Raw genomic sequence first — 57671 nt, forward strand, 5'->3', positions numbered from 1 at the left:
ATTTTAGACTAATATCCGTTTATAAACAAGCCAATTATAGTTAATGCCTATTTAGTTGTCTTTGTTCTCATTCATCCTTGCCATAGCCTGGTTAAGCGCTTTCTGCACAGCAACTTCCTGTGAATCAGATGCAGCACCTCCTGTAGGCTTAGCTGCTCCGGCCTTGGCTTTCATCTTGTCAGCCTGCTGACCAGCAACCTCAAGCATCATCATTCTATCCTTAGGAAGAACAACGCTCTGTCCCTCTGGATTGATGGTAATTCCATCTTTATCACCCATGAACTTGAGAATATCCTGATATTTAAATACAGCTGCGTTCCACTCAGAACCTCTGAGCTTCTTGCCAAACTCTATAGCATCTGTGAAAACAGGAAGGAAATGTTTGTCATCCTTGGTGTTGAGTACCAGGAATTTGAACTTGGTATCCTTGTTGAACTGCATTCTGCCATCATCAAGAACCTCAACCGGTCCCTCGTGCTGCATTGGAACGATAAAGTTACTGGATCTGATAAGGGCCAGCATTCTCATTTCCTTAGCCTTAACAACATCATCTCTCTTCTCGTACTGAACAGGCCATCTGAGCTCTTCCATAAAATCAAGCATCGCAAAGTTAAGCGCTGGATTGATAGGGTTCTTGCCAAGGTCCTCGTTATTCCACTCACCAGGAGCAGCTACGATCTCATTTCTCTTAAATCTGGCTCTGTAAGCTCCGTTATCTACAAGAACATTCTCGATTCCGATGTAGTACAGATAATCAAAGAAACCTCTCTTAACAGCAGAAGTATCATCAGGATTCTCTACCTTGATCTCTTTGACCATAAGTCTTCTGAACTGCTTAGCAAAAATCTCTGCTGCCTTTTCAGCAAGCTCTTTTTCAAAATACACATTACCAAAACCGTGATCAATGAAAGGATAACCTGTTGTAGCATCGTACAGAACGTAGAGAATATCTGCGTCTCTCACTCTGCCAAGAAGCTCGTTGTATACCTTTCTGTGATTTTTCTCAAAGCCTGGAAGTGGTGCCTTCTTATTGAACACTTCAAGAGCAGTTAAAAGAAAAAGAAGCTCCTGGTTAGATAAAAATCTAAGCGAGTCTGGTGACATATCTGCATCATAGATCATCTCACCAATCTCATTTTTTCTCTCTTCTGAAACTGTCTCTGGCATCTGAGCTGCCTCAAGCTCAGGTGTGTTGACAGGATTAAGCTTAGGAAATCCTGGCCACTCCATGTCTGCATGCGCATCCATAGCAGCCTGCATCTCTTTTTCCTTCTGTGCTGCGACGCTCAGCTGCTCCTCAACCTGCGCCTTCTCAGCGGCTTTCTTACCCCCGAACAAATCAAAAATACCCATAAAATCCTCCTAAAAAAATCTATATATCCGAAATCAGCTCTCGTAAAAGACCTGAGATACAGCCGCCAGATACTCTGGATCCTTACTTCCAGCTGTTTCGTATGGTGAATGCATAGCAAGCTGTGCAAGACCAATATCTACAGTATTAACAGCAACCTGAGCTGTGGATATATTGCCAAGTGTTGATCCGCCTGGCATATCTGAGCGGTTAGTAAAGCTCTGGTAAGGAACACCGGCCTTCTCGCACATAAGCTTAAAGGTAGCTGCAGAAACCGCATCAGTAGTATATCTCTGGTTAGCATTATACTTAATTACAATACCCTTATTCATAACTGGTCTGTTGACTGGGTCAGCCTTGTCCAGATTATTAGGGTGAATAGCATGAGCGTTGTCAGCAGAGATCATAAAGCTCTGAGCAACAGCTGTGTAGTACTGCTCATTAGTTCTGCCAAGACACTCATTGATTCTTGTAAGTGTATCCTTGAGGAATGTAGAAGCCGCGCCCTGCTTGGTACCACTTCCGACCTCTTCATTATCAAATACGCAGTGAACTGCCACATTATCAGAATCCGCTGCATTCATGAAGCCTTCGAAGGTTGTGTATACACACTCCTGATCATCCAGTCTGGAGCTTGCGATAAACTCATCTGAAGCGCCCCATACTGTAGGCTTAACTCTGTTATATAAAAAGAGATCGTGTCCTAAAATATCTTCCTTCTTAACTCCTGCTGCCTTTGCAACAACTTCAAAGAACTTGTCCTTAGCACTGTCATCGCCGAAGATAGGAAGCATATCCTTCTGGGCATTGTACTTGTATCCGTCATTGGCCTCGCGGTTCATGTGAATAGCAAGAGCTGGAAGCATGAGAAGATCCTTGTCTACGTTAACAAGCTTGGTCTGTGCCTGACCTTTTTTGTCTCTCACAATAAGTCTTCCGGCAACTGAAAGAGGTCTGTCAAACCACTCAGCGCAGAGCATTCCGCCATACTTCTCAACATTTAACTTGATATATGCACCAGGAATTTCCATTTCAGGGTTCTCCTTGATCTTGAAGGAAGGAGAATCACTGTGGCTTGCGATCATATAAAAGCCCTTGAAATCCTTTTTTGGAATCTTAAAAGATATAATGGAAGAATCATTTCTGGTAACAAAATATTTGCCGCCTTTTCCGCCCTTAACTGGAGCAATCTTCCACTCATCAGCCTCTTTAAGCTCTGTATATCCAGCCTCCACAAGACGCTTTTTCAGATTATCAACCACCTGAAAACAGGAAGGACTCTCGTCAATAAACTCAAGCATTCTTGAAGTTATATCAGAATATAAATTGTTTTTCTTCTTATTAGCCATATAAACCTCGCTATTTTGCCCATGCAAAACATTTCAAATTTTATACCAACTTATATTAATATCTACGCCCCTTTAAGTCAACAAAATCCATGTAAATGCTGCAGTTACAGGCTTTTCACACCATGTCAAAAAACATATTGGATAAAGACTACAGGTATGGTAAAATGTAAGCACTTACATTTCAAACAATCTATTACGTTTTTCATGTAAGCAAATATGTATAAATCACAGAATTTGAATGGAGATGTTATGACAAGAGAAGAAACCTTCAAGATGCTCAGTGAGTATGTTGATTTCCTTTTAGAGAAGTCTGATGCTGAGCACCCTTATTGGAACATTGAAAATGTCCTTAGTGGCAAGCCCAACAAGTGGAACTATATTGACGGATGTATGATCACAGCAGTTCTTTCACTGTATGAAATGACTGGTGACCAGAAGTACCTTGATTTTGCTGACAAGTTCGTCGGCTGGTTTGTTCAGGAAGATGGTTCTATTAAGACCTACAGCACAGCTGAATATAATCTTGATAACATCAATCCATCCAAGAATCTGTTCAAATTATATGACCTTACAGGTAAAGAGAAATACAGAAAGGCAATGGATACAGTAAGAGCTCAGCTCGATACTATGCCTCGTACAAATGCTGGCAACTTCTGGCACAAGAACATCTATCCTTATCAGGTATGGCTTGATGGAATGTACATGGCTCAGCCTTTCTACATGGAATATGAGAGACGCTACAACAAGATGCAGGGCTGCCTTGATTCCTTCAAACAGTTCAAGAACGTAGAAGCTCTTATGAAGGACGAGAAGACTGGCCTCTACTACCATGGCTATGATGAGAGCCGCGATATGTACTGGGCTGATAAGGATACTGGCTGCAGTCCTAACTTCTGGCTCCGCGCACTTGGCTGGTTCACTGTAGCTCTTGTTGATACAGCAGAGGCCATGGATGAATCCATGTACTATGAGTACAGATACCTTCAGACAATGCTTGAGAACCTCGCTAATGCACTTATTCCTTTCCAGGATGAGAGCGGAATGTTCTATCAGGTTGTAGATAAAAAAGATGATTCCCGCAACTACCTTGAGACATCAGGTACTGCACTTATCGCATATGGTCTTCTTAAGGGTGTTCGCCTTGGTTATCTTCCTAAGCGTTTCGAGGATGTAGCTATGAAGGCATTTGATGGAATCACAGAAAAATATCTTTCACGCAACGAAGACGGTTCACCTAAGCTCGGCGGTATCTGTCTCGTAGCAGGTCTTGGCGGAGCACAGCACCGTGACGGCTCACTTGAATACTACTTCTCAGAGCCAGTTGTTGAGAACGAAGCTAAGGGTGTTGCTCCACTTATCCTTGCTTATACTGAGATTCTTCGTAGAAACAAATAAATTTTAAAAAAAATAGGGCCATGCACTTAGTGCATAGCCCTTTTCTAATGTCTATTTTAATTCGTATGAAATCTTAAATTTATTATCTGCAAACTTCACCTTGGCCACTGCTCCGCATAGCATTGGAATCATTGGCGGGTGATGTCCTATATCGAGATCCATAAGGATAGGAACTCCGAACTGCCCAAGTATGTCTGTAACAGCCTTGTACTGATCAAGACCAAACATATCCTGTCCAAAGGCTGCACCAGGCCTACCAATCAAAAAGCCCTTAACATGAGAAAACCAGCCAGCTTCTCTAAGGTTCCAGATAGAACGACGTATGCTGTAAACATTAAGGTCACAGGCTTCAAGAAACCAGATAATACCATCCCCAGCATATCTCTCTGAAAAGCCTTTTGCATCCTCGTATGGAGTGCCCACAAGATTGGCAAGACAGTCAAGACAACCACCAATGAGTCGACCAGAAAACTCTATTTCTTCATGTACATCAGCGCCATCAACGAGGCCCTTCTCACCAATATAAGCCTTCATCCTGTTGGGCTCTGTCACATAGTAGCTACAGAGGTTATCAGGATTCTCAGGAAGCTCCATCTCCCATTTATCATAGCTCTCAAATTCAAACTTCTTGCCGGTAATAAGATCAAAAGCATCTGCAACAGCAGGATGCCACTTGACCATTCCAAAATCTCCCGCGCAAGGCGCATAGATTCCGGCTGTATCCGCTAGTGTTACAGATGGGAAAAGAAAGTTTGTATTATCAGAATACCCCATGTACCACTTAGGCTTTGCTGCTGTCACAGCTTTGAAATCGATAAATGGTACGACCTCATCCATCAGCTCGCCGCCACCTACAGACATAAGCACGTCATTCTTATCACTAACGTAGTACTCATTTAATTCCTGGCCACATTTATCAGGAGTATTGCTGATACCTATTCCCTCAGCTTTATCGCAGTTAGGACCGACATCCAGCTTATATCCCATTTCAGAAAAAGTCTTTCTGGCATTATCAAAACGGCTGATATAAGGCTCAAAGGTACATCCAAAAGATGGTGCTACAAATCCAATTGTTCCACCAGATTTCAAAAACTGCGGATATCTCATGCTGTCCCTCCTATTACAAATTCAATGCTACTATTGTTTATAGTTCATGGGAAAAATCTGATATTCAGCGTAGGCATATCTTCGCACGCCTCACCAGCAAGCCTTCTAAGCGCCTCGAAATACTTGCCAAGTCTCAATTCAGCAAACTTGGAATTATAAAAAACAATGTTCCATCCCTCTCCGTATTCTCTCAGCACATCATTAAGAGCGTCAAGATTACGGCCGTAATAATCAGGAAGAGGTAGCTCTTTAACCAGCAGCTCCTGCAGATCTTCCTTGCTATATACTTCCATCAGGTCTATATAAAAAACTTGTTCCATCATGGTTCTCCATACAATAGTTCAAAGGATTCATAGTGATTTCCGGTATAATAAATCAGGCCATCATTGGAATAAATGATTCTCTTGGCTCCGCGCTTACTCTTACCAAGGGTATCTATATCACATTCGTAGTACTTCCTGCCCTTTTTCGTCGGTAAAAGACCTTCATAGTTTCCAAAGTAATCTCCACCGATGCACTTTCCTGGCGCATACTTCTCGAGGCTTCCGCCAGGCCAGCCAAGCTTCTTGGCTTCCTTTTTGGTAATAAAGTTGGACGGAAGCTTACCATAGACTGAAATGTAATTAGCCACATCATCTTTGCTGGTGTAGACTCCATCTTCGTCTATTGTGCTAGTAACTTCTTCACTAGCAACCGTCGTCGCTACTACGCTGGCAACTTCTTCACTTACCGCCGTTGTCGCAGCAGTACTTCCAGTCTCGAGATATATCGTAGTTGCTTCTGTGGCTGCCTCTACCGACTTCTCGACTCCTGGTGCAACGGGCTGCGGAACAACACCCCTGCTGCCGTCAGTACACCCTGTGATCCACAGCGTAAATACCAGCAACATCCAAAGTGCAGCGCCTCTAAACTTTTTAGTCCATTTCCATAATCTCATGGATAAATCTCCTCATAAACACCCGATGTTCACACAACACTCATGCTGCCAGGTTGTAGAACATATAGAAAAGAAGGGATCCTGCCAAAGCCAAAATAACGCTAAACACTGACACAAGCGCCACAACTCTCATAAACAGATTCTTCTTATTGTCGCAAACAGCCACAAGTCCCAGTGCCGTAAACACTAGAGAAGCTGTCATATATCTAAAGTCGCTACTGCAGGTGTATGGATACTTAAATACATACAGACAGAAGCTGATCAACATAAACACATAAGTAAACAAAAGGAATGTAGTCCTAAGACCATCCTCTTTTTCTTTTAGCTCATTAATAAGTTTAGCAGCGTAGCTAGCTATAAATGCTATTGTCAAAAGAACTCCTGCCACAATTGAAGCCACATAGGCAATCTGGCATACAGCAAGAAGCCCACGTCCAATCTCAACAGGATAGCTCTCAGAAAACAGTCCGGTCTGGAACAGGATAACCCAGGTATTATGTATAGAAGCTGCGCTAAGCACGTGGAAAGGGAACTCCACATGAAGATCAGCAATACTTGGGATACCAATAATCGACCACACTGAATATGGTCCTGTGTACATTACAGACTCATTAGGAATAAGTGCAGGAGAAGGAATTCCAGGCTTCTCACCAAACAGCACAATATTCCTTACGATGTAGGACAAACCAATAGGAATACAGATTACACCAAATACCACGTACTGCAAAAATGTATTCCTGATATCAACCTTGTTGCCCTCTTTTATCACCTGTATCAGGTAGATCAAATAAACAAGCGCAATTGAGAAGGCGCAGATAGCTGTATTTAATTTACTGATCATTCCAAATCCAAGAGCCAGCGCTATCAGAATGATATTAAGAAAAGTCTTATCCTCAATCCAGACAAGCACTCTCCAGATTGTCACCAGCAAAAGAAGAAGGGCAAGGATATCATTATTGACTGATCCTCCCAGAACAAGGAGCTTGGGATGAAACGCAAAAAGACACATTCCAAGACTGAGAAGCTCTTCCCTGACACCACTCTCCTCCAGGATGTGCAGCATCACTACAATGCAAAGTCCGGAATAAATAAGAGTTGGAACCTGAAGATTTTGAAATGCCAGCTCCTCAGGAACACCAAGCATCCTCTGAATAGTCATCCATACCGCCTCAATAGTATGATGAAGCGGTGGATGATAATATCCAAAATGATCATATGGATCCATGTCAGGAAGATGAAAGAATTTGTAAATGTACTCAATATAGCCAATGTGGCCATTATTAATGTTATCAGTATTAAAGCCCGTATATGTGCCTGCGTCATTTTGAAGCGTATATATGTCGTAAAAGAGGACATAGCCTGCTCTTATCAGCATTCCAAGCCATACAGTCCACAATATCGCTTTTTGTGTATCAAGTTCTCCTCTAAATTTCTGGTTAGCTATAAGAAAAAGACTCACAAATCCAGTCAGAAACAACAGGGCCAACTGAAGCTGCACGAAACCACCATGGGCTATGGATGTAGCATAATTCCCCTGAAGTACTGCCACGCATAATGCGACCAATAATACTATAAGATTGGCCTTAACATATACGGATTTTTTCACGGTAGACATTATTATTCCCCCAAATAATCATAAATTACTTATAAGAAACACCTGTAAGAGTGTTCTTTTCTACATTAATGAGCTCAGGTTCCTCATCAGCACTTCCGCTGATTGTCATATTTGTCAGCACAAGCTCTTTGACATTCTTGGCATAAATGCTTCTGCCACTCATCTCGTCAAAGTTATCCATCATGACAGGTCTTTCTGGGACACGCTCGTTCTCAGGAAGGAAGCTTGCATTTATATTCTCGAATACGAGCTTACCAATTGGTCTCTCTGGAAGTCCTACCGCGCAAAGGATACATGCGCTTGCGCCCTTACACTCAATGTTTCTTCCTGTGATTGAACCGATAACAGGTGTCATCTCGTCAACTGGTGCAGGATTCTGATTCTGAACATAGTCTGTATGTCCGTCTGGATCGCAGAAGTAGAACATATTTACAGTAAATGGCATATGTACGCCATCCATATCGATATTCTCAAAAAGAATGTCATCAAGAACAGATCTCTCGCCTCTTCCGCGTCTTGTTTTGATTCTAAGGCCTCTGTCAGTTCCGTCAAATATGCACTGTGACACTCTTACATTCTTAACTCCGCCTGCAACCTCAGAACCAACAGTAACACTACCATGGCCTCTCTCAAATTTACAGTTACGGATAATAATATTCTCAGTTACCTTGTGATGCTCCATGCTCATGTAGTACTTACCACTCTTTATGGCCATACAGTCATCACCAACAGAAATAGTTGTTCCAAGAACCAGTACATTCTTGCAGCTCTCTGGATCAAGTCCATCAGTATTAGGTGAATCTGAAGGATTGTGGATATACATGTTGAGGAAAGCAAGATCATCACTGTAGTACGGATGAATTGTCCAGCAAGGTGAATTCTGTACACGCACATTCTGAACTCTGACCTTCTGACATCTTACAAGATACATTGCAAAAGGTCTCCATGCGCCTCTTTTAACCTTGGCATTAACCCACCAGTCGCTATTACCAGCATTTCCGTCAATAGTTCCTGGTCCGATAATATCAAGATTATGTGCATCAATTGCAGTAATAAGCGAAGCATAGCAGTTAAGTGGATTACCTTCCCAGGTTCCAAGGTTATACTCACTCTTTTCATCTGAAGATCTGGTCATTCCAGGAAGAATCGGATAATGATTTCTGTCTGTATCTCCCAGGATAACTGCTCCCTCGTCAAGCCAGAAGGTCATGTCACTCTTAAGGAAAAGAGGTGTAACAAGATACTCACCCTTAGGAACATAAACTGTACCATCCTTGGGACATGCACAGATTGCAGCCTGAATTGCTGCTGTATCAAGAGTAACGCCGTCGCCCTTAGCTCCAAAGGCTGTTACATCCAAAAGGTAGGACTCATGACCTGTAGTAAACTTCTGACTCTCCTCTGCTCCGCCAACCTTAACTGTAATAGTATATTCCTTGTCTGGCAAAAGAGCTGGCACAGACACTACGTTCTGAGTTCCTCTATATACTTCTCTGCCGTCAATTTCTACTGTGTATTCCTCTGCCTGCTGAAATATAGCATCAGATTCCAATTCTATAGTTACGCTTCTGTTAAAAACTTCTACAATATTGAACTTCATATAATTCTCCTCGGTAAATCTAAACATAAATATGCTATCATGTAATACTCTTACATGATAGCATATTTAACATTAACTAAAAGCGATATTTATGAACAGAACCCTTACTATGTTTGCTCTGATCATTCAGTAATAAACTTCTCAATTACATTGGCAGTTTCAGTGATCTGCTGAGTATTTGAGATTGTAGCCTCTCCGTCACCACTCTGCTCGCCATAATTACCAAAGCCAGCGTGATTACCACCTTGTATCACATATTCTTGTGCATCTGCAGGCCAAAAGGATTTGCTACCCTCATAGTCCTCCATATTGAGAACCTTATCTTCTGATCCATAGATAGACAAGAGCTTCATATCTCTGTCGCTAAAATCTGTGGTGGTGTATGAAGCACACAGGATGATTCCCGCATAGGTGCCATCCTCCTGATCTGCCATATACTGGCTTGCTGCCACTCCTCCAAGGGAATGTCCAGCCATGTACCACTTCAGATTCTCAGCTTCTTTTGTTCTGTCTGCATATTTCTCTTTTATCAGATCTGCTGCATTCAGCCTAAGGAACGCCAGATTCTCCGGCATTCTGGGAAGAAGACATACAAAACCTCTTTCAGCCAATTCATACATGAGTCCGCTATAAGCTGTGTACTGAACCTTTCCTCCTGGATAAAAAACTATAATAGCCTTGGCTTCTTCCTTGGTAGGAACAAATACCACCAGGTCTTTATCCGAATAGGTCTGAACACTATCGCCTACGCTCTTCATGATTTCAGTTATTAAACCATTATCAGCCATGTACGAGCGTGTAGTATACACCTTAAATCCTATGGCGAAAGCAAGCGCCAAAACCAGCACTGCTCCAAGGATTATCCCAATTACTTTGAAAATCTTTTTTAAAACACTTTTGTTACTCAAGAACTACTGCTCCCTTCATACTATCATCCATGATCCTGAGTAGTTCCATCACGCTTGAAAAAGATTTCTTTTCATTAGAAGAAGCTACAACTACATGCCCTTGCCAGGTAGCATTCTGCCTGAAAGCAACCTGCACTACAAACGTAGCCAGTCTACCTTTTTTACCCTGAATGTTTCTGGTACCATGCTGTTTCTGAATCTTATCGATCACCAGCTCATCATCCTTGACCTCTTTTCTCCTATGAGGCTGATGCTCTTTGGGAATGAAGACTCTCTGCTCAAGACCTTTCTGCGGAAAGTCCCATTCGTCCATAAGATTATCCATGATGGTCACCATGGCAGTGGCACTCTCAAATGGTATCGGATCGTCCGAATACTGATGCCACAGACATCCCTGATAGTCAGCATTTTCATTGTCATCAATGCAGATACTTATTAAATTTCTGGCAAATAACATTTGCTTGGCTTCACTCATTAGACTTACTCTTCCTTCTGTTCTTCATCCTTTTTCCTGGATGTCATCAAAAGACCTGCTGCCATAGCCCCAGCTGCAACTATTGCCAATATACGAAGTGCTAAGTTGTTTGTATCTTCAGTTCTGGATCTTCTAGCTCCAAGAACTGCTGCTCCGTTACCTGTATCTCTTCTTGCTCCAAGAACCTGTCCAGCCGCTACTGGAGTAGGTGTAGTTGGTGGAGTAGGAGGTGTTGAAGGTGGGTTATCTGGAGGGTTATCTGGAGGTGGATCATATGGTGGTGGTGGCGGTGTAACCGGTGTCGTTACCCAGATCGCGTACAGATCATTAGGAAGTGGCTCCTTATTATCTGCAGCTATCTTTTCGCCAGGCATTACAAACAATGGATTGTTATCACCTGGAACCTTACTCCATCCAGCAAATATATAACCCGTTCTAGTAAACTTAGTATCGTTATCATTAGACAGTGCAAGTACTGTCTCGTTAACCTTAAGTAGTCCACTTGCTCCAGTATCTACAACAACTGTGTCATCAAATCCGTTATTGGAATGATATGTAATCTTTGTATACTCAGGATCGATACTACTGCCCTTTCTGGAATCATATTGTGCCTCAAGGACAATGTAATCGTAACTACTATCATACCCCGGAATATTTTTCTGTAAATACTCTTTTTTAATATCGATGCTACTATTAGGGTAACGAAGGATATTTGAGCTGTCCTTCTGAACCTTCCAGCCAATAAATGACCATCCCTTTTCAACCTTATCAGGAACTGCGCCAACAACTGCAGAAGATCCAATCGCATATCTGTAATTGTCTGTAGGAAGTCCTGTTCCGCTCGGATCCCAGTGTGGATCATCTACATTATCTATATAAATGACCTTGACATTACCTGGGCTTCTCCAATGAGCAACTAATGTAATGTCATTAGTAATCTCGCCATAGCCATATGGCTGATTATCAAGATACCATCCTACAAATTCATAGTCAGGACGTGTAACACTGGTCATCAGATCGCTTTTAATGAGCTCATCTCCATAAGCAACGACGACCTTACCATTTTTGCCTTCCATGCTGACAGGATAAGTATCCTTCTTACTCTGTACAGAAGTCTTAATAATAGTTCCATCATTAGGATCCAGAATTACATTGCATGTAATAGGCTCGTATAAAGCGTACAGAACCTTATTATCCAGTCCCATATCTTCATTCCAGTCATATACTCCACTCTGGCCTGTTGGATCTTTACTCCAACCACGGAACTTATATCCAGGCTTGTCATACTTAGAATCTTTACTAAGGTCTGGAGCAAGCTTTTGGAAATTTAAAGTATTATATGTTCCGTCGAGATAAAGTGGCATTTCAAACTTAATCTCATCAAATACATCATCAACTTCATCATCCGGAATCTTAGTAGTAACGCCATTAAAGTTGTCCATAAACTCTATCTTTGCAGTCAGTCTATGGAAAAAGAGATAAATGTCATCAGAATCATCATCAGTATAATTACCTAGAATCTTTGTTCCAACGGACATTGGCTCTTCTGCCCCATCCTTACCACGAGTAAAGTGATCTGGCTTAAATGCGCGATAATAATCATCACAGTAGAATTCAAACTCTGCGCCAAGTGCACCAAAGTGCTTAGCTGTATGATCTACTACTTCATATTTGCCATCAAGTCCCTCGCAAAGGTAATGATAGACAGTATATGTTCCAGTTAATTCATGCAGATACGCTGTGAACTTAGTTGAATACGTCTTCTGATAATTAGTAAAAATAAAGCGCTCAACAAAATCCAGATTCAAGAATTTATAATTGGATGATAGTCCCTTCTTATCTTCGAACACCCAGTTGCCTTCTGGCCATACATAACCATATTTAGAAAGTGGCTGTTCATACAAACCTGTATAAGGCTCTTTGTTTAAGTCAACAATTTTACCTTTTCCATTAGGAAGGTCGACTATCTGCTTGAAATTAATTGTCATCAGATCACGATCATAATAAACATTTATGATCGTATCTTCTTCGCACCTTATCTTGTTCTCTAATACCTCAACACCATTTTCAATTCTGGTACCTTTCATCCAACCATAATGGAATCCATCCTGAGCTAAAAGAGTTTTCTTGTTAAATAAAGATTCATTTACAGTAGACCCAACCGTCGCTTTTTTGCCCAGATGAGCTTCTCCGGTTGTGGATGCATAATACTCGTAATTCTTTGCATCATTATCTGTAATATTCTTATCATCATCTATACTCTGCTTCCAGATAATGATTGTGTAATCTGCTTTATCATTTGGAACCCACTTCGCATAAAGAACTACATCAGGGTCGGAATCTCCATAAATTCTATCCCAATCAAACGCAGAAGATTCGTCAACCTCTCCTACTTTAGCACCTTTTCTGGTATACCAGCCTTTAAATACATAACCCTTTCTTGTAGGCTCAGCTGGATATTTGTCCCTTGCACTCTTATCAGTGCATACGTAAACAGGATCTGTATAGGTTACACCTGCGCCATTTCCATCAAAATTAATCCAGTGAATACCTGTAGCTACTGCATATACTGTCTTAACAGTAGTAACATCAACAGGCTTGTCTATAAGCACCCTGCTGCCTTTATTAAGAGTCCAGCCTATAATTGTATCCGTGTCCTTTTTAGGTTCAGGTCTTTTAATATCATCAACTTCAACCTCAGTGGATTCACCAGTTACCAGAACTATCTTTTTAACATAATATACTTCTTCATCAACACCAATATAGGTGAGATAGTAAGTAGTCTGAATCTTGGCAATGACATCAACCACGCTGTTAGCAGTAACATGTCCAACTGTTCCATAAGGAATCGTGCTTCCATCAACTGCATACCAACCAAGGAATTCTTCATCTGAAAGAAGACCATCTGGTACTCCTGGATTAGCAAGCTTATCGCCTTCTTTTACCATCTGAACACTAAATGGAGTAGTCTTATTGTCATAGTCACTCTGACGCAGATAGAAATTATAGGTACAGATTGCTCTTTTATCAGTTGTATCATCACCTGAACCACCAGATCCAGCTACAATATATACAGAGAAAGCGTTTGCATTAAAAGAAGCACCATCAGCATTAGCTTCGGCAACCTTTTCGGTCTTACCAGCATCATCCTGGTGGATTACAGAAAATTCTTCTCCGCTTAATTTACTACCAAGTGAAATTGATACGCGAACAGACTTAGAATCTAATGGCTCGATTTCCTTGCCCTCAGCGTTATAGAATGAAATATCAACACCCTTTGCCTGTTGAACCTCTTCTCCAAGAGCCTCCTTGGCGGTGTCCACAGCTTCGATGTCTGATATTGCACGGACTTTCATAATTGTGCCTGCTGGGAATGCTCCTTCTTCAGACTGTGCCTCAACCAAGATTCCAACAGACTCTCCCTCAAATTTCTGAGCCGGGTATGATTTTTTCTCAGCACTCGACGCAGTACTTGCAGCATCCGATGAAGCTTCTGATGAAGCATCTGATGCAGCTTCTACATCTGAGCTTGCCAAAGAAGCTGCGTCATCTGATGAACTCTCAGATGCAGCATCCTCTGATGTGCTCGCAGAATTAGCTGCTGCCGAAGATTCCTTGGCAACATCTTCTTCTGGGATGATAGTTGAGCCGGAAACCGGAGTTTCATCGGTAGCAACTGTCTCCTCTGCAGGCTTTGTTTCTTCAGGCGCAGGCTCCTGCACCTCTGACTCAGCTGACGCAGAGTCCTCCAAAACTTCGCCTCCATCGTTTGAAGCTCCAGGATCAGTGGTTTCTTCAGAAGCCCCCTCATTATTTGGCTCCTGATACTCTTCCTCTTCCTTTTCAGCTTCTGGAACGGCTTCCCATTCCGCGGTAACTATAGTATCTTCTGATACTACATCATTTGCTATTTCTTCATCTGCAGCAAATACCTTTGCGTTGGAAAAAGAAAAATCACTACCAAAGGTAGTGATTGCAAATGCGACCGCCAGTAAAACTGCCAGTAATTTCTTAGATCTCTTAAGCATCACATTGCCCCCTCTGATTACTTAATATCCTAATTAAATTTTCCAGACATTATCATTATCTAATAAATATGTGATAATATCCAACAAATTGGCGATTGTTTATCGTTTTTTAAGAAATTATGCAGTCCCCTCGCCAGTTTCAGTGCTCATTTCATTGTTATTAACAGCACTATCCATTAGTTTGAACAACTCCAGTGCGCTTCTAAAACGCTCTGTTCTGTTCTCGTCTGCCCAAACGATGCTCCCCTGCCATGTACCGTTTTGACAATGATCTACCTTAATAATAAAGGTCCCCTTATTCTTGCCCATAAACACGTCCTTTCATACATTTCTTATTTTATCTGACAGCAATCATACAACTAATCATAATTCGTATATTTTTTGTTCAAAAATAGTGTTTTGATTAAATATACATATTGTCCATCAGTTCCTGCCTTGGAAGAAATGGGGCCAAATCCTCTAAAGGCGGGCTTGATAATGTTCCATCAGGATTTCTTCTGGCTGAGCTTTTAGGCTCCCACACCTGTGTTGTATCAGTAAACACTTCACACAACACTGCTCCCTTGGCCTCTAAAGCTCCCCCAAGCTTATCAGCCAACTCATCGCCAGTTTTTATGGAAAAATATTCAAAACCAAATGCATTTGCTATTTTCTCAAAGCTAGGGAACGCAAGATCCCCGCTTTCAGGGCCAATTCCAACCTTGGAATACTCAGAAAAGATGTTATTCTGCGTAATCCTGATTGAATGATAACCATTATTATTTATAAGAAAGATCTTGATCGGTAGTTTGTTAGTGATAACTGTCTGCAACTCCTGAAGATTCATCATGATGCTTCCATCACCTTCGAGGCAGATAGTTTCTCGTCTTCCAGCACTTATACACATACCGATTGCTGCCGGAAGGCCGTATCCCATGCTGGCAACTCCGTTGTTATTAAAAAATCTGGTGCCTTTTTTAATAAACCAGCTCTGATGACCAGCAACGCAGCACGCGCCATTACTAACAGCCGTAAGACTCTCCTCTGGCAATTTCTCCGAAAGAGTTCTCATAAAGCCGTATACATTAACCGGGGAACTTCCAGTATTCTTTTGCTTGTCAGAGACAACGGGGTATTTATTCTTCCATGCTATGCACTGTTCTCTCCAGGCATCACATGGGCTTACCACTTCGGTACCTGCTGCAGAAGCCATCACCTCACAAAAATCCCTGGCATCTGCCCAGATTCTGTAATCCACATGTATGGTGTGCTTGTCCATCTCAGCTCTGTCTATATCAACCATTATGACATGGGCTTCCCTGGCCCAGCTTGTCCAGGTGTAGCCCACCTGTCTGATTGAAAGCCTGCTGCCTATTACCAGCAAAAGATCTGAATTCTGCACTGCAAAATTACCAGCACGGTCACCCATGTTTCCGCCTCTTCCGCAGTACAAAGGATTATCATCTTCTATAAGATCTATTGAATCCCAGTAAGTACATACCGGTACTCCAAGCTTATCCACCATGGTTCTAAAAGCTTCAAAACCGCCAGATATGCGAACGCCGCCTCCTGCATAGATTACAGGTCTCTTGGCATTTCTGATAAGCTCTATGATATCTTTAGCTTTTTTAGCATCAAATCTGGGTGGAAGCTTTTCTTCATATCCCTCTTTTACCGGATCAAAGCCCTTTAGGCTATCCACATCCACATCTGTATTCTGGTAATTTACCGGCACATCGATCCATACAGGTCCCGGTCTTCCATTTCGCATCAGATACCAGGCTTTCTCCAGGTGGTATCTGATGTCTTCAGGCTTTTCCAACATAACTGCATACTTGCATATATGCTGTGTCATTCTGGTAATGTCATACTCCTGATCTCCCAAAGACCTTATATCATCATAGTCTCTGGTTTCAGAAGCACTCTCCATAAGCTGCTTCCAGTATCTTACTGTAGTATCAAATCGAACCTGACCACTAACGACAAACATAGGAAGAGAATCAAGCCAACCTCCCAACACACCAGTTATAGCATTAGTTCCGCCAGGGCCAGATGTAACACAAAGAGCAGCCACCTTATTCTCAAGTCTTGAATAACTCTCTGCTGCCATAGCTGCTCCCTGCTCATGATGAAACTGGGTGCACTTAATCCCATCGGCATGCCCAAAGGAATTATCCAAATACATAGCGCCACCGCCTACTACCATAAAGCAGTCGGTGACGCCTTTTCTTTTCAAAAAATCTACTATATAATCTGAAACCTTCATATTATTCACCACTTTATCCAAGGAGCTCTTCCTGTCTCAATAAGACTGGATAGTTCATCTCTTTCTCTGGCAGTATCCATACACTTCCAAAAGCCATTGTACTCATAAGCTGCCATCTGTCCGTCTCTGACAAGATCATGCATAGGCTCTTTTTCAAAGAAAGTATTATCACCTTCTATGTAGTCAAAAACGCCAGGTTCAAGCACCATGTATCCGCCGTTTATACGCGCGCCATCAATACTGGCTTTTTCTCTGAAGTCTCTGACGATAGATTTATCATCCCTGTCTATATCAAAAACACCAAATCTCTGACCAGCAAGAATTGCTGTAACAGTGGCTATTTTGCCGTGCTCCTTGTGGAACTTAAGAAGATCGTTCATGTCGATATCGCAAACGCCATCACCATAGGTCATAAAGAAGGTCTCATTACCTACATGCTCTTTGATTCTCTTGATACGGCCACCAGTCATAGTACTGTAACCAGTATCAACAACTGTAACCTTCCAAGGCTCAGCCTTCTGTGAATGGAACTCCACCTTGCCATTATTGGCAAAATCAAAAGTCACATCGCAGTTATGGAGATAATAGTTGGCAAAGTACTCCTTGATTACCTCCTGCTTGTAACCTGCACAGATTATAAATTCATTGAATCCATGGTAGGAATATTCCTTCATGATATGCCAGAGAATAGGCTTACCACCTATCTCTATCATTGGCTTTGGTCTCAAATGGCTCTCTTCACTGATTCTTGTTCCAAAACCACCTGCTAAAATAACTACTTTCATTTCTTACAGTCAAATCCTTTCCAGAATGAACATATATGTCCACATAAACAAACATGATTTTAGCACATAAAATCTGACTTAGGCCATTTTGACCATAATTTTCACATAATCCTCAGATTTTCGTTTCATTATATCAAGGCCTTTGTCTAAATCCTCTAATGCAAAGCAGTGTGTTACAAGCTGCTCAGGAGAAAACTCCATTCCATTTCTCCTCTTGCGCTCCACAAGCCAGTCCAGGACAAATTGCCAATCATCCTGGTAGTTCTTTTTGCGTCCTGACCTTCCTTCATAGGATGAATTCCAGGTACCCAGAACTGTCATTTGATTGCGCAGTATTTTCCAATAGGTCTCTCTTGTAAGCTCCATATCAGAAGCAGGATTTCCCACCAGCATAACCGTTCCATGAGGCCCTGTACTCCTGATTGCCTGCTCATAGCTCTCAGAACGTCCTATACATTCAAAGTAATAATCAACCCCCTTCCCATCAAGAATGCTCTTCACAAAAGCAGAGGTGTCATTATATCTGACATCACAGTAATCCTGCTCAAAAAATCCCATGTCCATGAGCATCTCTTTCTGAATATCTTTATTCCCTATGCAGTAGGTCATTGGAAAGCCAATGTCTCTTATAAACATGGCAGTCAAAAGACCTATGGTTCCCAGACCACACACCAATACCGTCACGTCGTCATAGTCTGGATTTATCTTGTACTTATCAGTTAAAAGACCTGCTCTCTTTATAGCATGTACAGCAACACCCATAGGTTCCAGCATGGCTGCTTCCATATCAGACACTTCATCAGGAAGAGATATCAGATTCCATATAGGTACAGATACATATTCCGCAAAACCGCCATCACACCTTGATCCCAGGTAATTATAGTTTTCGCACATCTCATAAAAGCCGCTCTGGCACTGCGAGCAGCTCTTACATGGAATAAGAGGATATACACCAACTCTTTTCCCTACAAGAGATGGTTTATCTTTGCACTCCTCAACTACACCAGAAAACTCATGTCCCGGAATAAGCGGCATGTTGTGTGCCCCAGTCTTAAAGATCCTTGGAATATCAGAGCCACAGATTCCACAGTAAGACACCTTAACAAGAGCCTCTCCCTTTTTAGGAACCGGCTTATCAAGCTCTGCGTATTTAATATTTCCAATACCATACAGTACCTGTGCCTTCATCATGTACCTTCCTGTTAATCATTATTTACAACATGAATTGCTCTTTCCATGTCCTCTTTGGTTGTGATCTTGAAATTCCTCTGATCTCCCGGAATCATCGCCACATCCATTCCTGCCATTATTGCAACCTCTGTGGAGCCTTTGATCATGAGAATCTTATCCGGTAAAAGATCTTCATTAGCCTTAAGGTATTTGTCATACCAAAAAGCTTCTGGCGCCTGGCCTGCATATATATGATTGCGATTTAGAAGTTCATCAACCTTCTGCCCGCTTCTACTAAAGTAAACGGTATCGTTCATTGGAATAACTGGCATAGCTCCATCATGCTGATCAAGTGCCAAAAGACATTCATCAACCGTCTCTTTTGTAACAAAAGGCCTTGCTGCATCATGGATTATTATTCCATCTATTGTTTCTTTTCCCAGCATATCGCCTATGTCCTTCATTGCGTTATAAATAGAGAGCTGCCTGTTTTCCCCAGGATCGGAAAAGCCTAGAAACTTCTCACCTATAGGAGAATCAGTATCTTCAAACATTGCATCCTCTATTTTCTCTCTATAAGCCTTATCAGCCACAATCTGGATATTTCCCACATACTCAGATTCTGCAAATGCTCTCATGCTGTGGAGTATCATCATCTGTCCGGATAGCTCCAGAAACTGCTTGGGCATATCACCGCCTAGTCTTGAACCAGTTCCGCCTGCTAGAATAATCGCAATGTTCATAGGACTCCTTTTTCTTTAAAGCTTCATATAATTAACATCCAATCTCCGCTAATTCATACAATAATTATACGAAATAAAGCACCGCATCGCAAACTGCGACCGGTGCTTATTTACTGGTATTTCTATATTTATTCACTTATTCTGGCTGAGTACTAGCAGTGCTTGCAGCCTCTGTACTTACTGCTTCTGCCTCAGCTTCTGATTCTTTACTGGTACTATCTGCTTCTGTAGCCTTTTCCACAGTTTCTGTCTTCTCTTCAAAAGAGCCGCTGTCCTCTACTATGATTACTTCCTCTGTACTGTCAGGCTCTGTCGTCTCTTTGATGTCTGTACCTTTAGTTTCCTCGTCCTCTATAACCTCACCTTCAAGGCCTTCGGAATCTATCACATCTGTAGTATCTACCACTTCTTTTTCAGCATCTTTGGCAGCTTCTTTAAGAGCCTTTATCATGTCTGCCTTTAACTTCTGGAACTGTTCATCGGCGAGCTTGTCAACTTCCTCTTCAATGAGTCTTTCCAGTTCTTCCTCAAGCACTGTCTTGAACTGGTTAGTTGCCAACTTGATAAGGGCTTCTTTTCTTAGCTTTGCTATCTTTTCACTGCGCAGCTCTGCCTGACTCTTTTCCTCATCTTTATCTTTACTTGGAGCAGTTTCTGCATACAGATCATTATTCTCATCTGATTCTTCTGCTTCTTCTGCAGCATCTAGGGCTTCGGATGCATCAGAAGCTTCTGGAACTTCCTCTTCATCGATTATCAGAATTTCTTCTTCATCATCTTCCTTTGTTACCGGAGTTGTAGGATATACTTTGCTCTCTATGATAGAAATGGAAGGAGTATAGTTTTCAAGATACTTTGCTACCAGCTCCTCAATCTCTGATTCATACTTTTCAACTTCCTGATCGAGCTCATCCTTTTCAGGCTCTATAGGCTCCGTCTGCCAGGAAACAGATATTGTAGGTACCTCCTCCAGTAAGTCCCAGTTGCCCTCTGTATTACAATCAGCACAGATATTAAAGGAGAAGGAATCAAAAACTTCTTCATCTACATCTTCAGCTATTACATAATCATATCTGTCACTATCCTCATTCCAGCTAAAGCTGTAGGTTCCGTCAGGTGCTGCTGCCAGAATAACTTCCATCTGAGCTTCACCGTACTCAGTCATGACAGATCTGATACCTTCATTATCACAAAGAGCCATGAAAATGCTAGGCTCACTTCCACTAAGCTGTGATCTGCTGTCTACGAAATCTATTCCGCCAGGATTAGTAATATTTGCCTTTATAGTCAGGCGTACTGGCACATTGCCATGATTAACTACAGTAAGAGTATCACTATTACTTGAGAACAGATAGTCACCACTGGTGTTTTTGAATAGCACAGTTGCGCCCTCTTCAACACGTCCGCCGCCGTATTTGGCCGCATCTGTCCCATAGATAAGTCCCAAAGGATCAATGATAAAATCAAATGGGCTATCCTCACCAATTATAGGCATTTTAACATTTACTACATCAACCGGGTGTTTATCACTGTCGACCTGACGAATAAGATCTATTTCATCAATCTGTGATACAAGACTTTCAAGATCAATCTTTTCTAAAAGAGCTTCTTTATCTATGGACTCTCTTACTGCATCCACGTCAACAAAAGATCTAAGGTCATCTCTATCAATGAGTGCCCAGATCTCTTCTTCATCTATATCATATTTGTTTTCTTCGTCTGTAAGCTCAGTATCAAGGGCTTCTTCCTTGTCCTCATAGTCTGACGCACTACTACCAGAGCCGAAGACGACTACTTCGTCAACGCCTGTAGCAAAGGTCATAACTGGGCAGGTAGCTACCAAAACTACTGATAACACAGCGCCAATTCCCATCCTTAGGTATTTTCGAGTCAACATCCTTGTCCCTCCAATTACAAAAAACCTAATACTAGTGCATATATTATATCGGCAAACCATAAAAAATCATTAGACTTTATAGTAATTTAATAAAATATTAATACTAGGAAGCATAGGTATTGCCATTAATGTAGTCTCGTGTTATATTATATGTAGTAATCAATACTACATGTGATTATTTTAATAACCACAAAATTGGAGGTTACATTATGACTTCAAAAGAACTCAAGAAATATTTCAAAGATCATCTGGTACCTAAGAAGCTTTACAAGATAGGTGGCCATCACAAGAATAGAATATGTCTCGACAAGACAGATAAGGGCTGGGCTGTTTTCTTCCAGGATAACAAGGAGCGCATCGGTGTTATGAACTTCGTAGATGAAGCTTCTGCCTGCAACACAATGAAGGATGAGCTCAGAAAACTTATGGAGCAGCTCTACGGTATTACATGGGCTCCAGCCAAATAAGAATATTGTGCATGTCATGCATTATAAAAGGAAATGCCTGTTAAACAGTAATAGGCATTTCCTTTTTTGTTTTCTCAAATAATTCTATTGATAACTGAAACTGCAGCCAGGACCGCTCCCTGCCCCCATGGGTAATTGCCATAAGTCTGGTAATGTACTGCAAAATCATCACAGGAGCTAAGAGCATCCATGACTATTCCATCCTTAACGTGCTCTAACATTGACTCTTTGGCCTTCAGAAGGCTATCCCTGACTCTCTCTTTTTGTTTCTCATCCTTGTCAAAAAGACCTGCTTCGTAGCCCTTGGCCATAGAATAAGCAATCATTCCCGTTGCAGACATATCAATATGGCCATCAACAGCATTTATCTGCCAGCTAAAGCCGCCATCTTCTCTCTGATAATCCATGGCCGTTTCGCATAGCTCCACATACCATGGAAGCAGATCAAAGATGGACCACTCTTTTTTATCCTCAATCTTCCTGCTAAGCTCCTGCTCCAGGATAGCAGCCTGAGAAAGTCCAAGCATCATCCATCCATGAGTTCTTCCCCAGCCAAGTATACCTTTTCTTTCACAGATAGCTTCGCCTTTCTGGTCGTATTGATCCCTGGAAATCTGATATCCGTGGTACAAAAGGCCGCTCTTAGAGTCTCTTCCATATTTGTAATAGTTCATGAACTGAACATATATCTTACCTACAATAGACAAATAATCCGATGAATTGTAATAATAAAGGTCATTCTGGGTATTCTCACCATATGAGTTTTCTCCGGCAACAAACTTATCCCTGACCTCTGCTGCCATAAACATAGTTGCCTGGCCGATTCCATCAGCAAAAATATTTGTATTGTTCCTGCCAGGATTGTAAATTATTGATCCAAGGCTGTCTGTTTTAGCTACTTTGAGGTATTCCCTTATAATATCCCGACCTTTTCTGTAGATATCAGAGCTGTCTCCTTCAGATAATCCCAGCATGCTATAGCCAGCCAGTGCATCATCCACAAAGCGTATCCTGCTGCCATACTTGTCACGCCACAGGCTCATATGAGCATCCAGCGCCTTGCGTATTCTGCTCTCAAGCTCTGGCTGTTCCTTACAATTACATATTGCCTCTGACAGTCCCAGCATCAGCATTCCTGATGGCCAGAACATTGGGTCCTTGGTTCTGACAGACCTTCCCAGCAATTTCTTGACCATATCCTTGGCCTTCTGAGAAGGAGTGACTTTCATTATATTCCCAAGTTCTTCTGCGGTCTTTGTAACTAACAGTTCATATCCACTCATAAAAGCTTTTCCTTTACTTTGCCAGTAAGATACTTAAATTCTTCCGTCCTGCCATACAAAACTACATAAACGCCGTTAAAGATCACGGTAATGATAACTGCCATCAAAAGAAATGTTCCAATATTGAGATTTACCAGTATAATGCTGCTGATATAGTTGCATACCACCAGCACAAATATCAGGCTTGCCAGATACTTGCAGGAATCAACAAAATAACTGCCAGCTGACATATCAAAACAGGCCTTATAGATAATAACCGGCTTGGTAATATTGGCAATAAGTCCTGAAACTATAGTTCCAATATAAACACCAGTAATTCCAAGAGGTGTCTGCACCAGCCAGATTGATAATATCAGGTTAACTGCTCCCTGAATAAGCGCAAGATACTTATCCTGCTCAAAAACACCCGCTGCCGTCTTGTAGTTACTAAGTACGATTCTGTCACCCTTGAAATAGTAATCAATAAGAATACAGTACACAGCGGCTGGAACCAGTATCCAGTCATCCCCAAGCCATATCCTTACAAGTGGTGTCAAAAGAACCATGAAGCCCACACAGGAAAATCCATAAATCCAGGATGCAAAGAACCTGTATACCTTGAACATTCCAAATTGCTTTTCCTTTGACTCCGTTGCTATAAGATTTCCAAAGCTTGAGATAACAGAATTGAAAATAATATTAACGAAATTCGAAACTGTGCTGATGACCATGTTGTAGTTATCTACAACACCAGCCATGGCAACTTCAATAAGTGATGAAATGATAAGAGCATCTGTCTGAAGTCTTGCTACATCACCAACCTTGTGGAAAACAAGGGCCTTGGTCTTACTCCAGACCTCGTCGCTCTCAGCCTTGCTAAGCTTTTCAACATTCTTATCCTTAAGATACGGATACATGTTATCCAGAAATCTTGATACAAAGATTTTCTGAATCAGCTGTACAACTGCATCTGTAATAAGGAACAGGAAAAAGTTCCTGGTAACTACTACCACAATCATCTGTATAGATACAGTAATGATCTTGGTTATAGTAATAACATTGGTCTGAATGTAGTTCTTTTGCTCAGCATTAACAAGACTGTATTTATAAGCCACAAAATAACTGCTGACTGTATTGAAAAGGAAAATGAAATAGTAAAGATATAATTCTCTGGTGGTAATATTTCCAGGATTCTTAACAAGAAACTCAAGGAAAGGTGTCAAAAGAAGTCCTATAGCAGCGACAACCATGGCAATGATGTAATATGCCTTCCTGTATAGCTGCATGTAAGACTTGATCTTCTCTGTTTCACCTCTGGCAACAGGACCATACAAACTGAAGTTCAGCGCTGTTCCTATGCCAAGCTCTGCCATATTCAGAATAGAAAGGACATTTCCATAAAGAGAATTTACTCCCAGAAGAGTTTCATCCAGATAGATGATAAACAGCTTACGCAGTATAAAAGATACCAGCGCAGTTGCAATCTGTCCTATATATCCAAATTTAATATTTCTTGTCGCAGAATTAACTCTACCCATTAAACAATCTTCCCGTCTTTATCCATCAAAATCCAGCCATCCCAGTAATCATGCATGATATCTGGTTCACAGTGCTGATTATTACGCATGGTAAAGGTTCTGATAACCTCGTGATCCGGCCTCTTATTAAGTCTTGCTCCCCAGAAGCTGAAGGTCGAATTAGCGCAGATATTACCCCTGCAATGACTCATGAGCATAAGATCCTGTACACTATCCTTACCAGTATTCCAGTCAATTATTGTGTACAGACTTTCATCCTTAAAGTTCTCTCTGGCATATTCATGATCACTTGTAAAAATATAGAAATGTGTATCGGGATACTTGTCCATAAAGTATTTCATGGCACTCTCGTAGTACTGCTCAGTGGCAATATTACCAAGCACCTTGAAATTCTCAGGATCTAGATAATCTCCCCTCCTGATATGAACACTTACAGAATTCTCTTTTTCCATTCTGGATGCCAGAACCATATTTCTCTGCTGGAGCTCTGGAATTGAATGCTCAGGAAATACAAACAATTCCCTAAGCTCTCCCATAATATCTCCATAGTATTTCTGACACGCAAAATAGCCTTCGATATATTTGTCATCCAGATCAAATATCTCCGGATGATACATCTCTTTTTCCAGAAAAATATTCTTGTTATCAGAGTCCTGTTTGCCGAGCTTACGTCTGATCTTACCTGTGATCTTCTCAACAAAGCTCTGAGACAAAATAGCATCCAGTTCCTCCTGAGTTGCTACTTCATACGGAATATCCACAAAAAGAGGCAGTTCAAAATCTCTTTTAGCAAGCATCTTCTCCTGAACCTTAGGAGAAAACCATGAAAGATCAAGCTTGGCTTCCTTGCCCAAGCCTAGAAGCTTTCTATAAACTGAATACTGCTGCATTTGGTTTCCCAGGCCGCCTGCAATCTTAACTATAACCATTCCCCATACCCCCGGTACAATTTATTTATTATTTTCTGTCAAAATCCACTTATATGCCTTGATCATTGCATCCGGCTCTCTAATCTCCTGAACTGGCAGAACATAGTTCTCATATGTTCCAAACAGATCAGTCGCAATTCCTCTACTCTTAACAGAATAACCTATTACAAGTGTTGGTACTCCTGAGCTATAGGCAGCAATAGTTGAATGGGTTCTTGCCCCTACAAAAAAGCTGCACATTGAAATATAACCTTTAAGTTCCTGAGCTGGCGCATCCCCGATAAGCGTCACTCTCTTAGTATCCTTAAACTCCAGATAAAGCTCCTCAAGTGGTCTTCTATCGTCATTAGTCGGCCATACAACATGCGGAATAAGCGCAATGTTCTGGTCTGTTTCATCAAGAATATATTTGATGAAGTTCTTGTAATTCTCTATTGTTATGCCCGGAATGCTTTCCTTATCCTGAACCATAGGGCTTAAATTGATACCTACAGTCTTGCCAGGTAAAAAAGTCTTGGGCACAGTAACCTTGCTGGTCTCAAGCTCAAAGGCAGGATCTTTTCTAAGGACTATCTTATCATTTGAAATACCTGCATTTACGAGAGCTTCATAGGTAATTGACTCTCTGGCATAAATTGCAGAGTAAGCATCCAGATCCTTAACAAGCTCTTTGTCCTTAAGAGAATCTGGTTCAATGGAGCATCCCCACAGAACTGTCTCAAAGCCCTTTTTCCTGAATACATTATGAGCAAGGATAAGATCGCCTACCATGTCTGGATAGCAATAATTATCACCACCAATGGATACAGCAAGTGGTGTTACATCCTTGTACTGCACTGCCAGTTTATTATAAAGCGCAAAAGCATCCTTGTACTTGTATCTAAGAAACGACTCCCTGTCACCACTTAACTTGCGATACACATAGTACACAATATGCGGAATTGTATCTCTGTCTATATGTCTGTCCTCTACAAGACGGCACAATCCATCCTTTTCAAGGCGTGACAGAGAATACTTGCGGTCCTCATCCACACTGTTAGAAACTACGATCACCGGAATATGTGTATCTACGCCAGCTTCCTGCCTTAATTTGGCTATCAGCTTGATCGTACTGTTAACAATAGCTTCGCAGCCGTGGTTACCGGAACCTGCATGCATATATAAAATTATTGGTCTGTTCAGATCCATACTCATTGTTTTGCCCCTTTGTGTCTGGCATACATATCAATATATAGCTTAGGACTTAATCTATAAACCATGACCTTAAGCTTGTGTCCTGCTGGAAGTCCTGCAAATGCTCCTCTGGTCTTAAGCGCGTGCTTGATCTGTTCTGTAACCATCTCTACAGCTTCATTATCGAGCTCAGCATCACGCTCCGCTCCCTGAGTTGCCACCTTACCAACTACAAGAAATGCTGTCAGTATCTGTGATACAGCCACTGATACAAAAGCATACGGTGAGATATTCTCTTTGACTTCTAATAGCTTATCCTCAGCCATTCTCCAGCATTTAATCTGGTCCAGATAACTCTTTTTGAAAGCCCTGTTCATGGCGCTATTCTCATTTTCTGTATAAATGTAGTCGCCGTCAGCGATACATCTGATTCCACGCTTCTTATCAACATAAAGAGCGTAATCTATGAGGAATAACAGATCCTCTCCTATTGTAAGCCCATCTATAAACCTTACATTCCCTGACATAAGTGTTTCTCTGTCAAAGAGCTTGCCCCATACATGAGTATTCTCATGAAGGATAACATTCTCAATATACTGATATCCACTTATTTTATTGGTAACAGAATAATTATTAGTCTCGTCTACTAAAAGCGTACTCTCATCAGCATGCTTGATCATATTGGAAATAAGCCCATCTTTTACCGCATCATCCGAATCAACGAACACGATAAATCTTCCAACTGCTGCCTCTATACCAATATTTCTGGCTCTTGATACGCCGCCATTTTCTGTGTGTATAGCTCGTACCCTGCCTGATGCATCCTCGTGTGCAAGCTCGTCGCACAGCTCCCGGCTTCCATCTGTAGAACCATCATCAACCAGTATGATCTCAAGCTCACCCGGATCCAGGTCCTTCTGATTCAAGCAAGACAAGACACACCTTCTTAGTGTGTCTACTGCCTGATACACAGGAATTATGATACTTATTGTCTTGTTACCAGCTAAAGGCATAAATTTTACGAGCTCCGATTAGTATAAAGTCCATTCATCCCTTGGAACACCGTGAATAGTACCAAGGCCATAATGCTGCGCTGTAAAGAAATTGATCCAGAACTGCCAATCCTCCTGTATATCAACTTCATACGCAACAGTAAATCTATTCTCCCACTGAGGTCTTAACATAGGTGCCTGGACATTATCTTCGCCCCTTTGTCCCATCTCAGTCAGATATGCATCTCTTTCATCAAACTCTCTCTTGATCCTTGCAAGGTTAGCACCATCATCCACATACCCCAGCAGGAAAAGAGCTGCAAACACACTTACAATCGAAACAAGAACTCCCTGAAGGAGACGCTCCTTAGCTTCTGATAAGATTCCAATTCCCTGAGCAATGGCAGTCATCAAAAAGATGCTTGCTCCATAGTAGGACCTGAGTTCAGAAGATGGGATCATGATAAGTGCATAGCAGGTAGCTACAAATAATCCGCCAAAGAGTGCCACAATTTTGAGCTTTCCAGCCTGCTCTGAGTCTTTTCCAAAAAGAAACATTGTAAGGATGATAATAACTATAAATGCTGCAACCAGCACAAAATAATTATTTTTAATAGCAAGCGTTATCTTAAGAAACCTTGCCATAATCGCAAGGAAGCCTGTATGCTCCTCTTCTGTTACAGCAAGTCTTCCGTAGTTACCAGGAGCTATGATCATCATGGCGAAACCTACTAAGCTTCCAACAAGGCCTGCGATCATAAATGGCTTAACAAACTTAAAGCTCTTATTGCTAGTAATGTAATGATAAACCAGCTCAATCAGCATAAAGAGAATTAGTCCGCCTGAGGTATTCTCATTGCACCATCCAGCTGCTATTCCATATAAAAACATACCTATTGCAAATCCGATATTCTTGTTCTGATCCTTGATTCCACGTCTATACAGTGTCACAAAGCCCATGATAATTGTTGTTGTAAACAGATAGTTACAAGCTCCGTCTTCCCAGAAAACTGTATTAGCGATTGCAGGATCAAAGAACCACAGCATTGTAAGGATAAAACCATATACCCTTACATCGTATTCTCTTTTGGCATCAACATTGGCGTAGATAAGAAGTGATAAGATCACGAATACTATTCCAGCGATTACATTAAATACTCCCTTAACACCTATGAACAGGAATACTCTGAGTATTATGTGAGACACACTTCTACCGGTATGAGATATCCAGTGTTCAACCTCCTGTCCAAAAAGATCAAAGAAGTTTCCAGCCTTGGCCACCTCATCCATGTAGATTATGTCATCTGACATGTAAGGAGTCAGAAATTCATAAATAGTTACCGCAAGGAAAGCAACTAAAACCATTATGTAAAATAAAGTTTTCCTAGCCTTTAAAGACATTATTTTTGGTCATCCTTTCACTGATTGAACAAAGGTACACTCCAAATATCGGAAGCATGATATTTCTTCCGATGTAAACTGAAACAAAGGTCGCCTCGATAACTGTATAAATTGATAGTGACAACAGAAGAACTATGCTCCATGCATCTCTTCTCTTGTAACATATATAGATAAACACTATCACAAGAATACATATAATAGCAGTTGGTATTATTCCATACCAGTAAAAGAGCCTTACCCAGCCCATATCAAAGTACTGTACAGAAGTCCTGTCAGAAAAAAGTTTCCAAGTCTCAAGTGCCCCTGAATGATGCTCATCGCCCCTATACAGATTCTGAATTCTGTTGTTCAAATTCTCATCGATAAAAATAATTATCTTGTAGTGCGGATAATGAAATTCATATCTGGGAACAAAGCTGATAAATGCTCCCCATATAGAAAATGCCACACAAAATACTGGAGTTACAAGCCCTGTGAGGACATATATTATCTTTTTATTACTCAAAACTGGCAGATATCTGATGATAATTGCCATAACTATAGTCAGAACTCCGATCAGAAAAGCAGTTCTCGATAAAGTAATCTTATACATGCCAAAAGTGATTGCAAGTAAAACTGCATACATCCAGAGCTTTGCTTTGCTGCCATAAATCCACAGCCACAGAAGCATAAGTGCAAATACGCAGCCCCAAAGTGTATTAGGGTGTCCAAAGCCAAAGACATACCTAAGCTCGTTGGCATCTCCGCGGCCATAATCAGTTGTAACCGCGATACTTCCCAGTATTCCAAGCACTGACAAAAGTGCTATGCTGGCAAATCCCACAAAGCTCACCCAGAAGGTCGCCTTCATAGTCTTGCCAAGATTGATATTCTTGGCTGCCATCATAAATGTAGCAAATCTAAGCAGTTCATTTCTACCTGTAATTCTGTAGCATACAAAGGTGAATATCCAGGTGCATACTATGATCACCCATTCCTTTTTACTGTGACTTGTCACAAATACAGCAAGAAGCGTAAGTACGAAAGTTACTCTAAAGACATAACTCTCAAAACCAAAGTAAAGCTCACTCTTCTCGGCGATCATCAGTACCAGTTCTATCAAAAGAGCCAGATAAAAAAGCCTGTTCGCTATTATCTTTCTATTCTCGGTAGTCAGAAAGTCCATAACTAGTCTCTTATTTCCTAATCGTTCTAAGTATTTTGTGATAAGCTTTTCGGCAGAATCTGCCGGCAGTGATATCAAGCTTATGGTAGCATCTTGAAAGTGCAGTGATCCTAGGCATTACAAGATAGTCATATTCATCGATATGATCTCGTAAGTACTGAGGATAAGTATCGTCAATCTCTACTCTCTCAAACCTTGCATTTCTGCCAAAGATATCCTGTCCCAGAACCAGTCTGTCCATGGTCTCAGCCAGGATTTCTCTGTCGTTATACTCTTGATGAGCTGCTGCCTTGACCTTAACACCAATACGCTCCACAGGATTAGTTTCTCCTCTTCCTCCCATGTAGCCAAAGTGCCAGCCGCCGTCTTCTACTCTTACTGATCTCTCGTCAGTTACCTTAACCAGATCTCTGAGTCTTACAATACCCTCTTCTGGAATATTGTTAAGGCTTGTAACCTTTGTTCCAAGCCACTTTCTGTCTGTCCTTGCAATCTCAGGAAAGTCTCCTGTTATTGATAAAAGCTCACCTGATTTTTCTTCCATATTGAGGAATGCGTAGAAATTACGCTGAGCCAGATGATAAACCTTGGACTTATCAAACTGGGCTATTATCTTTTCCAAAACCTTGGGATTAGGAATCTCATCCACATCACCAAAGATAATTATGTCATCCTCTGTAGCACCGACTTCTTCAAGCCCCTTAACCAGATGGTTCTTCTGAAAGTAGTCTCTCTCATGAGTCATGGCGAAATCTTTATCCTCAGAAACTACTACATAAGTGATCTTATCAAGATAATCCCTGAACAGCTCCTTGTTCTTTTCAAAGCAGAGCTCCTTGGGCTCACCAGAAAAGGTTGTTGTAGCCTCTTCGATAATAAACTTATCAACGTATGGATTTAATATATTGAGGCGAAGCTTTAATATGTCCACCTCGTTAAAAAATGGTACGCAGTCAATTACCATTATTCACATCCTCTTTCCAACCAAGTATCTTCTTGACCGTGCTCTTAATACCAAACTTTGTAGCTGAACGCATCAGATCCCTATAAGGCTTATCTGAATTCATGAGGTCATATACAAATACGTCTCCCTCAGGCGCCCATTCAGGCAGCTCTTTGCCTGCATATTCCTGATAAAATGGCATAGCCATCATCTCTTTAAGATATCTGGCTATATCAGTTCTTCTGATTCCGGAATAAATAAGACTCTTAACAGCTATCGCACAGGTAAGAGTTTTCCTCTTATCAAGGATATCCCAGTATCCATCCCCGTCTCTATGCCATTTTTCTATATACTTATCAAACATCTTCCAGGCCTTAACCTGATTATCCATGTATTCCCTATGAAAAGAACCAGTAAGCCCCGCTGAATTCTGATTATAATAATACAAAGCCTTGTCTATATAAACTATAGTCTCAGCCTTATCAATAAACTCTGCTGTCTGCAGAAGGTCTTCTCCGTGGTTAAGTAAAAGCCCATCAAAGCTGTCAGTTTCTCTAATAAAATCTCTTCTGACTGCCTTATTCCACATAGCATTCAAAGCATCCGAGGAGCTCATGATATCATAGAAAACTCTTTTCTCTTCTCCCTGATAAACCTTGCCCTGCTCAAATGGAAAAGAAAAAAGCTTATTGTTCCTATCTCTGGAATCTGCCGCATTATAGATTACCAGATCGGGTGTAATATCTCTTATGCCATATGCAGCTATGCTCTCTGATAACTCAGCAAAACAGTCTTCTGATAGTTCATCATCAGCATCAGCAAAAACAAGATAATCTCCGGTAGCAAGTTTCATTCCTTCAAGTCTTGCCCTGAAGGCGCCTATATTACCAAAGTGATTAACCTTAATAAAATCATACTGCTCTGCATAACGATCGCAGATCATAGCGCTACCATCCTCTGAGCCATTCTCCACGAGAACAGCCTCCAGTTCGCAGCCATTATTCCTTGCTGCGATCACAGGCTTAAGTGCGCCATCTATGTACTTTTCAGCATTATAAACCGGGATAATTACTGAAAATGTCATTGAACGTTATGCTCCTCTTTCCATTTCCTGGTTCTTCGCCAGAACAGGAGTGGTCTTATAGCCATCTTAATACGTTTCTTGGGGCTGTAAAATCTTGGATAGTTCTCATTCTCGCCCCACCATTTGTGGAAAACAAAAGGCTCTATTCCCTTGTTCTCAGGAAGCGGATGCTCTCTTCCAAATAAAACCGCCTTTTCAAGCGGAGCCCACTTCATACCTGCTGCCTCCATTTCATTCTTGTGCATGCAGCAGATAAATATATCCTCGTTATAGAAATCATCAAATCCTTTTTCCCACAAAAGATTATGAGTCTTGGGGAAATCCATCAGTCTCTTGGATCTGATGGATACAGAGTTGCCTACACGGCAGATATTACCGTTACTGTCTCTGTAAGCGTAATCATTCTGAGGAAGTGGCCATGGTGAGCCAATATAGTCATAATCAAGGAACTCATCTCGCCAGTTCTCAGGATGAATGACGAATCCATCTGCATGAACTATGAGCGCATAATCAGTCTTGATATGATTCCCTAGTTCATAGGTCATCTTGTAATTAAATTTATCAATGTTATCGAGCTTGTCTGTATGACTGTATCTGATTCCCTTAGGCATGAAAAGAGGTTTCTTGTCTGTGATGATAACAGCATCGCCAAACTCTATCCCCCTCATGCTATATTCCATAGCCTTTAAGGTCTCGTATATATCTACGCTGGTCATAGCAACCAGAGTCACATTTGAAAGCTTGATCTTTTCTTTATTATCCATAAATAACTCAACAATCTGTCAGCCGTGAAATACTTTTATGATTCCAGTACGCCTCCCAAGACTTCTCCATATCTTTTTCATAAAGAACCAGCCATAGATAAGCCTTCTGCGTATATTCTGGAAAAATGTCCTAACAGTACCAGGTCTTACATTTCTTCTGGCATAGAGCCTTGAGCGCTTCTTGTATTCTTCAAGTTCCTTCCTGCATTCCTCTGCGGAGAAAAGCTTGCCCTTCTTGTCCTGATAGGTTAAAAAGCTATAAATATTCTGCTCAGAGGACCAGAAACCATCTGATACATTATGTCTTGCCCAGTATTTGGGAGCAATAGCATATTTGAGCTCTGTGCTGGACATTACAGGCATCAGAGAGAAAGATGAATTAGACAATATCAGATATCTTGCGTTCTTAATTGTCACATAGTCCTTGCCCATATCAAAGTGGTGGCACTCATACTCAGGCAGTACCTTTTTAGCTGCTTCCTCATCCTCAGTAATGATCATAAATCTCATATTGGGATTTATCTTTTTCATATTCTTAATAGCATTGAGCCAATAGCGTCTGTCCAGGAATAGCTCAGGACAGCTTGTGTACTCTCCGCCTCGCATGTTGATTATGCAAAGGTCATCGGCTGTGTACTCATAGGATTCAGCCTCTTCCCTGACGTGAAGCCATTCACGGATCTTATCGCGATACTTCTCAAAATATGACTGATCCTGCATATTACCATAAATAATAGTATTATCTTCTACCTCGAATAACTTGGGATCAGCGCCGCTTATATAACAGCCATGAGTCATATCATGAACTGAATCACCAAGATAAAGCCTGTCATCCTGCTCATGATAAATCTTGAATGACTCCATTTCCTCTCTGGATATCTCTTTACCCATGTCAATATCCATGAAGTACATGCCCTTCTGAGAATGAAAGACATTTCCCACCTGCCCGGGATTAACAAAGCCAAAGTCTACTCCCTTTTCAAGGGCCAGGCATCTGGTAACTATATAGAAAAACAGCTGATTTCCCAGACCATACCCAGGAATAAACTCAGTTCCAATCATTTTAAATCTCCAAACAAAAACAATTATCTACAGATACGATCACATATATATCTCTCTACCCTCAAGAGTAGTCTCATTTATCTGTTCGTCCTTAACCTCATAGATAATGTCGCAGTTAGCAATTGTATTAAGTCTGTGAGCAATGATGACCATTGTCTTCTTGCCATGGAAGCCATTGATAGCCTCCATAACTGCTGCCTCTGTCTCATTATCAAGAGCACTTGTAGCCTCGTCGAATACCAGAATCTCTGGGTTATGATAAAGCGCTCTTGCAATTCCGATACGCTGTCGCTGACCTCCAGAAAGTCTTACACCTCTGTCACCGATTGTAGTATCAAGTCCCTCAGGAAGGCTTCTTACGAAGTCAGCAAGCTGAGCTTCCTCCATAACCTCCCAGATTCTCTTCTCATCAATCTGGTCAGCGTCTATACCAAAAGCAATATTCTCTCTGATAGTCTCATCCACAAGATAAATAGACTGAGGAATATATCCAATCTGCGCAAGCCAGGAATCATAGTTACTAAAAATATTAGCTCCATCGCAGAGTATCTCTCCGCCCTGTACATGTAAAAGTCCAAGAAGAACATCGACGATTGTGGACTTACCTGCACCTGATGGTCCCATGATACCAACGGATTTGCCCTTAGGCACTACCATATTGGCCTTGGTGAAGATATTTCTGTCTGCATCTGGATAAGCAAAGGTAATATCCTTAAGCTCGATCTTATCCTCAAGGTGAAGCTCAGGACCTGCAATTGCAGCTCTCTCTGCTCTCATTGCCTTGTCTGTCTTCATAGACTCAGTGAGATTCTCATAGACATAATCAAGAGAATACTGCTCGTAGGCAATCTCAGTAATGTATGTATTGATACGGTTAGCAGATGGCATAATTCTGACTGCTGCAACACCGAATGCTGTCAGCTGTGGTATCAGAAGGGTCACATCTCCGCCCCTTAAGATATAAACCAGTATGAACATAAGGACTGTTGCCATAAACACAGTCTCGATCATAAGCCTTGGCACACTGTTAAGAACCGCATAGTCTCTGGCAATATTGGCGCCAACTCTTCCAGATTCATAGTAGTTACGAATATAGAAATCCTGTCTGTTAAGCACCTTAACATCCTTGAGACCATAAATAGCCTGAAGTCTCCATCTGGCAATCCTTGACTGTGTTTCCTGATTGCGCCTTCCAATTTCGTTCAGTCTTGGCTTTAATACCTTGACACTGATAAATGTCATGACAAGAAGCACAAGGATCATCAGAACTGTCATCTGCCAGTTAACGAACAAAAGAACAATTCCAAGGAAAGTTGATACTACAAGCTCTGTTGAAAGAGAAAGCAGTGCAAGTACAAGTGAGAACACCCTTGGGATATCACTGTCTGTGATTCTGAATACTGTAGGAATATCAGCTCCGAGATAATCCTCGTAAGGTCTGTTGAGGAACTCTCTCATTACGCGGCTGATCATATCATTTCTAGCTCTTGCTACGAATGTGTTCTGTCTATGGATAAGGAACAGAAGATATGCATTCTTGATAACAAAAAGAGCTATCATCAGTACCAGAAGTGAGCATGCTATCTTAGTGTCACTATCAAGCCTAAGAGCACTAATTATCTCTTTTACCGGCTCATGCCTGTCTATGAATTCGTGCAGTGATTCTGGAACCAGTATAGTAGATACTACTGGAACCATCATTGAAACACCAAGTGTCTCAAATACACCACCAATCAGTATAAGGACAGCCAGTAAAACCAGCTGTCCCTTTTGTCTTTTATCAAATATGTATCCTATTTTCCCAAAAAGAGAAACCTTTTTGGCATCCTTACTGTTACTCATTACCTAATTCCTATCTGAATATTATATGGCTACCTTCTTCATCCTGGAGGTATAGATGTCGTCCATCTTACGGTTGTTGATCCACTTGGACGGAGCAATGACCATCTTACTAGGATTGTCGTTGAGCCATGTAGCCCACCAGCTAAATGAACTGTTGGCCATAATATGATGCTTACATCTGCTCATAAGCGTCATCTCAGCCAGATCAGTATTAGCATCCTCATCCAGGTCAACTACAAAGAAGTTAGGGCCTCTGAAGTGCTGCCTGCACCATTCCTTATCATCAGTGAAGATAAAGAATACTGCACTTGGATATTTATTTCTTACTTCGTCAATTGCTGACTTGTAATACTTCTCTGTACAGATATTGTGAATATGAATATGCTCAGCATCCACATAGTCTGTTCTCCTGATATGAAGGCTTACAGACTCGCAGCACTCTATCTGCTGCAAAATAGTCCAGCTGACGCTGTCCTGCATGATATCCTGTGGTCTCTTCTCGAAAGCCTCGCGAAGCTCTCTCTCCACGTCCTCATCAGCAAAGTACTTGTCACTCTGCCAGTAACCAACAAGATATGCATCCTCCACCTCAAGAATCCTTGGGTCAAAGATACCCGACTCCTCATCTATTCTGAAGGTCTTCCTGCCAGTAAGCTTTCTCCTGATTCTGCTAAAGATATCCATCTTGGAATCAGTAATCTTAACTACCTCTTCTCTGGTCGCCTTGTCATACTCAATGCCAAAGCGCTGCAGAACAGGAACTCTGAGCTCATCACCAATAAAGCCGTTCACATCATCAATCTTGACCTCACGGCCGAGCTTTTTAAGCTGCCTATAAAGAGCGTACTGGAACATCTGATTGCCCATTCCGCCCTTAAGCTGAATAATTATCATAAACTAGTCACCCTCAAAAGAACTGAAAAAATCATAAACATACTATTCTAATTATACCCCACCCGCGCATTCTGCACAATTATAGGATATTTGCTCCCTTATATTCAGTCTCATACCACTGCTGGAACATGAGAATATACCAAATCTGGATTCTGTAGATTCCCTTTTCAGTGAAGTCTGTCCAGATTTTTCTAACGATCTGTGGATTAAGTATTCCCTGCGCTTTTAGCTTCTCTTCAGACAAAAGACCTTCTGCCCAGCCTCTGAGTTCTGGCTCAAGAAGCCATTTCTCAATAGGAATAGCAAATCCCTTTTTAGGTCTCTCCATCATTTCCTGTGGCACATATTTGTACAGAACATCTCGAAGAACAAGCTTGCCTCTTCCATCCTGTCTAAGGTACTCAGTAGGAAGTGTCCATGCAAACTCAACTACATCCTTATCAAGCATAGGCACTCTTGTTTCAAGAGATACTGCCATGGCAGTCCTGTCAACCTTGACCAGAATATCATCTGGATGGTATACCAGCATATCCATCAGCATACACTCGTGATTTACTTCACTCATGTAGTCATTAGGAAGCTCTGTATATTTGTAAGGAATATTGCCATTTGTAAGGGCAATCTGTGAAGTTATAGGATCTGTCTCATGCTCCATTCTGTGAAGATCGCATGGTCCCTTGGCTCCAAGAAGTGTTCCCTTTATCCTGTAGATTTCTTTTTTCGCAAGAGGACTGTGAAGCACAAGTGCACTTACAGGCTTTCTGATCCAGTATGGGAAACCGTGCATCTTGCCCCAAATCCTGCTGATAGAATCATAGGATGTATATCCGCAGAACAGCTCATCTCCCGCATCTCCAGAAAGAGATACAGTAACATGCTGTCTTGTCATCTTACTCACAAGGTAAGTTGGAATCTGTGAAGAATCAGCAAAAGGCTCGCCGAACATTCTGGCCAGCTCTGGGATAACCGCCTTGGCATCCTTCTCAGTTATGTACTGCTCAGTATGAGTAGTTCCAAGGTGCCTTGCTATCTCTGCTGCAATGTGCGCTTCGTTATAAGCCTCATCCTCCATACCAATGGTGAAAGTTCTAACCTTACCAGGCGCAAGCTCCTGCATGAGAGATACGATTGTGCTACTATCGATCCCGGCTGACAGGAATGCTCCTACAGGAACATCAGCAACCATCTGATCCCTGATAGAGTCCTTAAGAAGTCTTTCCAGCTCATCTGCAGCTTCCTGCCTTGAGCCAGTAAAAAGATTGTTTTGGCCTTTTTTTGCAACTTTCTTCATTGACCAGTAGGTCTCAGCCTTAGCCTCAAGAGTATCAATATTTACAGTGAGTATTGTACCTGCTTCAAGCTTGTTTATTCCCTTGTAGATAGAATACGGAGCAGGGATATATCCTTCTGTAAAATATATATCAAGTACATCAGTATTTATCTCATTGTCAAAGCCATCAACTACTCTGAGGCACCCTATATCAGATGCGAAGGCAAAAGAGCCAGCTACCTTTCCGTAGTACAAGGGCTTCTCGCCAACACGATCTCTTGCAAGAGTAACAGTATTGGTAGCCTTGTCATAAACTGCGATTCCAAACATGCCCTTACTACAGGACAGTGCTTCCTTGATTCCATAGTATTCTATAGCCTCAAGTAAGACCTCAGTATCAGAGGTTCCCCTGAATTTATCAACCTTGCCCTCGTTTATAAGGCGCTCTTTCAAAACTCTGTTATTGTAGATCTCGCCATTGTACACCATGACAAGTCTGCCACTGTGCGAAACCATTGGCTGCGCACCATTTGCAGAAAGATCAAGGATAGAAAGTCTCCTGTGACCAAGAGCCACCTTTCCATCATCACTTACGAAAACGCCCTCAGCATCAGGTCCTCTGTGGAGCATTCTCTCATTCATCTTATGTATGTTTTCTCTGGCATCCTTCTTGTACTGAAGAAGTCCTGCTATTCCGCACATATGTTATCCTCTTTAATCCAGCAAACCATTGTAGTCGAAAGTTTTAAGATAGTTCTTTTCCTGATCACAATAATCATCCACGTTGTCAGCTGTGATCCTGCCATACTGAATATACTGATCAGCTGCTGCGCTCTCTCCCTCAGCTATTATTTTCATGACATAGTCATTGATCTCCGGGCTATAGTGAGCTACATCCCTGTAATTATCAATGTTTGTAGTAATATCCGTAAAAAGAGTGAAGCTATAGCTGTGAATGTTATCACATTCCAGCATCTGATCTATTGCAGCTCTTTTGTAAAAGAGCATCTGATCAAGAGTTCCCTCACTTCTAAGCCCTCCCCAGTAAGCCATTGAGTATGGCGGGAAGAAATAAAGATAAGTTGTCTCAGGGTGCTGTCTTGCAAGAGCTACCACGTTCTGCTCCATGTTGCCAGCAAGAATCTCCATATCTTCTGCTGTCGGCTCTAAAACCTCACCCTCCGTAAACTCCTCTATGCCCTGTAAAACCACATCTTTACTGAATGTATTCTGATCTCCAGTATAACTGTAATCATCAAAGCTTGTAAATCCGCCTGCTGCGCCTCTTAAGTATCTGATGACCACAGGTAATGTATAGTTTATTATAACATCTCTGTTGAGAAGATACTTGACGTCGTCAAATGGATTACTGTTAGTAAGCCATACCGGGTATTCACCCATATCTGTTCTGATCTCATCCTTATCGACTATGAGAAGTGAATAATCAAGGGGTCTTAGCACATTCACAAGGTTATGTCCTGACTTGTAGGCAACCTTCAGGTCATCGTTAAGCTCCTTGTAGGTTGCACCTGAGTAGGACACCTTGATGGAATTAGTTCCCATCAGCTCATCCCAAACAGAGCTCTTGAAGTTCTCTGCCATTGAGGTTCCTATGATCATGCTGTCATAGTCAAAGAATCTGGTGATACCGTCGTTCTGTGATCTCTGCTCATAAAGCTCATAGTAAAACTTACTATTGGGCTTTCTGTAGTGAAAGAAAGGATCAACATAATAGACAGTTCCGGCAAAGCCCAGAAATGCCACTAATATCAGTATTAAGCTGGTGCTAAAAAACTTTTTTCCTGACATATAATCCTCTGATCAAAAGTTAAAATACAAGAACTGCGATACTTTGCCAAGTGACAAAACGCAGATAACAAACAAAATGCAAGTGCTGACAAGATTCCAGGCATTCTTTTTCTTGGCACTCTCATAGTTGTTAGGAAAGCATGTAACAAGTAAAAGCGCTGACAACATGATTACTGCTGTACAGAAAACAAGTGTCTGATGCTCTGTTGGATTAGCTCCTACAAGCGCAAAAAGATATCTTATCTTAGGAATCCTAAAGAACTCCAAAACCTCGTCGCCAACGAAATAATATGGCACAAAGAGTCTTGTCACAAGCTCTTTAAACTGCCTGATACTGTCTGCTCTAAATAGCATCCATGTGATATTGATGAACACAAAGGTCACGCACCACTGAACTACCTTAAGCACAAAGAGCCATACTCTTCCAGTTCTGAGTCTCTCTAAACACTCACAAACCTTAACGTATATTCCATGTGTCAGCTTGTTAAAGCACTGTCCGATACCGTGGATAACTCCCCACAAAATAAATGTCCAGTTAGCGCCATGCCACAGTCCGCTTATGAGAAAGACTATCATTACGTTGATATAGGCACGGAGCTTACCCTTTCTGTTACCACCAAGAGGAATGTAGATATAGGTCGTAAGGAATCTGGTGAGAGTCATATGCCATCTCTTCCAGAAATCAGCCACTGAAAGAGCCTTATACGGCGAATTGAAATTCATCGGAATCTTGAAGTTGAACATAGCTCCAAGTCCAGTCGCCATATCACTGTAACCACTAAAGTCAAAGTATATCTGGAAGGTATATGCCAGCATCACTATCATGATCTCTCTAGGTGCAAGGGCTTTCTCACCCGATGCATAAAGAGCCGCTCTGGCATATCCATAATCAACTGCACTTCCGAAGGTGTCAGCTATCAGTATCTTTTTGGCAAGACCTCTCGTGAACATGATAAATCCATCTGAAAGATTGTCGAAATTAACCTTCCACTTGGACTTATCCCTGAACTGAGGAATGAGCTCTGAGTGAAGGACAATAGGTCCTGCAACAAGCTGTGGAAAAAATGAGACAAAAAGAGCATAGTCAAGGAAAGAATAATCCTTGGTCTCGCCCTTGTAAGAATCAACCATAAAGGATATCTGCTGGAAAGTGAAAAAGCTTATTCCAAGAGGAAGTACAATGTTCCTCATAGCGAAATCAGTCCTGAACACGGCATTAATGTTACTCAAAAAGAAGTCATAGTATTTAAAGTAAAAAATCAGCGCAACATTAAATACTATGCCAGTCCAAAGTAATCTCTTCCTATTCAGTTTCCCCGTGATGGCCATTCCCTTAGATACCAGAAAGTTAACACAAATACTCACACAGATTATGGCAAGATAAGATACATTGAAATATCCGTAGAACCAAAGGCTCATTCCCAAGAGGAACGCCTTGGCAAGTTTATCTTTGCCAAAGTGATGAAATGTATAATACAGTATCATGGCAATTGGCAGAAAGCACAGTATAAAGATATAAGAATTAAACTGCATTAAGCCTTTCCCTTTTTCTTCTTATCGAGTATCGATTCAAAATACTCTTCCCACATTTTATTAACAACGTCAGGACTGAATTTCTCCTGAACATAAATTGCATTCTGAGATAATTTATCAGCAAGCTCTTTGTTCTTGATAAGACGCAATATTGCCATCTTCATGGCATCCTTATCCTTAACAGGAACAAGAAGCCCGTTTACCCCGTCAGTTATGAGATCCTTTGGACCTCCGCAGGGACAATCAGTAGATATACATGGAAGTCCCAGACTCATAGCTTCTATAAGTGAATTAGGCATTCCTTCCTGACTCGAAGCCAGGACAAACATTGATGCCTTCTCAATATGCTCAGCAACATGGCTTACATTTCCTGCAAACTCAATACTGGAGCCGATTCCAAGAGAAACAGCCAGTCTCTGTAATTTGAGCCTGTCAGGGCCATCTCCATATAGTTTTAATTTATAGTCACTGTAGCCTTCCTTTACTATCTCTGAGAAAGCCTCCATGACCATGGCCTGATTCTTGTTCTCATCAAGCCTTCCCACCATTACGATGCTATTTTCCCTCTCTCCACAATATCTTTTTCTGATAAAGGAAGGATTGACGGAATTAGGAAGTATAGTGCATTTTCTCCTGATATAAGCGGGAAAAAACTTCCTGGCATCAGTTGTCTGCACAACAATACCTGCTGCCTTACCAAAGGTAGCCAGCATTCCTGCTCTAAGTGCTCTGCTGTCGTATTCCATATACGGATCAGCTCTTACTGATACAACAACCTTGATATCTTCTCTGGTAGCTGTTGAAAGAGCCATAATATTATTCTTGCCAATAAAGCTCAGAACAATATCGGGCTTAAGTTCTCTCCAGATCTTTCTGAGTTTTTCCTTTCGAAGCCCCAGATTGGCTGCCCTGCTCTTTTGTTCTTCCTTTAAAAGAGCTGAGAACACTCTTCTGATGCCGCCCTTTTCGCCACCGTTTAAGTCAACCCATACAGGGTTTTCCTCAGTGTCACATGCAAGTGTTCCGCCATCTGCTCCAGCTGGAACCACTTTCCAGGCAGCATGTTCAACCTGGTACTCTTCCTTGGCAAGGTATGTGGTGACAAGCGTCACCTTGTGTCCCTGACTATGGAAGTATTCTGCCAGATTGACCATGACTCTTTCAGCTCCTCCCTTCTGGAGGGAGCCAATATACATGGCTATATGCATTTTTCTCGTATTGTCATCATGCTTCATAGAATATGATAGTTGTACCATTGCTGGAAGATGTAGAAGGACCATGCAATCTTGCTGAAGTTAGCGCCTGTTGCCGGGCCTGCATCTCCGTTAACCACGTAGTTGTTGATAAATCTTGATACATAATCAGGATCAAATACACCCTGTTTCTTCAGGAATGAAGTACTGCTGTAATCAAGCAGCTGCTCGCGAAGCGGCCCTCTGAGCCACTGATCCATAGGAACTCCGAAACCAGTCTTGGGTCTGTCCAGAAGCTCTTTTGGAATATAGTCATAAGCAATATCCTTGAGAATATGCTTCTTGTCACCGTTATTATACTTGAACTTATGAGGTATTCTGAAGGAATACTCCATAACCGCTGTATCCATGATAGGGCATCTGGCCTCAAGTGAATACTTCATGGAAGCTCTGTCCATCTTGACCAGAATATCCTCAGGAAGATAGGTGTCCATATCAAGGAGCATCCTTCTAACCTGGAAATTGGATACGTTATAGGTGGACTCCATAGGATACAGAACCGGCGCTATATTGTCCCTGTTGTTATAATCTGTCGCGAGATACTCCGCCGCGGACATAGGAACATCCAGTGTTTCCTGTCCTGTAATAAACGCATGAGATGCTCTCACATAACCTTCAGATACAAGCTGAGTCTTGGTCTCAGGGTCTCTGTTACCAGCAACAACCTTGACTCTGAATGGCATCTTATCAAGGAGCTTACCTCCAGGAATAGGTATCTGACCGATTCCATTCACAATGGCACCTGGAATCTCCAATAACTGTGCCTGTCTTACATTCTCATAAATATTATATCCGCAGAAAAACTCATCTCCGCCATCACCAGAAAGAGCAACTGTAACATCTTTCTTGGCAAGCTTACTAACTAGCATTGATGGAATCTCTGAGTTATCAGCAAAAGGCTCATCGTAGTACTGAGGAATACTGCTGACAAGGTCAAACATTTCCTTCTCAGTGATGTACAACTCTGTGTGATCTGTTCCAAGGTGAGCTGCCACCTCTTTTGCATAAGCTGCTTCATTGTACTGGGGAACGTCAAAGCCTATGCAGAAGGTCTTAACTGGCTTATCAGATAATTCCTGAGCAATCGCAGTTACAAGTGAAGAGTCATAACCACCTGAAAGGAATGTTCCAAGAGGTACATCAGCGATCATTCTGCCTGCTACTGAGTGCCTAAGGCGCTGCTTAAGTCCCTCTTTGGCCTCCTCATAGCTTGTTACAGGATTAGCGCTTTCTCTTGCGTATACTTCCTTAACATCCCAGTACTTCCACTTCTTGATACTGCCGTTTCTAAATTTAAGAATAGTTCCAGCTTCGAGCTTGTATACATCCTTAAAGATAGTGTCAGGTGCTGAAATATACTGATTGTACAGATATCTAGGAAGGAGCTGTCTTCTGATCTCGCCCTTAAAGCCAGGACACTTCATGATTGGCTTAAGCTCTGAGCCAAACACAATATTTCCGTTATCAAGCCAGTAAAAGAGAGGTTTTTTACCAATCCTATCTCTTATAAGATAAACATCCTGAGTCTCTCTGTCATAGATGGCGATTGCAAACATACCGTGGATATGGTCCACCATCTGAATGCCCCATCTCATATAGGCTGCGATGATAACCTCTGTATCACAAGTAGACTTAAATGGATAACCATTAAGCTCTTCCTTGAGTTCAAGGAAGTTATATATTTCTCCGTTAAAGACAATTGAAATACGGCCATTTGCTGAATGCATTGGCTGATGTCCAAGAGGTGACAGATCCAGAATGGAAAGTCTCCTCTGCGCAAGACCTATGCTATATCCATCTGTACCCTCATATATAGCAAGTCCACTATCATTAGGACCACGATGATACATAGTGTCATTCATGATCCTCAAATCATCTTCTGATATTCTCTTTTTAGATATATATCCGCAAATTCCACACATGTACTATTTTTGCTCCAATATTATTTGTTGGTCACCTTCTGAAGATAGTTTTTCCACTGTTCAAAGATTGCATCTATGCTGGCTATCTGTTCAATCTCTTTGGCCTTCTGGCCCATTTTATCCGCTAGCTCTTTATTCTCAATAAGGGTGTTCATCCTGTCTGCCAGAGCATCCTCATCCCCAACAGGGATAAGAAAACCATTCTCACCATCTCTGATGACAGCAGCTGGGCCACCACAAGGGCAGTCAGTTGCCACAACCGGCATTCCCATAGCCATGGCTTCCAAAAGTGAGTTAGGCATTCCCTCATAGTCTGAAGAATATGCATAAATCTCACCCTTAGGGATTTCCTCATCAAGAGTACTGCAAGGTCCCATGAGATGAACAAAGCTCTCTGCATTGTTGTCTGCTATAATTTTCTCCAGAATCTCCTTGGTTCCATCAAGTGAATCTGGTCCGTAAATTTTGAGCTCATAATCAGGGTGTTTGTCATGCACCTTAAGGAATGCTCTGACAAGCATTGGCTGATTCTTAAAATCCACAAGTCTTGCGTGATGAACTACGCATTTATCTGGTGTCTTACTCCTACTAACCGCAAAATACCTGGGATTAATAGGATTCATAATTATAATGGAATTATCCTGTAAATATGGTTTAAAGAATTCTCTCTGCTCCTGAGTCTGGAAAACACATCCAGCAGCCTTAGGAAACAGACATTTGATCTGAATCGTATCAGAAAAGGCATCGTAATACCCTATAGGATTGATTCGAACAGAAATAACAACTGGTATCTTACTATTTCCTGCTGCCATGAGGGCTCTGTAGTTGGCCCTGTGTGCAAACGCAACAAGAACATCTGGCTGATACTCTTTGACAAATTCTTTGAGATATTTAACTCGTAAGAGGAACTTAGTCACTCTGCTCTTTTTCTCATCGCCCTCGCGAAGTCCAACGTGAACTCTTGTCACTCTCTCATCGAGCTCGAATTCGTTCTCATCGTACCACTCTGTGGCAACATATACTTTTATTCCCTCCTGTGCAAAACGGTTCGCAAGGTTGGAAACAACCCTCTCTGCACCGCCCTGACAGAGGCAGTTCAAATGAAATGCAATAGACTTCATAAATAAGTGATCCTATTCATACCTTCTGAGTATCTCATGGATACTGTCTCTGTATTTATCAGGAGTATATAGTAATGCTCGCTCATACGCCTTACTACTATAATACTCTCGCTTGTCGCCCCTCTCAAGTAAGCTGCAGATGGCATCAGCAAGGACTCTCTCGCCATCAGTAATATGATCCGGATCCATATCCACATTCTCGTCCATATCAGGTACAAGAACGCCATACTCTCCTTCTATAGTAACATCTGTTGATGCTCCATCTGGTTTCTCAGAAAGGAGCTTGTTATATTCCTCATCTGAAAGAAGAATCTCTCTTGGTCCTGTCTTACAATCCGCTGAGATAACCGGCATCTCCATAGCCATAGCCTCAAGTACGGCATTAGGAAAGCCCTCATGATTGGAGCTGCATACATAGATATCTCCAAGAGCCACATATGGAAATGGATTCTTCCTTACACCTGGAAACTGCGCTTTACCTTCTACTCCAAGCTTTTTGGCAAGCTCTTCATAAGCGCTCCAGTCTCCTGCCCCAAGTACAATAAGTCTTGCCTCAGGATGCTTTTTATACACAAGTGAAAAAGCCTTAAGCAGATGCCACATTCCCTTTATGTAATCATTTCTGCCCATTGTAGCAATGACCTTAACGTCCTGTCCTTCAAATGGGTAATCTGAAACTTCTTCGCTGGCCTTTTTCTCTACATCTATCACATCAAGTGGATTGTAGATAAAAGAACTCTTATCGTAGCCATAGTCATCTAAGAGCTGTCTCATGATTTCTCTTGAGCAGGACAAAACCTGATCAGACTTTTTGCAAAAGAGCTTAACCTGATCTGGTCTTTCCATATCAGTCTGACACCTCAGTCCTGTCAGAACCTTTTCTTTTCCTCTGGACAGAACATTCACATAATTGGCTGAGCTTCCAAAGCTATAGGAAATATCTATTTTAAGCTCTTTCTTTTTCTGTTTAACCTTGGCTATACGCCTCAATATGTTAGTAACCTTGTTGACAATGCCTTTCTTGGCAGGCACATCTATGTCCACAATATTAAGCCCTGTAATATCATAATTGATATCCTTAGAGCTGAAGATAAGAACATATACGTTATAATACTGCTGCATCAGTCTCGCAGTAGCTACACATACTCGCTCAAAACCGCCCTGATGGAGCATGGGCACCATGAGCATCAGATTCTTTTTGGTGGCATCCATTAAAAATGTCCTCTTTCATAGAAAAAGCCCATTAATTTGGCCTGAGCTTTTACATCAAAGCCTGCTGCTCTCAACTTATTCTGTATATAGTCAGATGACTGAGAACGGTCACCGATTGAATACTCAATGGCTCTGTGCAGTTCTCTTTCTGCCTTGGGAACATTGACCTTTTCAAAGCCAGTTCCTTCATCAAGAAGGTCAAAGTCAGGCATATCCTCTGTTTCAAATATACTCTCCGGTCTCTCACCTGCTATAGCTGTAAGTGTCTTATTGAGCTTGATCTCTTCCTGAAGAGCATCGCTGTGATAATCCTCATGGAAAAGAAGATCGTCCAATATCTTCCTTGCCCAGTCTCTTGGCTCTGAGTTGATACTGCGCATAGATACAAGCTCTGTCGCATTTACTTCCGGAGTGACAGCATCTGACACAAGACACTGAAGTCCTGCTGCCTGAGCTTCTACAACGCTTCCTGGAAGTCCCTCATATCTGGAAGGGAAGCAGAAATAGTCCATAGCCTGGTAATACTCACTGGCATTACTCTTATTTCCTGCAAAGATACAACGGTCATATATGTGAAGCCTGTCAGCAAGCTTCTTCATATCATCAAATAAAGGTCCCTTACCCAGCATCAAAAGCCTTACTCGCATGCCATGAAGCATACTGTACTGGTTAAGATCATCATTATCAAGGATCCTGCATACCTGCGCAAAGACATTAAGAAGGAACTCATGGTTCTTGGCATATCTAAAGCTTCCAACATGTCCAATAACCAGCGCATTGCTAACTCCAAGCTCTTTTCTTATCTTGTCTCTGACAGCCTCGTTATAAGCAAAGTGGCCCAGATCAATTGCGTTAGGAATTATCCTTACATTGCCTGCATTGACCATATCCTTGCCAAATACTGATATTCCAGCTTCTCTTGAGCACGCGAAGTTATAATCAGTAAGTCCTTCTCTCTGAAGAGGTGCCCTGAAGATCTTGGTGGCAATTCCTTTGACACCATTATCTACTCCTGCGCTTCTGGCATGAGCAATACAGATTGGAATTCCAGACTTTCTGGCAATAGGAAGATAAATAGCTGCAGTACTTGTCATGTGTCCCTGAACCATCTTCCATTCGCCCTGATGCTCCTTGAACACCCTCTTAAGTGCAGCTTTATATTCTACAAGATTTGTTCCAACAAACTTAGGGACGCAGAAAATTCTGCCTCCCAACTTTTTAACGCTATTATCAAAATAGTCCGGCTCCCTGACTGCCATAAGTTCATCAGAAGTCGGACTTTTTTTACCTGTTTTTTCTGGCGAGTAGTGTACTAGGAAATCAAATTGTATCTTGTCCCTGTCCATATTGCGATAGAGATCAATGATACGGCACTCTGCTCCACCAACGCCAAGTCCCCCTAATACGTGGAGTATACGTATTTGTCCATACCCGTATTCCATATGATCCACCCTTATTTCTTAGAAAGGTTCCTCTTTAATCTGACTGCAAGATATTTAGCCTTGGCAGTCATATATTCCTGGGCTTCTTCCTTAAGCCCACGCATTTTAGCATCGTAATGCAAAAATTCGTCATAGGATACCACATCTGCTCTGTCAAACAGTTTATCTAGATTATCAAAATCCCTGTTGGACATGGTTGCTGCATGGTATACAAATGTCACGATTCCCTCTTCCTTGCTGGAAAGAGTCTTGGATTTGCTGATAGAAATAGGATAAAAAATCATTCCTTCCCTTTCATATGGGTGGATTCCAAATCCATCAGTAATCCTGTAAAAACCATTTACCTTAAGAGCTTTCAGAGTGTTCTTGTCAAAAGAGTGTGATGGCGCCATAAAGAAGTCTGTGATGATTCCATGACTCTTTAAGATGCGCTTTCCCTCTCTGATCATCTCATCCTGTCTGGGATAAGGAACGCCTGCAAACTCTGACTTGTCTCCAATAGGAAACATTCCAGGTTCCCTGGTAGTATATACATGATTATATCCATGCATGGCTACTACCCAGCCTTGCTGCTGGAGGCCTCTGATGTACTCCCAGAAGTCCTCTCTGGGTGCACTCTTTTTTAATTTCTTATCCTGATTATCAGGCACCACACCTATCAAGGGTTTGATTCCATGCTTGTCCAGAATCGCCTTGAATTTGTAGAACTTTTCAAAGTCCATATCTGGTGTGATGTCATCCATTCTAATAGTTATCTTCATAAATTCTCTTTATACCATTCAATGGCCAGTTCAATTCCAGCCTTGAAATCATAAGATGGGTCATAGCCAAGATTCTGTCTAGCCTTGGAAATATCAGCATTAGAATCTCTGATATCACCAGCACGAGGTGGTCCAAAGATTGGCTCTACGTCCATTCCAAGTGCGCCTGTAAGATGATGATATACATCTATAAGGAATTCTCTTCCGCCTGCACCGATATTGTAAGCTTCACCAGCTGCCTCAGAAGAAGCAAGGCATGCGCGAAGGTTACCTTCGATAACATTATCAACGTATGTAAAGTCTCTTGACTGCTTACCATCGCCATTGATAGTTGGTGTCTCGCCATTCATGAGCTGACGAAGGAACTTAGGAATAACGGCTGCATATGCACCATTAGGATCCTGTCTTCTACCGACTACATTGAAGTATCTAAGTCCATAGGTATCAAGACCATAGAGCTTCTTGTAAAGCTTACCGTACTCCTCATCAGTCTTCTTGGTAAGAGCATATGGTGAAAGAACATTTCCTTCCTGGCCTTCCTTCTTAGGAAGAACAGTAGAATCTCCATAAACAGATGAGCTTGAAGCATATACGAACTTCTTAACTCCGTTCTGTCTTGATGCTTCCATCATGTTAAGAGTTCCTCTGATATTGATCTCCTCGTACAAAAGAGGCATCTCGATACTTCTAGGAACACTTCCCCAGGCTGCTTCATTAAGAACATAGTCAACGCCCTTAGTAGCTTCCATACATGCATCAAGATCTCTGATGTCCTTCTCGATGAATGTGAAATTAGGATTGCTCATGAAAGGCTGAATATTCTCAATATGTCCTGTTGAGAGGTTATCCAAACATCTTACTGTATAGCCCATCTCAAGAAGAGCCTCACATATATTGGAACCGATAAAGCCAGCTCCGCCAGTTACAAGGAAGACAGAGCCTTCCGGAAATTTTAAATCTCTAAAACCCATTGTAATTCTCCTTAAAACACATATGATATACGCATGACTCCACTTCGTTCTCGTCATGCTGCAAACATTCGAAAATCGAAATACTCATTTCATTCGCATTTCTTTTTTTCTCATGTTTGTTCAGTCTTCATGGTCATAAAAATTATCATGCAAGCATGAAATTTTCATGACTTTGAATCCTTATATCATATTACAATCTCCAATAGTCGAACTCAGGAGCCTTGTAATCCTCAAGGTTGTACATTCCCTTAAGATCCATGAATACCTTAACCTTGTTGTCCTTGTTAAAGAACTTAGCAATATCTGCAGGCTTGTAGTCCTTGAAGTCCTCATGAGCAACAGCCATGATAACTGCATCCATATCCTTAACGTCATCAAGTGAATCGAATTCAATGCCGTAAAGTCTCTTAGCCTCATCTGAATCTGCCTGAGGATCAACTACTACTGGCTTGATTCCATACTCACCGAGCTCATTGTAGATGTCGATGATCTTGGTATTACGTGTATCTGGGCAGTTTTCCTTGAATGTGAATCCGAGGATTGCTACCTTAGCATTCTTAACAGCTACATCTGCTGCAATAAGTCTCTTAACGCATGCCTCTGCAATATACTTACCCATGTCATCATTGATACGACGACCTGAGAGAATGATCTGTGAGTGATATCCAAGCTCCTCAGCCTTGTATGTAAGGTAATAAGGATCAACACCGATACAGTGTCCACCTACAAGACCTGGTCTGAATGGAAGGAAGTTCCACTTTGTTCCAGCTGCCTCGAGAACGCTCTTTGTGTCGATTCCCATCTTGTTGAAGATGATTGAAAGCTCGTTCATGAAAGCGATATTGATATCACGCTGTGAGTTCTCGATAACCTTGGCAGCCTCAGCAACCTTGATTGACTGAGCCTTATATACGCCTGCAAGTGCTACAAGACTGTAAACATTTGCAACCTCTTCAAGAGTCTCTTCATCCATACCAGAAACAATCTTGGTAATTGTATCAAGTCTGTGTACCTTGTCACCTGGGTTGATACGCTCTGGTGAATATCCAACTTTGAAGTCTACGCCACACTTAAGGCCTGACTCCTGCTCAAGGATAGGAACGCATACATCCTCAGTAACACCAGGATATACTGTTGACTCGTATACTACGATTGATCCCTTTGTAAGGTACTTACCAAGGGTATGGCTTGCTCCCTCAACTGGTGAAAGATCAGGAGTATGATCGTCATTAACAGGTGTAGGAACTGCTACAACGTGGAATTTACACTCCTTAAGCTTCTCAGGATCTGCTGTAAACTCTACAGTTGTCTCCTTGATAGCATCATCACCAACTTCTCTTGTTGGGTCGATTCCTCTCTTGTACATGTCAACCTTGGCAGCATTGAAATCATAACCTACTACCTTGATCTTCTTGGCATAAGCTACAGCAATAGGCATACCAACGTAGCCAAGACCAACTAATGACAGCTTCTCTTCTCCAGCAAGGAGCTTTTCATATAAACTCATAATATTTCCTCCGAAATAAAAGTGTCTTTTTTCACATACTCCAATATTATACTACGTATGTCAAATTTCCTGCATATATGCATTAACAACCGCATTTCTGTCAAAATGCTCTTCTACCCATTTACGTCCGGCAAGACCCATCTTTTGTCTGCTCAAAATATCCAGCGACATAAATCTGTCCAACGCTTCATAGAGAGCTTCCTTGTCCCTTGACTTGAATAAAAAGCCTGACACATCTCTGTTGACAACTTCCCTGCATCCGCTGATATCTGAAGCAATAACTGGTCTTCCAGTAGCAGCAGCCTCCATCAGTACATTGGACATTCCCTCGTGATAGGATGGATGTACTATCGCATCAGCTTCCCTCATATATGGGTGGATATCCTTCTGATAAGGAATCATCTTGAGATATCCGGCCTTCTCAGCAGCCTTAACTCTGTCTTCAAAATCATCCTCAAAGTATCCAACTGCTGAAAATGCAATCTTGTCGCCATATTTCTCATGAAGCTTCTCTGCAGCATAAAGATATTCCTCAGTTCCCTTCTCCTTCATGAGTCTTCCTATGTATAGGAACCTTGTAATGTCATCCTTGTGCCCAGGATATTCTTCAAAGCTGTGCTTATCCAGATTGACACCAGAACCACTTACTGTGACATGCTTTTGGGCTCTGATACCATTTTGTTCAAATATCTTTCTATTGGTATCGTTCTGGAAAAAGAGGCATCTGCACTTCTTAAGTGAAACCTTGTACATGGTCACTATCAGTTTCAGAAGCATTCCTCCTCTTTCAAAGGTTGAACCAAGTCCTGTAATTGTTGAAAGATATGGAACCTTTAACAGTCTGCAGGCGAATCCGCCATAAATATTAGGCTTAATGGTGTAGGTAAGAACAATGTCAGGTTTCTCACGCTTAATAAGCCTCTTATAAGAACGGAAAAGAGCCATATCCTGTACAGGATTGACTCCGCGTCTGTTAATATCTGTGTGCTCAACCCTGCAGCCTTCTGCAGTAAGTTCTTTATTTTTTAAATCATCAGGAAGGCTTATTACTACTTCATAGCCTTCCTCTAATAGTCTCAGCAAAAGTTCATTTCGAAAGTCATAAAGACCGCTTGATGAATTTGCCAGAATCAGTGCCTTAGGCATAACTATCATCCTTATAATTCTTTTTTGATCAGCTTCTCTTCAGGCATAATGCAAAGCTCATTGTATTTCATCATATATATGCCTTCCTGATAATCTCCGATATTGACAGGATTTTCAATTCCCTTGAGGTTATTGATAATCTGTCTTGGGAAGTTGACTCCGCAGGCATAGGCATGTGGATAACCGCCTCCAAATCTCGGATTGACCTCTGACAGGTACCAGGTATCAGTAGCATTGTCATAGAACAGGTCGATATCTATCATTCCTCTGTAGCCAACAGTCTCAACAAAAGAAGCTATCTGTTTAAAGAGATTCTCATCCTTAACTGATACTGACTTATCTGTCTCTCCGGCTCTCATCTTTATCTTTTCCTTGAGGAAAATAGATGTACACTTGCCTGAGATCATATCGATATATACGTCAGCTCCATACTCCTGGCCTCTCATATATTCCTGAATGATAAGATCATCATAATCATGGAAAAGAGCTACCAGCATCTCTTTGGATTCTACTGCATTTATATTGATTGAGGCACTTCCTCTTCTAGGCTTAACAAAAACAGGGAAGTCCACCTCACCTGCAGCCATGGCGTTCTCAAAATCCTCGATGGAAAGATAGCACTTAGCTGTAGGAATTCCGAGCTTAACAAGCATCTCGTACATTCTGTATTTATCAAGGCTGACTTCGCACAGCTCATAGGATGAAACTATAGGAGTTACACCTATCTCAGTAAATCTGTCAGCATTCTCAGCAAGAAGAGACAGCTCAGGATCAATAAGACTAAATACTCCGTCAATCTTTTCTCTTCTACAAAGTCCCAGAATCTCATCGATATAAAATGGATCCTTGATCTTGGGAACTATAACAGCCTTATCAGCGTCATAGATTGCCGGTCCAATGTTGGAACAATCTGTTGCTACAACATTTCCGTTGTTGGCAAGCTCATGTCTGAAAGCCTGTACTACCTTATTTCTTGTTCCTGCACTCAGAATAAGTATATTTGTGCTCATCCTTTACCTCCGAATTTATTCAGGTCATCAAAAAATAGTGGTGTTCCGCCTGTGTGTATAAATAATATGTTCTTATCAGCAATATTATTCTGTCTGATATACTTCTCCATACCAAGGAAAGCCTTGCCCGTATAAGTACTATCCAGAGGCATTCCATACATAACAAGTGATTTCTTAATCACATCCTGAATCTCAATGCTGTCAGTACCGTAGCCATCACCTGTATAGTCATCCAGGAATATGGTCTTATCCTGAATATCCGCTTCTGAAATGCCAGCACTCTCAAACTCTTTCTGTCCAAGATACTCTCTGATGCTATCAAGCACCACATCTCTTCCTCTTGGATTCTTCCTGGCAATGCTGATTCCTATTATCTTCCTGTCATCGCCCTCAAGGAGCTGTCCACATACAAGCCCTGCCTGAGTAGTACCAGTTCCCGATGCAAAAAAGATATAGTCAAAAAATATATTATTAGCTTTCTCGAACTCTTTTATTTCCTGATAACATGCAATATAAGCTCTAGTGCCAATATTGCCATGACCACCACCTAAGATAAAATAAGGGTTATGTCCAAGCTTTCTCAGCTCATCGAGCTTATCATCTATGGTCCTACTGACCTGATCTACTGGAACAGTGATGATCTCAGCGCCAAATAATTTCATCATCTCAGAATTATAGGTGCTGTCACTAACCTCAGCTGGTCCAATGATTATACATTTCTTACCTCTGGCCGCGGCCATATTAGCCACAACCCTGCAGTGATTGGAATGGCTGCTGCCATAGGTCACCACATAGTCATAATCGCCCTTATCTATATCCTGGAAGAAATGAAAAGCCTTCCTCGCCTTGTTTCCACCAAAGGAATAGGGAATCATGTCCTCTCTTTTAACATAAAGAGCGCCAAACTCATCACTATTAAGTTTATATGTGGGCGTCATATTCATCATTTGTTTTGCGCTTTTCTGTACTCATCAAAGTCAGGAAGTGCATTCAGCACGACTCCATCATGTGACAAAACAGTTTTTATAGTATCTATTATAACCTTAACATCAGTTAAAAAGGTCAGATGTTCAACATAATATATGTCGTATTCAAATTTCTTTTCCCAGGAAATAGCATTTCTGCCATGTGCCTGCGCATAACCTGTAAGTCCTGGTCTTACGCTGTGGCGAAGCCTCTCCCTATCGTTGTAGTAAGGAAGGTATTTGACAAGAAGTGGTCTTGGTCCGATAAAGCTCATATCCCCTTTGAGGATATTGAAAAACTCAGGAAGCTCATCAAGGCTTGTTGCCCTGAGCTTCTTGCCAAAAGAGGTAAGTCTCACTTCATCAGGAAGAAGATTACCATTCTCATCCTTCTCATCAGTCATTGACCTGAACTTGTACATTCCAAATATCTTCTCATCCTTGCCAGGGCGCTGCTGCTTGAAAATGATCGGACTTCCAAGCTTGGTTCTGACAAGTATAGCCAGAATGATATACAGCCATGAGAAAAGAACTATGACAAGGAGCGATAGTACTATATCAAATAGTCTTTTAAAAAAATGTTTGTACATAACACCTCATCCGGTAATTTTATTAAGCAAAGCATCTCTTAACTATCTCAATGATCACATCCTGCTGCTCAGGAGTCATCTTGTTATCACTTGGAAGGCAAAGGCCTCTTTCGAAGATATCCATTCCAATATCAGGAACAGCACCTTCGTTGATATATGCGTTACTTCTAGCTCTTCCGTTACCACTCTCTGTGATGAAAGGATTCATTCTGTATACTGGCTGCATGTGCATAGGCTTCCAGATTGGTCTGCCTTCAGCATTGTACTTATCGATTTCTTCAAGAATCTCAGTAGGGCAGCTCTTGCCAGGCTCAGATACATAGAGAACATCTCTCTCTCCGCGAACCTGCTTGCACATAGCTTCCTTGTCGATGAGGATACATGAAAGCCAGAAGTTAGGCTCACTATTCTTCTCATCGTATGGATTCATTGTCACAGGAAGATCCTTGAAGCCTTCCTTGTAGCGCTCATAGATAGCTTTTTTCTGAGCAATATGCTCATCAAGATAAGGAATCTGGCCTCTTACTACACCAGCAACTACGTTACTCATACGGTAGTTATATCCAAGCTCCTCGTGCTGATACCATGGAGCATCCTCTCTTGCCTGGGTAGACCACTTACGAACCTTGTGGGCATCTTCCAAATTGTTTGTCAGGAACATACCTCCTGCAGATCCAGTAATGATCTTATTTCCGTTAAAAGAAATAATGCCATAGTCGCCAAGAATACCTGTCTGCTGTCCCTTGTAGGTTGCACCAAGTGATTCTGCTGCGTCCTCAACAATAAGAGCACCATGCTCCTTGCAGATATTGCGAATCTCGTCCATCTTGCCAGGTGTTCCATAGAGGTGTGCTATTACGACAAGCTTAACCTCTGGGTAAATCTCAAAAGCCTTTTTAAGAGCCTTAGGATTCATGTTCCAGGTCTCATATTCTGTATCGATGAATACAGCTTTTCCACCTTCGTAGGCAATTGGATTAACTGTAGCATCAAAGGTCATATCTGAGCAGAAAACCTTGTGTCCCTCAAGTGTTCCATGGCCAACCCTTGCCTGTCCGTAGAGCCTCTCACCAGCAAGCTTGATAGCAAGGTGAAGAGAAGCTGTTCCAGCTGAAAGAGCTACAGCATCCTTACATCCAACCTTCTGGCAGATCATCTTCTCTGCTTCATTGATATTGGCACCAATTGTGGACATCCAGTTAGTATCATAGGCTTCCTGAATATACTTGATCTCATCGCCATGCATTGTAGGTGATGAAAGATATAACTTTGACTCAAATGGCTTCATTTCCATAATAAAACTCCTCAAACTTCTCTTTATTGTGCAGCACCACTATTTATCATTTCTGATGTCTTTTCAAGCGCTTCTTTTCTGTCTCTTGTCATTACATATCTGTGAACATCAGGGTGGTAAGTCTCTACTATCTCTTTAACCAGTTCCTTGATATTAGGAGCCTCTTCCTTGGCTGCTACATTGAGCTTCTCAAGCTGGGAAAAGAACTTCATCTCATCCATCTCGATAGGCTTACCGATGTGTATCATCTTGTTAGAAGTATCCTGAAGTCCTTCCTCATCCATGAGCATCTCCTCGTAGAGCTTCTCACCTGGACGAAGTCCGGTAAACTCAATCTTAATATCCTCTCCAACCTTGTAGCCAGAAAGCTTAATAAGATTCTCAGCAAGATCAAGGATCTTGACCGGCTCACCCATATCAAGAACGAATATTTCTCCGCCCTTAGCATAGGCACCTGCCTGAAGGACCAGTGATACAGCCTCAGTAATTGTCATGAAATATCTGATGATATTAGGATCAGTAACTGTTACAGGTCCACCTGAAGCAATCTGCTTCTTAAAAAGAGGAATAACTGATCCGTTAGATCCAAGTACGTTACCGAATCTAACAGCAACAAACTCTGTGTCATAGTGCTTGTTAAAGGTCTGTACTATCATCTCGCAGATTCTCTTGCTGGCTCCCATTACGTTAGTAGGGTTAACAGCCTTATCTGTAGAGATCAAAACAAACTTCTTGGTTCCGTTC

Annotated in this window: 48 protein-coding genes (1 of these 48 running past the window's edge); 2 read left to right on the plus strand and 46 right to left on the minus strand. The window is 41.6% G+C overall.

All coding sequences use genetic code 11. The features are described 5' to 3' along the window. Positions 1-51 precede the first annotated feature (51 nt). Positions 52-1353: an SseB family protein gene (locus IJI01_RS10220; protein WP_292189677.1), complete on the minus strand. Its 1302-nt coding sequence runs from the start codon at positions 1351-1353 to the stop codon at positions 52-54. Positions 1354-1386: 33 nt separating this feature from the next. Then, the gene (locus IJI01_RS10225) at positions 1387-2700 is read right to left on the minus strand and encodes a M18 family aminopeptidase (RefSeq protein ID WP_292189678.1); all 1314 of its coding nucleotides are present in this window, start codon (positions 2698-2700) and stop codon (positions 1387-1389) included. Positions 2701-2949: 249 nt separating this feature from the next. On the opposite strand from IJI01_RS10225, the gene IJI01_RS10230 reads away from it, so the two are divergent. Beyond that, the gene (locus IJI01_RS10230; protein WP_292189681.1) at positions 2950-4095 is read left to right on the plus strand and encodes a glycoside hydrolase family 88/105 protein; all 1146 of its coding nucleotides are present in this window, start codon (positions 2950-2952) and stop codon (positions 4093-4095) included. Between the two features lie 51 nt (positions 4096-4146). Here the strand turns inward: IJI01_RS10230 and IJI01_RS10235 are convergent, their stop codons facing one another. The 14 genes from IJI01_RS10235 to IJI01_RS10300 all read right to left on the minus strand — a co-directional run bounded on the left by IJI01_RS10235 (position 4147) and on the right by IJI01_RS10300 (position 21605). Continuing rightward, positions 4147-5202, minus strand: a complete 1056-nt coding sequence (locus tag IJI01_RS10235; protein ID WP_292189684.1) for a S66 family peptidase — start codon at positions 5200-5202, stop codon at positions 4147-4149. A gap of 44 nt (positions 5203-5246) precedes the next feature. Beyond that, entirely contained in the window at positions 5247-5522 is a 276-nt protein-coding gene (locus IJI01_RS10240) for a barstar family protein (protein WP_292189687.1), read from the minus strand. Then, on the minus strand, positions 5522-6139 hold the full coding sequence (locus IJI01_RS10245; RefSeq protein ID WP_292189692.1) for a ribonuclease domain-containing protein: 618 nt from the start codon (positions 6137-6139) through the stop codon (positions 5522-5524). Before IJI01_RS10245 ends, IJI01_RS10240 begins: the two co-directional genes overlap by 1 nt. A gap of 40 nt (positions 6140-6179) precedes the next feature. Further along, complete coding sequence (locus IJI01_RS10250; protein ID WP_292189695.1) at positions 6180-7754, minus strand: glycosyltransferase family 39 protein; 1575 nt, start codon at positions 7752-7754, stop codon at positions 6180-6182. Positions 7755-7779: 25 nt separating this feature from the next. Further along, positions 7780-9354, minus strand: coding sequence for a glycoside hydrolase family 28 protein (locus tag IJI01_RS10255; protein WP_292189696.1), 1575 nt, complete (start codon positions 9352-9354; stop codon positions 7780-7782). 122 nt (positions 9355-9476) lie between these two features. Then, entirely contained in the window at positions 9477-10262 is a 786-nt protein-coding gene (locus IJI01_RS10260) for an alpha/beta hydrolase (protein ID WP_292189699.1), read from the minus strand. Beyond that, entirely contained in the window at positions 10255-10737 is a 483-nt protein-coding gene (locus IJI01_RS10265; RefSeq protein WP_292189702.1) for a hypothetical protein, read from the minus strand. Before IJI01_RS10265 ends, IJI01_RS10260 begins: the two co-directional genes overlap by 8 nt. A gap of 5 nt (positions 10738-10742) precedes the next feature. Continuing rightward, complete coding sequence (locus IJI01_RS10270; RefSeq protein ID WP_292189705.1) at positions 10743-14765, minus strand: InlB B-repeat-containing protein; 4023 nt, start codon at positions 14763-14765, stop codon at positions 10743-10745. A 117-nt stretch (positions 14766-14882) separates the two neighbouring features. Next, the gene (locus IJI01_RS10275; protein WP_292189708.1) at positions 14883-15074 is read right to left on the minus strand and encodes a hypothetical protein; all 192 of its coding nucleotides are present in this window, start codon (positions 15072-15074) and stop codon (positions 14883-14885) included. A 94-nt stretch (positions 15075-15168) separates the two neighbouring features. Next, positions 15169-17010, minus strand: a complete 1842-nt coding sequence (locus IJI01_RS10280; RefSeq protein ID WP_292190050.1) for a thiamine pyrophosphate-binding protein — start codon at positions 17008-17010, stop codon at positions 15169-15171. A 5-nt stretch (positions 17011-17015) separates the two neighbouring features. Continuing rightward, the gene (gene rfbF / locus IJI01_RS10285; RefSeq protein WP_292189710.1) at positions 17016-17795 is read right to left on the minus strand and encodes a glucose-1-phosphate cytidylyltransferase; all 780 of its coding nucleotides are present in this window, start codon (positions 17793-17795) and stop codon (positions 17016-17018) included. 78 nt (positions 17796-17873) lie between these two features. Next, positions 17874-18986, minus strand: a complete 1113-nt coding sequence (locus IJI01_RS10290) for a galactitol-1-phosphate 5-dehydrogenase (RefSeq protein ID WP_330623124.1) — start codon at positions 18984-18986, stop codon at positions 17874-17876. A gap of 11 nt (positions 18987-18997) precedes the next feature. After that, on the minus strand, positions 18998-19708 hold the full coding sequence (locus IJI01_RS10295; protein ID WP_292189720.1) for an IspD/TarI family cytidylyltransferase: 711 nt from the start codon (positions 19706-19708) through the stop codon (positions 18998-19000). A gap of 136 nt (positions 19709-19844) precedes the next feature. Beyond that, complete coding sequence (locus IJI01_RS10300) at positions 19845-21605, minus strand: hypothetical protein (protein WP_292189723.1); 1761 nt, start codon at positions 21603-21605, stop codon at positions 19845-19847. 209 nt (positions 21606-21814) lie between these two features. Between IJI01_RS10300 and IJI01_RS10305 the strand changes: the two genes are divergently transcribed. After that, entirely contained in the window at positions 21815-22072 is a 258-nt protein-coding gene (locus IJI01_RS10305; protein WP_292189726.1) for a hypothetical protein, read from the plus strand. 74 nt (positions 22073-22146) lie between these two features. Here the strand turns inward: IJI01_RS10305 and IJI01_RS10310 are convergent, their stop codons facing one another. The 30 genes from IJI01_RS10310 to IJI01_RS10455 form a co-directional block, all read right to left on the minus strand. Then, positions 22147-23355 carry a glycoside hydrolase family 88 protein gene (locus tag IJI01_RS10310; protein WP_292189729.1) on the minus strand — a complete coding sequence of 403 codons (1209 nt, stop codon included), beginning with the start codon at positions 23353-23355 and terminating at the stop codon, positions 22147-22149. Then, a complete protein-coding gene (locus tag IJI01_RS10315) occupies positions 23352-24872 on the minus strand; it encodes a lipopolysaccharide biosynthesis protein (protein WP_292189732.1) in 1521 nt (506 codons plus the stop codon). The genes IJI01_RS10310 and IJI01_RS10315 overlap by 4 nt, the downstream gene beginning before the upstream one ends. Continuing rightward, entirely contained in the window at positions 24872-25801 is a 930-nt protein-coding gene (locus tag IJI01_RS10320; RefSeq protein WP_292189735.1) for an alpha-1,2-fucosyltransferase, read from the minus strand. The genes IJI01_RS10315 and IJI01_RS10320 overlap by 1 nt, the downstream gene beginning before the upstream one ends. A 21-nt stretch (positions 25802-25822) precedes the next feature. Further along, positions 25823-26995 carry a polysaccharide pyruvyl transferase family protein gene (locus tag IJI01_RS10325; protein WP_292189738.1) on the minus strand — a complete coding sequence of 391 codons (1173 nt, stop codon included), beginning with the start codon at positions 26993-26995 and terminating at the stop codon, positions 25823-25825. Continuing rightward, positions 26992-27987 carry a glycosyltransferase family 2 protein gene (locus tag IJI01_RS10330; protein ID WP_292189741.1) on the minus strand — a complete coding sequence of 332 codons (996 nt, stop codon included), beginning with the start codon at positions 27985-27987 and terminating at the stop codon, positions 26992-26994. The genes IJI01_RS10325 and IJI01_RS10330 overlap by 4 nt, the downstream gene beginning before the upstream one ends. Positions 27988-28005: 18 nt before the next feature. Further along, the gene (locus IJI01_RS10335; protein WP_292189746.1) at positions 28006-29367 is read right to left on the minus strand and encodes a DUF3329 domain-containing protein; all 1362 of its coding nucleotides are present in this window, start codon (positions 29365-29367) and stop codon (positions 28006-28008) included. Continuing rightward, positions 29351-30532 carry a hypothetical protein gene (locus IJI01_RS10340; RefSeq protein WP_292189749.1) on the minus strand — a complete coding sequence of 394 codons (1182 nt, stop codon included), beginning with the start codon at positions 30530-30532 and terminating at the stop codon, positions 29351-29353. Before IJI01_RS10340 ends, IJI01_RS10335 begins: the two co-directional genes overlap by 17 nt. A 10-nt stretch (positions 30533-30542) precedes the next feature. Further along, the gene (locus IJI01_RS10345; RefSeq protein ID WP_292189752.1) at positions 30543-31496 is read right to left on the minus strand and encodes a glycosyl transferase GT17 family protein; all 954 of its coding nucleotides are present in this window, start codon (positions 31494-31496) and stop codon (positions 30543-30545) included. Next, on the minus strand, positions 31486-32559 hold the full coding sequence (locus IJI01_RS10350) for a glycosyltransferase family 2 protein (protein ID WP_292189755.1): 1074 nt from the start codon (positions 32557-32559) through the stop codon (positions 31486-31488). Before IJI01_RS10350 ends, IJI01_RS10345 begins: the two co-directional genes overlap by 11 nt. Then, positions 32556-33323, minus strand: coding sequence for a DUF5672 family protein (locus IJI01_RS10355; RefSeq protein ID WP_292189758.1), 768 nt, complete (start codon positions 33321-33323; stop codon positions 32556-32558). The genes IJI01_RS10350 and IJI01_RS10355 overlap by 4 nt, the downstream gene beginning before the upstream one ends. 18 nt (positions 33324-33341) lie before the next feature. Continuing rightward, positions 33342-34385 carry a glycosyl transferase gene (locus tag IJI01_RS10360; protein WP_292189761.1) on the minus strand — a complete coding sequence of 348 codons (1044 nt, stop codon included), beginning with the start codon at positions 34383-34385 and terminating at the stop codon, positions 33342-33344. Between the two features lie 39 nt (positions 34386-34424). Beyond that, complete coding sequence (locus IJI01_RS10365; protein ID WP_292189764.1) at positions 34425-36227, minus strand: ABC transporter ATP-binding protein; 1803 nt, start codon at positions 36225-36227, stop codon at positions 34425-34427. Between the two features lie 21 nt (positions 36228-36248). After that, positions 36249-37121, minus strand: coding sequence for an alpha-1,2-fucosyltransferase (locus IJI01_RS10370; protein ID WP_292189767.1), 873 nt, complete (start codon positions 37119-37121; stop codon positions 36249-36251). 79 nt (positions 37122-37200) lie between these two features. Next, positions 37201-39093 (minus strand): asparagine synthase (glutamine-hydrolyzing), encoded by a 1893-nt coding sequence (gene asnB, locus IJI01_RS10375; RefSeq protein ID WP_292189770.1) that lies wholly within the window; start codon positions 39091-39093, stop codon positions 37201-37203. 12 nt (positions 39094-39105) lie between these two features. Next, positions 39106-40200, minus strand: coding sequence for a hypothetical protein (locus IJI01_RS10380; protein ID WP_292189778.1), 1095 nt, complete (start codon positions 40198-40200; stop codon positions 39106-39108). Positions 40201-40212: 12 nt separating this feature from the next. Further along, on the minus strand, positions 40213-41733 hold the full coding sequence (locus IJI01_RS10385; RefSeq protein ID WP_292189781.1) for an MBOAT family O-acyltransferase: 1521 nt from the start codon (positions 41731-41733) through the stop codon (positions 40213-40215). Next, the gene (locus IJI01_RS10390) at positions 41733-43013 is read right to left on the minus strand and encodes a glycosyltransferase (protein WP_330623126.1); all 1281 of its coding nucleotides are present in this window, start codon (positions 43011-43013) and stop codon (positions 41733-41735) included. The genes IJI01_RS10385 and IJI01_RS10390 overlap by 1 nt, the downstream gene beginning before the upstream one ends. Then, complete coding sequence (gene asnB / locus IJI01_RS10395) at positions 42965-44908, minus strand: asparagine synthase (glutamine-hydrolyzing) (protein ID WP_292189784.1); 1944 nt, start codon at positions 44906-44908, stop codon at positions 42965-42967. Before asnB (IJI01_RS10395) ends, IJI01_RS10390 begins: the two co-directional genes overlap by 49 nt. A gap of 20 nt (positions 44909-44928) precedes the next feature. After that, positions 44929-46029, minus strand: a complete 1101-nt coding sequence (locus tag IJI01_RS10400) for a glycosyltransferase (protein WP_292189787.1) — start codon at positions 46027-46029, stop codon at positions 44929-44931. Between the two features lie 12 nt (positions 46030-46041). Then, positions 46042-47241 (minus strand): glycosyltransferase, encoded by a 1200-nt coding sequence (locus tag IJI01_RS10405; RefSeq protein ID WP_292189790.1) that lies wholly within the window; start codon positions 47239-47241, stop codon positions 46042-46044. Beyond that, complete coding sequence (locus IJI01_RS10410) at positions 47241-48683, minus strand: glycosyltransferase (RefSeq protein ID WP_292189793.1); 1443 nt, start codon at positions 48681-48683, stop codon at positions 47241-47243. Before IJI01_RS10410 ends, IJI01_RS10405 begins: the two co-directional genes overlap by 1 nt. Positions 48684-48694: 11 nt before the next feature. Next, positions 48695-49444, minus strand: a complete 750-nt coding sequence (locus tag IJI01_RS10415) for a DUF2334 domain-containing protein (RefSeq protein WP_292189796.1) — start codon at positions 49442-49444, stop codon at positions 48695-48697. Continuing rightward, positions 49441-50415, minus strand: coding sequence for an SDR family oxidoreductase (locus IJI01_RS10420; RefSeq protein ID WP_292189799.1), 975 nt, complete (start codon positions 50413-50415; stop codon positions 49441-49443). The genes IJI01_RS10415 and IJI01_RS10420 overlap by 4 nt, the downstream gene beginning before the upstream one ends. A gap of 190 nt (positions 50416-50605) precedes the next feature. Then, the gene (locus IJI01_RS10425; RefSeq protein ID WP_292189802.1) at positions 50606-51922 is read right to left on the minus strand and encodes a nucleotide sugar dehydrogenase; all 1317 of its coding nucleotides are present in this window, start codon (positions 51920-51922) and stop codon (positions 50606-50608) included. A 60-nt stretch (positions 51923-51982) separates the two neighbouring features. After that, a complete protein-coding gene (locus tag IJI01_RS10430; protein ID WP_292189804.1) occupies positions 51983-53068 on the minus strand; it encodes a glycosyltransferase family 4 protein in 1086 nt (361 codons plus the stop codon). 11 nt (positions 53069-53079) lie between these two features. Beyond that, positions 53080-54078, minus strand: a complete 999-nt coding sequence (locus tag IJI01_RS10435) for an ATP-grasp domain-containing protein (protein WP_292189806.1) — start codon at positions 54076-54078, stop codon at positions 53080-53082. Further along, complete coding sequence (locus tag IJI01_RS10440; protein WP_292189809.1) at positions 54075-55025, minus strand: 1-aminocyclopropane-1-carboxylate deaminase/D-cysteine desulfhydrase; 951 nt, start codon at positions 55023-55025, stop codon at positions 54075-54077. Before IJI01_RS10440 ends, IJI01_RS10435 begins: the two co-directional genes overlap by 4 nt. Continuing rightward, on the minus strand, positions 55022-55633 hold the full coding sequence (locus IJI01_RS10445) for a sugar transferase (protein ID WP_292189812.1): 612 nt from the start codon (positions 55631-55633) through the stop codon (positions 55022-55024). Before IJI01_RS10445 ends, IJI01_RS10440 begins: the two co-directional genes overlap by 4 nt. A 22-nt stretch (positions 55634-55655) precedes the next feature. Beyond that, positions 55656-56927 carry a DegT/DnrJ/EryC1/StrS family aminotransferase gene (locus IJI01_RS10450; protein WP_292189815.1) on the minus strand — a complete coding sequence of 424 codons (1272 nt, stop codon included), beginning with the start codon at positions 56925-56927 and terminating at the stop codon, positions 55656-55658. Positions 56928-56950: 23 nt separating this feature from the next. After that, positions 56951-57671 carry the 3' end of a polysaccharide biosynthesis protein gene (locus IJI01_RS10455; RefSeq protein ID WP_292189818.1) on the minus strand. 1226 nt of this gene lie beyond the right edge of the window, so 721 of the gene's 1947 nt are visible here — the last part of the coding sequence; its start codon lies off the right edge, out of view; the stop codon is at positions 56951-56953.

Source organism: Butyrivibrio sp., from assembly GCF_017433805.1.
Lineage (GTDB): Bacteria > Bacillota > Clostridia > Lachnospirales > Lachnospiraceae > Butyrivibrio.

Excerpts from the sequence above, each read along its gene's own strand:
- IJI01_RS10330 (WP_292189741.1), bottom strand. The coding sequence starts at position 27,987 with ATGCCTTTAGCTGGTAACAAGACAATAAGTATCATAATTCCTGTGTAT.
- IJI01_RS10255 (WP_292189696.1), bottom strand. The coding sequence starts at position 9,354 with ATGAAGTTCAATATTGTAGAAGTTTTTAACAGAAGCGTAACTATAGAA.
- asnB (WP_292189784.1), bottom strand. The coding sequence starts at position 44,908 with ATGTGTGGAATTTGCGGATATATATCTAAAAAGAGAATATCAGAAGAT.
- IJI01_RS10400 (WP_292189787.1), bottom strand. The coding sequence starts at position 46,029 with ATGAAGTCTATTGCATTTCATTTGAACTGCCTCTGTCAGGGCGGTGCA.
- IJI01_RS10365 (WP_292189764.1), bottom strand. The coding sequence starts at position 36,227 with ATGAGTAACAGTAAGGATGCCAAAAAGGTTTCTCTTTTTGGGAAAATA.
- IJI01_RS10410 (WP_292189793.1), bottom strand. The coding sequence starts at position 48,683 with ATGGAATACGGGTATGGACAAATACGTATACTCCACGTATTAGGGGGA.
- IJI01_RS10275 (WP_292189708.1), bottom strand. The coding sequence starts at position 15,074 with ATGGGCAAGAATAAGGGGACCTTTATTATTAAGGTAGATCATTGTCAA.
- IJI01_RS10300 (WP_292189723.1), bottom strand. The coding sequence starts at position 21,605 with ATGTTGACTCGAAAATACCTAAGGATGGGAATTGGCGCTGTGTTATCA.
- IJI01_RS10430 (WP_292189804.1), bottom strand. The coding sequence starts at position 53,068 with ATGCCTAAGGCACTGATTCTGGCAAATTCATCAAGCGGTCTTTATGAC.
- IJI01_RS10320 (WP_292189735.1), bottom strand. The coding sequence starts at position 25,801 with ATGGTTATAGTTAAGATTGCAGGCGGCCTGGGAAACCAAATGCAGCAG.
- IJI01_RS10450 (WP_292189815.1), bottom strand. The coding sequence starts at position 56,927 with ATGGAAATGAAGCCATTTGAGTCAAAGTTATATCTTTCATCACCTACA.
- IJI01_RS10250 (WP_292189695.1), bottom strand. The coding sequence starts at position 7,754 with ATGTCTACCGTGAAAAAATCCGTATATGTTAAGGCCAATCTTATAGTA.
- IJI01_RS10370 (WP_292189767.1), bottom strand. The coding sequence starts at position 37,121 with ATGATAATTATTCAGCTTAAGGGCGGAATGGGCAATCAGATGTTCCAG.
- IJI01_RS10295 (WP_292189720.1), bottom strand. The coding sequence starts at position 19,708 with ATGAACATTGCGATTATTCTAGCAGGCGGAACTGGTTCAAGACTAGGC.
- IJI01_RS10355 (WP_292189758.1), bottom strand. The coding sequence starts at position 33,323 with ATGGATAATAAAGAAAAGATCAAGCTTTCAAATGTGACTCTGGTTGCT.
- IJI01_RS10350 (WP_292189755.1), bottom strand. The coding sequence starts at position 32,559 with ATGACATTTTCAGTAATTATCCCGGTTTATAATGCTGAAAAGTACATA.
- IJI01_RS10310 (WP_292189729.1), bottom strand. The coding sequence starts at position 23,355 with ATGAGTGGATATGAACTGTTAGTTACAAAGACCGCAGAAGAACTTGGG.
- IJI01_RS10315 (WP_292189732.1), bottom strand. The coding sequence starts at position 24,872 with ATGGGTAGAGTTAATTCTGCGACAAGAAATATTAAATTTGGATATATA.
- IJI01_RS10270 (WP_292189705.1), bottom strand. The coding sequence starts at position 14,765 with ATGCTTAAGAGATCTAAGAAATTACTGGCAGTTTTACTGGCGGTCGCA.
- IJI01_RS10420 (WP_292189799.1), bottom strand. The coding sequence starts at position 50,415 with ATGGGTTTTAGAGATTTAAAATTTCCGGAAGGCTCTGTCTTCCTTGTA.
- IJI01_RS10360 (WP_292189761.1), bottom strand. The coding sequence starts at position 34,385 with ATGATTGGAACTGAGTTTATTCCTGGGTATGGTCTGGGAAATCAGCTG.
- IJI01_RS10240 (WP_292189687.1), bottom strand. The coding sequence starts at position 5,522 with ATGGAACAAGTTTTTTATATAGACCTGATGGAAGTATATAGCAAGGAA.
- IJI01_RS10340 (WP_292189749.1), bottom strand. The coding sequence starts at position 30,532 with ATGGACTTTCTGACTACCGAGAATAGAAAGATAATAGCGAACAGGCTT.
- IJI01_RS10405 (WP_292189790.1), bottom strand. The coding sequence starts at position 47,241 with ATGGATGCCACCAAAAAGAATCTGATGCTCATGGTGCCCATGCTCCAT.
- IJI01_RS10245 (WP_292189692.1), bottom strand. The coding sequence starts at position 6,139 with ATGAGATTATGGAAATGGACTAAAAAGTTTAGAGGCGCTGCACTTTGG.
- IJI01_RS10305 (WP_292189726.1), top strand. The coding sequence starts at position 21,815 with ATGACTTCAAAAGAACTCAAGAAATATTTCAAAGATCATCTGGTACCT.
- IJI01_RS10380 (WP_292189778.1), bottom strand. The coding sequence starts at position 40,200 with ATGTCAGGAAAAAAGTTTTTTAGCACCAGCTTAATACTGATATTAGTG.
- IJI01_RS10345 (WP_292189752.1), bottom strand. The coding sequence starts at position 31,496 with ATGGTAATTGACTGCGTACCATTTTTTAACGAGGTGGACATATTAAAG.
- IJI01_RS10435 (WP_292189806.1), bottom strand. The coding sequence starts at position 54,078 with ATGAGCACAAATATACTTATTCTGAGTGCAGGAACAAGAAATAAGGTA.
- IJI01_RS10440 (WP_292189809.1), bottom strand. The coding sequence starts at position 55,025 with ATGATGAATATGACGCCCACATATAAACTTAATAGTGATGAGTTTGGC.
- IJI01_RS10445 (WP_292189812.1), bottom strand. The coding sequence starts at position 55,633 with ATGTACAAACATTTTTTTAAAAGACTATTTGATATAGTACTATCGCTC.
- IJI01_RS10325 (WP_292189738.1), bottom strand. The coding sequence starts at position 26,995 with ATGAGTATGGATCTGAACAGACCAATAATTTTATATATGCATGCAGGT.
- IJI01_RS10290 (WP_330623124.1), bottom strand. The coding sequence starts at position 18,986 with ATGATGAAGGCACAGGTACTGTATGGTATTGGAAATATTAAATACGCA.
- IJI01_RS10425 (WP_292189802.1), bottom strand. The coding sequence starts at position 51,922 with ATGAGTTTATATGAAAAGCTCCTTGCTGGAGAAGAGAAGCTGTCATTA.
- IJI01_RS10415 (WP_292189796.1), bottom strand. The coding sequence starts at position 49,444 with ATGAAGATAACTATTAGAATGGATGACATCACACCAGATATGGACTTT.
- IJI01_RS10220 (WP_292189677.1), bottom strand. The coding sequence starts at position 1,353 with ATGGGTATTTTTGATTTGTTCGGGGGTAAGAAAGCCGCTGAGAAGGCG.
- IJI01_RS10230 (WP_292189681.1), top strand. The coding sequence starts at position 2,950 with ATGACAAGAGAAGAAACCTTCAAGATGCTCAGTGAGTATGTTGATTTC.
- rfbF (WP_292189710.1), bottom strand. The coding sequence starts at position 17,795 with ATGAAAGTAGTTATTTTAGCAGGTGGTTTTGGAACAAGAATCAGTGAA.
- IJI01_RS10235 (WP_292189684.1), bottom strand. The coding sequence starts at position 5,202 with ATGAGATATCCGCAGTTTTTGAAATCTGGTGGAACAATTGGATTTGTA.
- asnB (WP_292189770.1), bottom strand. The coding sequence starts at position 39,093 with ATGTGCGGAATAGCAGGACTTCTTCAGTACAAGAAGGATGCCAGAGAA.
- IJI01_RS10225 (WP_292189678.1), bottom strand. The coding sequence starts at position 2,700 with ATGGCTAATAAGAAGAAAAACAATTTATATTCTGATATAACTTCAAGA.
- IJI01_RS10385 (WP_292189781.1), bottom strand. The coding sequence starts at position 41,733 with ATGCAGTTTAATTCTTATATCTTTATACTGTGCTTTCTGCCAATTGCC.
- IJI01_RS10265 (WP_292189702.1), bottom strand. The coding sequence starts at position 10,737 with ATGAGTGAAGCCAAGCAAATGTTATTTGCCAGAAATTTAATAAGTATC.
- IJI01_RS10280 (WP_292190050.1), bottom strand. The coding sequence starts at position 17,010 with ATGAAGGTTTCAGATTATATAGTAGATTTTTTGAAAAGAAAAGGCGTC.
- IJI01_RS10335 (WP_292189746.1), bottom strand. The coding sequence starts at position 29,367 with ATGTCTTTAAAGGCTAGGAAAACTTTATTTTACATAATGGTTTTAGTT.
- IJI01_RS10390 (WP_330623126.1), bottom strand. The coding sequence starts at position 43,013 with ATGGTCCTTCTACATCTTCCAGCAATGGTACAACTATCATATTCTATG.